The 56,731-nt window shown below is 61.6% G+C and carries 53 protein-coding genes, 1 tRNA gene and 1 pseudogene (2 of these 55 only partly in view); 29 read left to right on the forward strand and 26 right to left on the reverse strand.

What is annotated here, in order from left to right:
- The 3 genes from BHE01S_RS05385 to BHE01S_RS05395 all read right to left on the reverse strand — a co-directional run.
- Positions 1-404, reverse strand: the 5' portion of a protein-coding gene (locus BHE01S_RS05385) for an SRPBCC family protein (RefSeq protein ID WP_042261409.1). It extends 82 nt beyond the left edge of the window; 404 of the gene's 486 nt are visible here — the first part of the coding sequence; it begins with the start codon at positions 402-404; the stop codon falls past the left edge of the window.
- 38 nt (positions 405-442) lie between these two features.
- Positions 443-841, reverse strand: a complete 399-nt coding sequence (locus tag BHE01S_RS05390; protein WP_042261411.1) for an OsmC family protein — start codon at positions 839-841, stop codon at positions 443-445.
- Between the two features lie 138 nt (positions 842-979).
- Entirely contained in the window at positions 980-1,861 is an 882-nt protein-coding gene (locus BHE01S_RS05395) for a pirin family protein (protein WP_042261413.1), read from the reverse strand.
- 121 nt (positions 1,862-1,982) lie between these two features.
- Between BHE01S_RS05395 and BHE01S_RS05400 the strand changes: the two genes are divergently transcribed.
- Complete coding sequence (locus BHE01S_RS05400) at positions 1,983-3,023, forward strand: LysR family transcriptional regulator (RefSeq protein WP_062859874.1); 1,041 nt, start codon at positions 1,983-1,985, stop codon at positions 3,021-3,023.
- Positions 3,024-3,438: 415 nt separating this feature from the next.
- Here BHE01S_RS05400 and BHE01S_RS05405 read toward each other — a convergent pair whose 3' ends face one another.
- The 9 genes from BHE01S_RS05405 to BHE01S_RS05445 all read right to left on the reverse strand — a co-directional run bounded on the left by BHE01S_RS05405 (position 3,439) and on the right by BHE01S_RS05445 (position 11,068).
- On the reverse strand, positions 3,439-3,858 hold the full coding sequence (locus BHE01S_RS05405) for an ExbD/TolR family protein (protein ID WP_042261415.1): 420 nt from the start codon (positions 3,856-3,858) through the stop codon (positions 3,439-3,441).
- Between the two features lie 18 nt (positions 3,859-3,876).
- The gene (locus BHE01S_RS05410) at positions 3,877-4,623 is read right to left on the reverse strand and encodes a MotA/TolQ/ExbB proton channel family protein (protein ID WP_042261417.1); all 747 of its coding nucleotides are present in this window, start codon (positions 4,621-4,623) and stop codon (positions 3,877-3,879) included.
- 47 nt (positions 4,624-4,670) lie between these two features.
- The gene (locus BHE01S_RS05415; protein ID WP_042261418.1) at positions 4,671-5,411 is read right to left on the reverse strand and encodes an energy transducer TonB; all 741 of its coding nucleotides are present in this window, start codon (positions 5,409-5,411) and stop codon (positions 4,671-4,673) included.
- Positions 5,412-5,700: 289 nt separating this feature from the next.
- Positions 5,701-5,955 carry a (2Fe-2S)-binding protein gene (locus BHE01S_RS05420; RefSeq protein ID WP_042261420.1) on the reverse strand — a complete coding sequence of 85 codons (255 nt, stop codon included), beginning with the start codon at positions 5,953-5,955 and terminating at the stop codon, positions 5,701-5,703.
- 194 nt (positions 5,956-6,149) lie between these two features.
- Entirely contained in the window at positions 6,150-7,010 is an 861-nt protein-coding gene (gene murI, locus BHE01S_RS05425) for a glutamate racemase (protein WP_245639644.1), read from the reverse strand.
- A gap of 55 nt (positions 7,011-7,065) precedes the next feature.
- Positions 7,066-7,545 (reverse strand): bacterioferritin, encoded by a 480-nt coding sequence (gene bfr, locus BHE01S_RS05430; RefSeq protein ID WP_042261424.1) that lies wholly within the window; start codon positions 7,543-7,545, stop codon positions 7,066-7,068.
- Between the two features lie 201 nt (positions 7,546-7,746).
- Positions 7,747-9,270 carry a fumarate hydratase gene (locus tag BHE01S_RS05435; protein WP_042261426.1) on the reverse strand — a complete coding sequence of 508 codons (1,524 nt, stop codon included), beginning with the start codon at positions 9,268-9,270 and terminating at the stop codon, positions 7,747-7,749.
- Between the two features lie 53 nt (positions 9,271-9,323).
- Positions 9,324-9,968 (reverse strand): TIGR00645 family protein, encoded by a 645-nt coding sequence (locus BHE01S_RS05440; RefSeq protein WP_042261428.1) that lies wholly within the window; start codon positions 9,966-9,968, stop codon positions 9,324-9,326.
- A gap of 203 nt (positions 9,969-10,171) precedes the next feature.
- Positions 10,172-11,068, reverse strand: coding sequence for a DMT family transporter (locus BHE01S_RS05445; protein ID WP_042261430.1), 897 nt, complete (start codon positions 11,066-11,068; stop codon positions 10,172-10,174).
- A 337-nt stretch (positions 11,069-11,405) separates the two neighbouring features.
- Between BHE01S_RS05445 and acs the strand changes: the two genes are divergently transcribed.
- From acs to BHE01S_RS05465, 4 genes are all read left to right on the forward strand, one after another.
- A complete protein-coding gene (acs, locus tag BHE01S_RS05450; RefSeq protein WP_042261432.1) occupies positions 11,406-13,388 on the forward strand; it encodes an acetate--CoA ligase in 1,983 nt (660 codons plus the stop codon).
- 160 nt (positions 13,389-13,548) lie between these two features.
- Entirely contained in the window at positions 13,549-13,854 is a 306-nt protein-coding gene (locus tag BHE01S_RS05455) for a DUF4212 domain-containing protein (RefSeq protein ID WP_407669470.1), read from the forward strand.
- Positions 13,851-15,869: a sodium:solute symporter family protein gene (locus tag BHE01S_RS05460; protein WP_042261436.1), complete on the forward strand. Its 2,019-nt coding sequence runs from the start codon at positions 13,851-13,853 to the stop codon at positions 15,867-15,869. The genes BHE01S_RS05455 and BHE01S_RS05460 overlap by 4 nt, the downstream gene beginning before the upstream one ends.
- Before the next feature lie 314 nt (positions 15,870-16,183).
- A complete protein-coding gene (locus tag BHE01S_RS05465; RefSeq protein ID WP_052405710.1) occupies positions 16,184-16,546 on the forward strand; it encodes a hypothetical protein in 363 nt (120 codons plus the stop codon).
- Positions 16,547-18,045: 1,499 nt separating this feature from the next.
- On the opposite strand, the gene BHE01S_RS37610 is transcribed toward BHE01S_RS05465, so the two are convergent.
- From BHE01S_RS37610 to BHE01S_RS05470, 3 genes are all read right to left on the reverse strand, one after another.
- Positions 18,046-18,519: a hypothetical protein gene (locus tag BHE01S_RS37610; RefSeq protein ID WP_157025142.1), complete on the reverse strand. Its 474-nt coding sequence runs from the start codon at positions 18,517-18,519 to the stop codon at positions 18,046-18,048.
- 65 nt (positions 18,520-18,584) lie between these two features.
- Positions 18,585-19,253: a glycoside hydrolase family 19 protein gene (locus BHE01S_RS36500; protein WP_084068574.1), complete on the reverse strand. Its 669-nt coding sequence runs from the start codon at positions 19,251-19,253 to the stop codon at positions 18,585-18,587.
- Positions 19,189-21,210 carry a glycoside hydrolase family 19 protein gene (locus BHE01S_RS05470; protein ID WP_245639645.1) on the reverse strand — a complete coding sequence of 674 codons (2,022 nt, stop codon included), beginning with the start codon at positions 21,208-21,210 and terminating at the stop codon, positions 19,189-19,191. The genes BHE01S_RS36500 and BHE01S_RS05470 overlap by 65 nt, the downstream gene beginning before the upstream one ends.
- Before the next feature lie 2,044 nt (positions 21,211-23,254).
- Between BHE01S_RS05470 and BHE01S_RS39750 the strand changes: the two genes are divergently transcribed.
- From BHE01S_RS39750 to BHE01S_RS37620, 3 genes are all read left to right on the forward strand, one after another.
- Positions 23,255-23,686 carry an HNH endonuclease gene (locus tag BHE01S_RS39750; protein WP_084068576.1) on the forward strand — a complete coding sequence of 144 codons (432 nt, stop codon included), beginning with the start codon at positions 23,255-23,257 and terminating at the stop codon, positions 23,684-23,686.
- A 311-nt stretch (positions 23,687-23,997) separates the two neighbouring features.
- Entirely contained in the window at positions 23,998-24,822 is an 825-nt protein-coding gene (locus BHE01S_RS37615; protein ID WP_157025144.1) for a hypothetical protein, read from the forward strand.
- 69 nt (positions 24,823-24,891) lie between these two features.
- Positions 24,892-25,122: an FHA domain-containing protein gene (locus BHE01S_RS37620; RefSeq protein ID WP_157025146.1), complete on the forward strand. Its 231-nt coding sequence runs from the start codon at positions 24,892-24,894 to the stop codon at positions 25,120-25,122.
- Positions 25,123-25,216: 94 nt separating this feature from the next.
- Here the strand turns inward: BHE01S_RS37620 and BHE01S_RS35935 are convergent, their stop codons facing one another.
- Positions 25,217-25,855: a hypothetical protein gene (locus tag BHE01S_RS35935; protein WP_157025148.1), complete on the reverse strand. Its 639-nt coding sequence runs from the start codon at positions 25,853-25,855 to the stop codon at positions 25,217-25,219.
- 438 nt (positions 25,856-26,293) lie between these two features.
- On the opposite strand from BHE01S_RS35935, the gene BHE01S_RS05500 reads away from it, so the two are divergent.
- From BHE01S_RS05500 to BHE01S_RS05530, 8 genes are all read left to right on the forward strand, one after another.
- Positions 26,294-27,121, forward strand: coding sequence for a hypothetical protein (locus BHE01S_RS05500; RefSeq protein ID WP_042261444.1), 828 nt, complete (start codon positions 26,294-26,296; stop codon positions 27,119-27,121).
- A gap of 23 nt (positions 27,122-27,144) precedes the next feature.
- The gene (locus BHE01S_RS05505; protein ID WP_218000397.1) at positions 27,145-27,912 is read left to right on the forward strand and encodes an FRG domain-containing protein; all 768 of its coding nucleotides are present in this window, start codon (positions 27,145-27,147) and stop codon (positions 27,910-27,912) included.
- An 83-nt stretch (positions 27,913-27,995) separates the two neighbouring features.
- Positions 27,996-29,039 carry an HNH endonuclease signature motif containing protein gene (locus BHE01S_RS36510; protein WP_084068578.1) on the forward strand — a complete coding sequence of 348 codons (1,044 nt, stop codon included), beginning with the start codon at positions 27,996-27,998 and terminating at the stop codon, positions 29,037-29,039.
- Positions 29,040-29,079: 40 nt separating this feature from the next.
- Positions 29,080-29,463 carry a hypothetical protein gene (locus tag BHE01S_RS05510; protein WP_042261446.1) on the forward strand — a complete coding sequence of 128 codons (384 nt, stop codon included), beginning with the start codon at positions 29,080-29,082 and terminating at the stop codon, positions 29,461-29,463.
- A 206-nt stretch (positions 29,464-29,669) separates the two neighbouring features.
- A complete protein-coding gene (locus tag BHE01S_RS38645; protein ID WP_174479486.1) occupies positions 29,670-30,116 on the forward strand; it encodes a hypothetical protein in 447 nt (148 codons plus the stop codon).
- Positions 30,113-30,397, forward strand: a complete 285-nt coding sequence (locus BHE01S_RS05520; protein ID WP_042261447.1) for a pyocin activator PrtN family protein — start codon at positions 30,113-30,115, stop codon at positions 30,395-30,397. Before BHE01S_RS38645 ends, BHE01S_RS05520 begins: the two co-directional genes overlap by 4 nt.
- Positions 30,394-30,660: a pyocin activator PrtN family protein gene (locus tag BHE01S_RS05525; RefSeq protein WP_042261448.1), complete on the forward strand. Its 267-nt coding sequence runs from the start codon at positions 30,394-30,396 to the stop codon at positions 30,658-30,660. Before BHE01S_RS05520 ends, BHE01S_RS05525 begins: the two co-directional genes overlap by 4 nt.
- Before the next feature lie 241 nt (positions 30,661-30,901).
- On the forward strand, positions 30,902-32,101 hold the full coding sequence (locus BHE01S_RS05530) for a site-specific integrase (protein ID WP_042261449.1): 1,200 nt from the start codon (positions 30,902-30,904) through the stop codon (positions 32,099-32,101).
- Positions 32,102-32,149: 48 nt separating this feature from the next.
- Here the strand turns inward: BHE01S_RS05530 and BHE01S_RS05535 are convergent.
- Positions 32,150-32,240 (reverse strand) — tRNA-Ser (locus BHE01S_RS05535).
- 220 nt (positions 32,241-32,460) lie between these two features.
- On the opposite strand from BHE01S_RS05535, the gene BHE01S_RS05540 reads away from it, so the two are divergent.
- Complete coding sequence (locus tag BHE01S_RS05540; RefSeq protein ID WP_084068582.1) at positions 32,461-33,663, forward strand: porin; 1,203 nt, start codon at positions 32,461-32,463, stop codon at positions 33,661-33,663.
- A 140-nt stretch (positions 33,664-33,803) separates the two neighbouring features.
- On the opposite strand, the gene BHE01S_RS05545 is transcribed toward BHE01S_RS05540, so the two are convergent.
- Positions 33,804-34,220 (reverse strand): HIT family protein, encoded by a 417-nt coding sequence (locus tag BHE01S_RS05545; RefSeq protein ID WP_042261450.1) that lies wholly within the window; start codon positions 34,218-34,220, stop codon positions 33,804-33,806.
- Positions 34,221-34,453: 233 nt separating this feature from the next.
- Between BHE01S_RS05545 and cfa the strand changes: the two genes are divergently transcribed.
- Positions 34,454-35,617, forward strand: a complete 1,164-nt coding sequence (gene cfa / locus BHE01S_RS05550) for a cyclopropane fatty acyl phospholipid synthase (protein WP_174479487.1) — start codon at positions 34,454-34,456, stop codon at positions 35,615-35,617.
- 67 nt (positions 35,618-35,684) lie between these two features.
- On the opposite strand, the gene crcB is transcribed toward cfa, so the two are convergent.
- From crcB to BHE01S_RS05575, 5 genes are all read right to left on the reverse strand, one after another.
- Entirely contained in the window at positions 35,685-36,065 is a 381-nt protein-coding gene (gene crcB, locus BHE01S_RS05555) for a fluoride efflux transporter CrcB (RefSeq protein WP_042261453.1), read from the reverse strand.
- A gap of 179 nt (positions 36,066-36,244) precedes the next feature.
- On the reverse strand, positions 36,245-36,991 hold the full coding sequence (locus BHE01S_RS05560) for an SDR family oxidoreductase (protein ID WP_042261456.1): 747 nt from the start codon (positions 36,989-36,991) through the stop codon (positions 36,245-36,247).
- 123 nt (positions 36,992-37,114) lie between these two features.
- Positions 37,115-38,593: a phenylacetaldehyde dehydrogenase StyD gene (gene styD / locus BHE01S_RS05565; protein ID WP_042261457.1), complete on the reverse strand. Its 1,479-nt coding sequence runs from the start codon at positions 38,591-38,593 to the stop codon at positions 37,115-37,117.
- 49 nt (positions 38,594-38,642) lie between these two features.
- Positions 38,643-39,629, reverse strand: coding sequence for a hypothetical protein (locus BHE01S_RS05570; protein ID WP_042261459.1), 987 nt, complete (start codon positions 39,627-39,629; stop codon positions 38,643-38,645).
- Positions 39,630-39,636: 7 nt separating this feature from the next.
- Positions 39,637-41,619, reverse strand: a complete 1,983-nt coding sequence (locus BHE01S_RS05575; RefSeq protein ID WP_042261460.1) for a primary-amine oxidase — start codon at positions 41,617-41,619, stop codon at positions 39,637-39,639.
- Between the two features lie 207 nt (positions 41,620-41,826).
- Between BHE01S_RS05575 and BHE01S_RS05580 the strand changes: the two genes are divergently transcribed.
- From BHE01S_RS05580 to BHE01S_RS05620, 9 genes and pseudogenes are all read left to right on the forward strand, one after another.
- On the forward strand, positions 41,827-42,843 hold the full coding sequence (locus BHE01S_RS05580) for an AraC family transcriptional regulator (RefSeq protein ID WP_042261462.1): 1,017 nt from the start codon (positions 41,827-41,829) through the stop codon (positions 42,841-42,843).
- A 312-nt stretch (positions 42,844-43,155) separates the two neighbouring features.
- Positions 43,156-44,607, forward strand: a complete 1,452-nt coding sequence (locus BHE01S_RS05585) for an APC family permease (protein WP_042261464.1) — start codon at positions 43,156-43,158, stop codon at positions 44,605-44,607.
- A gap of 141 nt (positions 44,608-44,748) precedes the next feature.
- Positions 44,749-45,960, forward strand: a complete 1,212-nt coding sequence (locus tag BHE01S_RS05590; RefSeq protein ID WP_042261466.1) for a porin — start codon at positions 44,749-44,751, stop codon at positions 45,958-45,960.
- Positions 45,961-46,080: 120 nt separating this feature from the next.
- A complete protein-coding gene (locus tag BHE01S_RS05595; protein WP_042261467.1) occupies positions 46,081-46,824 on the forward strand; it encodes a (Fe-S)-binding protein in 744 nt (247 codons plus the stop codon).
- Complete coding sequence (locus BHE01S_RS05600) at positions 46,821-48,215, forward strand: lactate utilization protein B (protein WP_042261469.1); 1,395 nt, start codon at positions 46,821-46,823, stop codon at positions 48,213-48,215. The genes BHE01S_RS05595 and BHE01S_RS05600 overlap by 4 nt, the downstream gene beginning before the upstream one ends.
- Positions 48,202-48,789: a LutC/YkgG family protein gene (locus tag BHE01S_RS05605; protein ID WP_042261471.1), complete on the forward strand. Its 588-nt coding sequence runs from the start codon at positions 48,202-48,204 to the stop codon at positions 48,787-48,789. The genes BHE01S_RS05600 and BHE01S_RS05605 overlap by 14 nt, the downstream gene beginning before the upstream one ends.
- Before the next feature lie 12 nt (positions 48,790-48,801).
- The gene (locus BHE01S_RS05610) at positions 48,802-51,075 is read left to right on the forward strand and encodes a cation:proton antiporter (RefSeq protein ID WP_063769074.1); all 2,274 of its coding nucleotides are present in this window, start codon (positions 48,802-48,804) and stop codon (positions 51,073-51,075) included.
- The gene (locus BHE01S_RS05615; protein WP_042261473.1) at positions 51,072-51,878 is read left to right on the forward strand and encodes a bestrophin-like domain; all 807 of its coding nucleotides are present in this window, start codon (positions 51,072-51,074) and stop codon (positions 51,876-51,878) included. The genes BHE01S_RS05610 and BHE01S_RS05615 overlap by 4 nt, the downstream gene beginning before the upstream one ends.
- Before the next feature lie 67 nt (positions 51,879-51,945).
- Positions 51,946-52,179 (forward strand): annotated as a pseudogene (locus BHE01S_RS05620) (hypothetical protein); the annotation flags it as partial.
- Between the two features lie 293 nt (positions 52,180-52,472).
- On the opposite strand, the gene BHE01S_RS05625 reads toward BHE01S_RS05620, so the two are convergent.
- Positions 52,473-53,834: an NYN domain-containing protein gene (locus BHE01S_RS05625; protein ID WP_084068585.1), complete on the reverse strand. Its 1,362-nt coding sequence runs from the start codon at positions 53,832-53,834 to the stop codon at positions 52,473-52,475.
- Between the two features lie 224 nt (positions 53,835-54,058).
- A complete protein-coding gene (locus BHE01S_RS05630; RefSeq protein ID WP_042261477.1) occupies positions 54,059-55,051 on the reverse strand; it encodes a hypothetical protein in 993 nt (330 codons plus the stop codon).
- A gap of 155 nt (positions 55,052-55,206) precedes the next feature.
- Here BHE01S_RS05630 and BHE01S_RS39495 point away from each other — a divergent pair, with 155 nt between their 5' ends.
- Positions 55,207-55,329, forward strand: a complete 123-nt coding sequence (locus BHE01S_RS39495; protein WP_281177740.1) for a hypothetical protein — start codon at positions 55,207-55,209, stop codon at positions 55,327-55,329.
- Positions 55,330-55,384: 55 nt separating this feature from the next.
- Here the strand turns inward: BHE01S_RS39495 and BHE01S_RS05635 are convergent, their stop codons facing one another.
- Entirely contained in the window at positions 55,385-56,002 is a 618-nt protein-coding gene (locus BHE01S_RS05635) for a LysE/ArgO family amino acid transporter (RefSeq protein ID WP_042261478.1), read from the reverse strand.
- Between the two features lie 144 nt (positions 56,003-56,146).
- Between BHE01S_RS05635 and BHE01S_RS05640 the strand changes: the two genes are divergently transcribed.
- Positions 56,147-56,731: the 5' portion of a LysR family transcriptional regulator ArgP gene (locus BHE01S_RS05640; protein ID WP_042261481.1), read on the forward strand. Its footprint extends 324 nt past the window's final position; only the first 585 of its 909 coding nucleotides appear in the window; the start codon lies at positions 56,147-56,149; the stop codon falls past the right edge of the window.

Raw genomic sequence — 56,731 nt, forward strand, 5'->3', positions numbered from 1 at the left:
TAGGCCGACTTCACGATCTCGGAAGTCTGCCTATCGTCCTCGGTGTCGGCCGTCGGCAGCGTCGTGCGGTACTCGAAGCGCAAAAAGAGCTGCAGCGGATCGGGCTGCTCGATCGTCATCGTGAGCGAGCCGCCCACGTACTCTGCGGTCGCCATGATGTCGTAGCGCACGCTGTCGTTGGGCGTGAGCGTGACCCGATCGCGCACCGTGGCGTGGCCATAATGCAGCTCGCGCTCCATCGTGCTCTCGGTGCGCGAGAGGATCGTGCAGCTGTCGAGCCCGATCACGAAGAGCTGCGGCTGCTCGGCGCGCAGCACGAGCCCTTCCCAGAGCTGCTCGCGCGTCATGGCCTCGACGAGCGGGTTCAGCGGATCGTTGATCTGGATGAGGTGTTCGAAATTCAAGGCGGCGCCTTCCTGTGTCTGTGTCCGCGCGCCGGCGCTTACGCGACGACGAGACCCGTGCGGATCGTGATCGTGTTCGTGAGAACCTTGTGGACCGGGCACGCGTTGGCGATCTGCAGCAAGCGCTCGCGCTGCTCTTCGGTGAGCGCGCCTTCGAGCACGATCTGGCGGTCGATCCTGGTGCCTTCGCTGCCGGTTTCCATCGCGAGCTTCACGCGTACGCCTTCGAGCGGCCACTCCTTGCGTTGCGCGTACATCTTCAGCGTGATGGAGGTGCAGGCGCCAAGGCTGGAAAGCAGGAGCGAGAAAGGCGACGGTCCGCGGTCGCCGCCGCCGAGCGAAGCGGGTTCGTCGGCGATCCAGGTATGGGTGCCGTCGTCGAACTGGACCTGGTAGTTCGTCGAGCCAATGTGTGCGGTGACTGCCGGTTCGGTCATGCGCTCCTCGCGGGCGGGACGGTTAAAGAGGGACGGGCGCGCAACCCGTGGTGCGCGCCCCGGAAACCCTTATTGTGACGGAAAGCGGGCGGGCCCGTAGCGACGCTTCGAAAACTCGTGTCGGCGCGCAACCCGGTTTCAGTGCGCGATGCGCCCCATGCGCCCGGCCTGATAGTCGAGCACGGCCTGGCGGATCTCCTGCTCCGTGTTCATCACGAACGGGCCGTAGCGCACGACCGGCTCGTTCAGCGGCACGCCGCCGATCAGCAGGACATCGAGCGTCGCGCTCGCGTCGGCCGGGGCGGCGAGCGCGACGGTGTCGCCGTCGCTCGCGAAGGTCACCATGTGCTGCGCATCGATCGCCTGCGCGTCGGGCCCGTACAGACCCGTGCCCGAGAGACCGTACGCAAACACGCGATAGTCGCCCGGCACCGGTTGCTCCACGCGCGCGCCGGGCGCAAGCGTGAAGTGCTGATAGAGGATGGGCGTACGCGTTTCGATCGCGGCCTTCGCGCCCAGCGCTTCGCCGGCGATCACCTTCACCGAGACCTTGCCGTCCTTCGAGCGGCCTACCGGAATCTGCTCCGTGGGCAGTTCCTGGTAGCGGGGCGCCATCATCTTGTCGCGCGCGGGCAGATTCACCCACAACTGCAGGCCATGCATGCGGCCGCCCGTGCGCGTGAATTCGGGGTCGGGCATTTCGCTGTGGATCACGCCCGCGCCGGCGGTCATCCATTGCACGTCGCCGGGGCGCAGCGTGCCCGAATGGCCCGCCGAGTCCTTGTGGCCGAAGCGGCCTTCGACCATATAGGTGACGGTTTCGAAGCCGCGGTGCGGATGGTCGGGCGCGCCCTTGGCCTCGCCGGGCGCGTAATCGACGGGACCCATTTCGTCGAGCAGCAGGAACGGATCGAAGTCCATCAGCTGGCGGGTCGGGAACGGCCGATGGACGATGAATCCGCCACCCTCGGTGGTGCGAATCGCGGGATACACGCGTTCGATCGTACGGGTCGTGGTCATGGATATCACCTCGAATTGTGGGAATTACGTTATATGCGAAACAAACCGCTATTATAGGGAGCCAATTTGGCCTGTTTTATGGCCGCTTCGCAATGGATTGTCCCATCGCTGGAACGACGACATGAAAATCGATTCGCATAACCTCAACGACCTGATGTACTTTTCGCAGGTGATCGAGCATGGCGGCTTTTCCGCTGCCGAACGCGTGCTCGGCATCTCGAAGTCGCGTCTGTCGCGGCGGGTGAGCGAACTCGAGGCCTCGCTCGGTGTGCGCCTGTTGCAGCGTTCCACGCGCAAGCTCGCGCTCACCGAAGCGGGCGAACTCTTCTACCAGCATTGCCGCTCGATGCTCGCCGAGGCGCAGGCCGCGGTGAACGTCGTTCAGTCGCTGCGCTCGTCGCCGCGCGGCACGGTGCGCGTGAGCGTGCCGGTCACGCTCTCGCAGACCATCTTTTCGCAGATCATTCCGGAATTCATGCACCGCTATCCCGAGGTGCGGGTGGTCATGCGCGTGACGAACCGCGTGATCGACCTGTTCGAAGATTCCGTGGATATCGCGCTGCGTGTGCGCTCGGAGCCGCCGCAGAACGCCAATATCGTGGTGCGTCCGCTGTGGCGCACCGAGCAGATGCTGGTGGGCGCGCCGAGCCTGCTCGCGCAGAACGCGCCGCCGCTCACGCCCGAAGACCTCGCGCGCTTCGAAACGCTCGATACGCCCACGGGCGACGGCCGCCACGTGTTCCAGCTCATCGCCCCCGATGGCACGCGCCACTCGCACGAACACGAGCCGCGCCTCATCACCGCGGACCTTACGACGATCCGTGAAGCGGCGCTGCAAGGCCTCGGCATCGCGGCATTGCCGGAAATGATGTATGGCGCCGCGCTGCGCTCGGGCAAGCTTTCACCGGTGATGCCGGGCTGGACGCTGCCGGTGCCGCAGCTTTACGCGGTGTTTCTCTCGCGCCAGGGCATGGTTCCGGCCGTGCGCGCCTTCGTCGATTACCTCGTCGAAGTGCTCGATGCCGACAAGAGCTTGCAGCAGGAATGTCCGCTGAGAAGCGACATCGCGGCACTTGCAGCGCGTGCAGAAGCGCAGAGCGCACCAGGCAGTCAGGTTGGGCTGTCGCGCACAAAGCGCGCGAGCAAGATCGAAACTGCGTGAAGCTTTGCGAACGTGCACGCGCGTGCGCTTGCATGAAGCCTGGGCGCACACAGTGCATTTATGCGCAACGTCCAGCGCCATTTGTTTTTAGGCATTCAAGCGTGAACGGCCATCGCTACTTTCAATGGCCCAACTCTTGAAGGCGCGAAGCGAGAGGAATATATTGGAGTCCTTCTCGCCAAGCACCGGTCTTGAGCGGGAATGGATGGCCGCTATCATAGTGGGCCTTCAGGGCCGAAAGCGCAGTCCGTGTTGCCCACGGCAGTCGCATGTGCCGGCGTGAACCGATCGATTGTCGGGGAGTCGCCGCCACCGCCCGAATGCGCCGCGTGCGCACGAAAAAAGGCCTTCATCTGACGATGAAGGCCTTTTACTTTGCGCCGCCGAATCAAGCGTACTGCGCGCAGTGACGCGATCAGTGACGCGCGGGGTCGGTGACGAAGCCGAGCTTCGTAAGGCCGCCGCTCTGCGCGGCGGACATCACCTGGGCAACGCGTTCGTACTGCACCTTGCGGTCCGCGTTCAGATGCAGTTCCGGTTGCGGCGTAGTTTGCGCTGCTGCTGCGATCTTCTGGTTCAGCGCCGCGTCGTCGACCTTCGTGCCATCCCACAGCACGGTGCCGTCCGCTTCGATCGAGATGTTGATCTGCGCGGGCTTCGTGTCTTCCTTCTGGCTGCTCGCATGCGGCAGGTCGATCTTCACGGCGTGACGGATGACGGGAATCGTCACCATGAAAACGATCAGGAGAACCAACATGACGTCGACGAGCGGCGTCATGTTGATTTCGTTCATCAGGCCATCGTCGTCGTCGCCGGCAAAGGGGCTCATCGCCATGATGCTTGCCTCCGCTCTTTAGTGGCTGCGCGCAGCGACACGCAGGTTGCTCGTATTGCCTTCCTTCGCGCCGCCGCGCGTGGTCGAGGTGAGGCGCGCGCCCGTCACGAAGAAGGCATGCAGGCCGTGCGCGAAGCGGTTGAGCTTCGTGACGATCGCCTTGTTGGCGCGGGTGAGCGCGTTGTAGCCGAGCACGGCGGGAATCGCAACGAAGAGGCCGAATGCAGTCATGATGAGCGCTTCGCCAACGGGACCGGCCACGGCGTCGATCGAGGTTTGACCCGTCGCACCAATCGTCAGCAGTGCGTGATAGATGCCCCACACCGTGCCGAACAGGCCGACGAACGGCGCCGTGCTGCCGATCGAGGCGAGAATGGCGAGGCCGCTTTGCATCTTCGCGACGGATTCGTCCATCGTGTCCTTCAGGCAGCGCGTGACCCAGTCCGACACGTCCATGCGGTCGTGCAGATGCGGCTGCGTCTGGTGATGGTGATCGGCCGCTTCCTGGCCCGAAAGCGCGAGCGCGAGGAACGGGTTGTCTTCGCGCGAGCCGCTGCCGAGCTTCTTCACGCCGTCGGCGAGGTCGTCCGAGTGCCAGAACTGCTGCTCGGCGTTCTTCGTGAGGCGTTTGAGGCGCGCGACATTCCAGCCCTTCACGACGATCACGCACCACGACAGCACCGACATGATCAACAACGCGAGCGCGATGCCGCGTGTCACGAGATCCCCTTGCGCCCAGACGTGGGCGATACCGTAGTTCTGCATTCCTGATCCTCTTTATTCAATTCATGAAAGCGTGTGGCTTCAGCCGGTCAATCGTTCAGGCTGAATTCGAATGGTTGCGTATAGGCCGCGCGGACGGCCTCGCCGTTTTCCAGGTACGGCTTGCACGAGCTCTGGCGCATCGCGTCGAGCGCGGCATCGTCGAGGCGCGTGGAGCCGCTCGACTTCTTCAGCTCGATGTTTTCGATCTTGCCCGTGAGGCCCACGACGAAATGCACGAATGCCGTGCCGGTTTCGCCGCGCCGGCGCGAAAGCGTCGGGTAGTCGGGCTGTACGATGCGGCAGTCGAGGTGCGATACGTTTTTCGGCGCCGAGAGCGCCATGGCCGGCTTGGCGTCGGTGGCCGCCGCGGCTTGCGGTGCGGGCGCGGGCGATGTGGGGGCCGGCGATGTGGGGGCGGCGGGTGCGCTGGGTGCGGCTGACTCGATCGCTCGCTGCGAGGGCGCTTCGGCCACGGGCAGCGGCGCCGGCCTGGACTTGGGCTGAACTTTCGGCTTCTCGCGCGTCACGTGCGGGACCGGCAACGGCTGCGGCGGCGTGGGGGTGGACTGGATCGCCGCAGGGGCCGCGGCCGGCTCGGGCTTGAGCAGTTCGGCCATCATCGTCTGCGACTGGAGCGCGACGGGCGTCACGGGTTCGCGCTTCATCAGCACGACGGCGACGAGCGCGGCATGCAGCGCGACCACGATCGCGCCCGCGGTGACGACACGTCGATTGACGCGAATGGAGGAAGACGGCCGCGTGCCAGCGGTGGTTTGGAATGCCTGCATGTTTTAGCGTGGCTGCCATGCGGACGGCGGCGTGCAGGCGAACCGGCGCGTCGTGTCGGGCAGCTTTATTGGCGAAAGATCAACAGCGAGATGCACAACGTCGTTACGAATCCGAGCAGCAATTCCATCACGACCTCCTTTGAGGGTCACGAACGGTAGCTGGCTGGTCGGGAGACGGGCTCGCTGTCGGCGGCGATTGGTTGTCTGCGGCGCGTGGCGCGCGAGGCGCCCTTGGCTAAACGGGCGGACGGGGCAGGCGCGCATCGGTGGCCCGCTGCGCGCCATGGCTTCAGGCGGCCTTGCGCTCGTAAAACGTGAGCGCAACCGCATGGGGAGCCGCGGCGGGGAGCGCCGGTTGCGTCACCCCGCAGCGGCTCGCGCAGACGCCGCTTTGCAACATCACGTCACGAACCGATGCTTCGCACTTGCCGCAGCAGGTCGCGACGCCGAGTTCGAACTGCAGTTCGTCGAAAGAATCCATGCCTTCCTCGATGGAGGCGCGGATCGTCCGGTCGGAGACGGATTTGCAAACGCAGACAATCATGGTGGACCGCAATAGAGAGAGTTAATGCGAATTATTATCATTATGTTTGCCTGGTTTGGCAAGCGCGTAGGCGGATTTTTTGTAACAAGGGTGAGGGAAGTGAGCCCGCTTTGCTGAAACGGGGTTGAAACGCGAATGCCCGGCGAAGGGCGTAATCGCAAACCGGCAATCACCCCCGGCGTGGCGCCGGCACGTCAGGCGGCGTTCGCTTCCCGTTCCCGCGTGCGGCGCGAGGGGATGACCACGCGCTCGACACGAGCGTCGAGCCCGAGCAGCGCGCCCGCCAGTTCGCGCAAGTGCGCGCCGTCGCTCGTCGAGCAGAAGCGAATGTCGTCGCCGCCCGCGCCGGCAGGCTCGCCGCCCGCGCGCAGGCCGTGCTGCTCGAGCACGCGTTCGAGCTGCCGTGCGATGGCGACGCTCGTGTCGACGAGCGTCATGCGTTCGCCGACGATCGAGCGGATCGCCGCATCGAGAAACGGGTAGTGCGTGCAGCCGAGCACGAGCGTGTCCGCGCCCGCGTCGAGCATGGGCTCCACGTACGCGCGCAGCAGCGCCAGCAATTCGGCCGAGCCGATGTCGCAGCGCTCCACGGCCTCCACGAGGCCATGGCCCGGCTGGCACAGCACGCGCAGGTCGGCGGCGTGGCGATCCACGAGCGCCTGAAAGCGCGCGCTGCGCAGCGTGACCTGGGTGGCGAGGACACCCGCCACGCGCGATTTCGAAACCAGCGCCGCCGGTTTGATCCCCGGCTCGACCCCGACGAGCGGGATGGCGAGCCGCTCGCGCACGAGCGCGATCGACTGCGCCGTGGCCGTGTTGCAGGCCACTACCAGCGCCTTCGCGCCCTGCGCCACGAGCCATTCGCAGATCGCAAGCGTGCGGTCGGCGATGAAGTCGTCGTCGCGCTGGCCGTAGGGGGCATAGCGCGAGTCGGCGGCATACACGAGCCGCTCGGCGGGCAGCAGCGCGCGCACGGCGCGCAGCACCGAAAGGCCGCCGAGGCCGGAGTCGAAGATGCCGATGGGCGCAGCGCTGGAAGAGGCCGGAAGATTCACGGGGATGGGCGCAAAAGGGTTGGGGCGCAACCGCAAGGCGGACGGATGCGCGCGATCAGGATTCTACCGAACCCATGGCCGACTGCTGGTAATTCTGGATACCGACCTTGCCGATGAGGTCGATCTGCGTTTCGAGCCAGTCGATGTGCTCTTCGGTGTCTTCGAGAATCGTCACGAAAATCTCTCGCGAAACGAAGTCGCGTACCGATTCGCAATAAACAATGGCTTCCTTGCAGGTGGACTGGGAAATCTGTTCGAGCTTCAAATCGCACTCGAGAATTTCGCTGGTTTCCTCGCCGATCAGCAGCTTATGCAGGTCCTGGAGGTTCGGCAGACCGTCGAGCATGAAAATACGCTCGATGAGCATGTCGGCATGCTTCATTTCGCCGATCGATTCGTCATATTCGTGCTTGCCCAGTTTCTCGAGACCCCAGTGCTTGTACATGCGGGCATGCAGGAAATACTGATTGATGGCCGTGAGCTCGTTCTTGAGCTGCGCGTTCAGATATTCGATGACCTTCTTGTCGCCTTGCATAGTCTTTCCTTTCTTTGTGGGGCCGTGACTGGTTTCCAACAATAAACGCTCGATACACAAAAGCCAAGGCCGAATCCACGTTGAATTGCCGTAAATACCGGCGATTGACTCCGTGCCGGGAAGTCATCTCAGTCCGTGTCGCGCGATGCAAAAAAAAGCCGGGGCGCGCGGCCCCGGCTTTTAAACAGGCACAGGCCGGCATCAAACCGTGGCGACCGGAATCTTGCCGATCTTCGCCTGCCATTCGGCGGGGCCGGTCTTGTGGACCGAGGTGCCCGACGAATCGACGGCAACCGTCACCGGCATGTCCTGCACGTCGAACTCGTAGATGGCTTCCATGCCGAGGTCTTCGAACGCGAGGACCTTCGAGCCGCGGATCGCTTTCGACACGAGGTAGGCCGCGCCGCCCACCGCCATCAGGTAAGCCGCCTTGTGCTTCTTGATCGCCTCGATGGCGACCGGGCCGCGCTCGGCCTTGCCGACCATCGAGATGAGGCCCGTTTGCGAGAGCATCAGCTCCGTGAACTTGTCCATGCGCGTGGCCGTGGTGGGACCTGCCGGGCCGACCACTTCGTCGCGCACCGGATCGACCGGGCCGACGTAGTAGATCACGCGGTTCTTGAAGTCCACCGGCAGTTTCTCGCCGCGGGCGAGCATGTCGGCGATGCGCTTGTGCGCGGCGTCGCGGCCCGTGAGCATCTTGCCCGAGAGCAGGAGCGTCTGGCCCGGCTTCCACGAAGCGACTTCTTCCGGCGTGAGCGTGTTCAGATCGACGCGCTTGCTCGTTTCGGTGTTCGGTTCCCAGTTGACCTTCGGCCATGCGTCGAGCGAGGGCGCTTCGAGCCTTGCCGGGCCCGAGCCGTCGAGCACGAAGTGGGCGTGGCGCGTGGCGGCGCAGTTCGGGATCATCGCGACGGGCTTCGAAGCCGCATGCGTGGGCGCTGCCATGATCTTCACGTCGAGCACGGTGGCGAGACCGCCCAGACCCTGTGCGCCGATGCCGAGCGCGTTGACCTTCTCGTGCAGTTCCACACGCAGTTCTTCGACCCAGTCCTTCGGACCGCGCTTGATGATCTCCTGGATGTCGATCGACTCCATGAGCGATTCCTTCGCCATCAGCATCGCCTTTTCCGCGGTGCCGCCGATGCCGATGCCGAGCATGCCCGGCGGGCACCAGCCCGCGCCCATCGTCGGCACGGTCTTGAGCACCCAGTCGACGATCGAGTCGGACGGGTTGAGCATCACGAACTTCGACTTGTTTTCCGAGCCGCCGCCCTTGGCCGCAACCTGCACGTCGACCTTGTCGCCCGGCACGATCTCGTAGTGGATCACGGCCGGCGTGTTGTCCTTCGTGTTCTTGCGGCCGCCTTCGGGCGGGCTCACGATCGACGCGCGCAGCACGTTGTCCGGGTTCAGGTAACCGCGGCGCACGCCTTCGTTGATCATGTCGGTCACGCCCATCGTGGCGCCGTCCCAACGCACGTCCATGCCGACCTTCACGAAGATCGTGACGATGCCGGTGTCCTGGCAGATCGGGCGCTTGCCGTCGGCGCACATGCGGCTGTTCGTGAGGATCTGCGCGATCGCGTCTTTCGCGGCCGGGCTTTCTTCGAGTTCGTAGGCGCGGCCGAGCGCCTCGATGTAGTCCTGCGGATGGTAGTAGCTGATGTATTGCAGCGAATCCGCAATGCTCTGGATGAGGTCTTCCTGTTTGATGACGGTCATGGCTAGCTTCTGTGGGGACGGGTGTTTTGAAGAATGTGTGCCGTGTGCGCGGTTCAGTCGGACCCGGCGTGCTCGGGAACCGCGTGACGCGCAGCGGCGTGCCCGCCCGGCGACGGATGGCGGGCGGCGAGTTCCTGATAGTGTTCGGGGTGCGTATGCGTGGTGATGCGGTCGATCCACGCCATCACGAGCGCGGAGACGAGGAACGCCACGTGGATGATCACCTGCCACATCACCGTATGCGCCGAAGCGGCATCGGGATTGATGAAGGTCTTGAGCAGGTGGATCGACGAAATGCTGATCAGCGCCATGGCGAGCTTCACCTTGAGCACGCCGGCGTTCACGTGGTCGAGCCATTCGGGCTCGTCGGGATGGCCTTCGAGATTCAGGCGCGAGACGAAGGTCTCGTAGCCGCCCACGATCACCATGATGAGCAGGTTCGAGATCATCACCACGTCGATCAGGCCGAGCACGGCCAGCATGATGCTGGTTTCGTCGAGCGTGGTGGCGTGGCTCACGAGGTGCCAGACTTCCTTGAGGAACAGCACGCAGTACACGGCTTGCGCGACGATCAGGCCCAGATAGAGCGGCACCTGCAGCCAGCGGCTCATGAAGATGATGCTGGGCAGCGGACGCATGCGGCGACGGGCTTTACCCGGTGCGGCGGAGGAAGGCGGCTGGGGGCGTGCGGCGGACATGGGCAATCACGGTAGCGAATTCGGGCGGGGCTGCCTAACCAGGGCTGCCCAGGCGGAGCGGCCAGGACGGCGCCGTCTGGTTAGGGCCAGAAGGCGCGCGCGAGGGGCCGGGCGCGCGCTATTGTACAGCGTCGCAGGAAGGGCTCGCCGTGATTCCGGCAGCGCTGCCGCGCCCCGATGTTTTCAGTCTGTTTACAGGATGCTCACGAGGCCAGCGGCGGCACGCGCTTGATCTTGAGGCTCGCGAGCCCGATGCCGGCCACCACGCAGGCGAGCGCAATGCCGTGCGCGGGCGTGGGGCGCTCGCCGAGAAACGCAATGCCGTACACGGCGGCCGCCACCGGCAACACGGCCGTAAACACGCCGGCGATGCTGCCCGGCACGTGGCGAATGCCCATCATCCAGAGACAGAACGAGAACACGCTCGCCGAAAGCCCGTACCAGAGCGCGAGCCCCCAGATGCCTGCGGGCACGCTCGCGAAATCGAACGACAGTGCGCCGGACAGCCCCACGGGCAGCATCAGCAGCAGGCCGAACAGGTGTGTGTATGCGCAGATATCGAGCGGCGCGAGCGTTTGCGTGAGACGGCGCGAAAGGATCACATAGAGCGCTTCGCAGCACACCGCGCCGAGCACCATCAGGTTGCCGGCCAACGAGCCTGCGCCGGTCTCGCTATTGCCGCCCACGTGGCCGAGATTAATGACGGCGATGCCCGCAATGGCGAGCGCGATGCAAGCGAGCGTGCGCGCGTCGGGGCGCTCGCGCAGGAAGATCCATGAGAAGAGGGCGACTACGGCGGGAATCGTGCTCGTGATGACGCCGGCCGCGACCGCGCTCGTGCGATGCACGCCGCCGAGCATCAGCAGCGTAAACCCGAATGTCCCAAACAGCGCCTGGAGGAACAGATTGATCCATTGGCCGCGCTTGACCTGTTGCATTCTGGAGCGGCGCAGGAGCGGCCCGAGCACGGCGAGGGCGATCACGAAGCGCAACAGTGCGAAGAGCGGAACGGGAATGAAGGCGACGATCGACTTGCCGATGCCGACGTTGCTGCCCACGAGCAGCATCGAGGCAATGAGGAACAGGGAATAGCGATTCAAGCTGGAATCCGGGTGCGCAGTTCAGTTAGCATTCTAAATGTCTGCTTACTTGCGTGCCATGGCGCGCCGCTTGCATGGTCTGCACATGCGCGCGTAAGTGGCCGGTAAGTTGCTACGCTTAATCTTGCTGGCATGGGCAGTTTGCGAAGATCGCGCACGATCGTGCCTGTTTCGCGTGCCCATGCATGCCGGGATGCCACAATGGCGGCTCCCGGCGCAAGCCAATAGCGCTGCGCCCGCAAGCGGGCGGCGGCGCACGGAGACGGCGCGCACGGGCATTGAAGATGCTCATGCGTGTCCACGTATTTGACGTTTCATCTTCACCAAGGGGTTGTCGATGTCTGCGATTGAATCGGTTCTTCAGGAACGCCGCGTCTTTGCACCTTCCGGGCAAACGGTGGCTGGCGCCACGGTGTCCGGCATGGACGCATACAAGGCGCTGTGCGCCGAAGCCGAACGCGATTACGAAGGCTTCTGGGCGCGCCTCGCGCGCGAAACCCTGAGCTGGCAAAAGCCTTTCACGAAGGTGCTCGACGAATCGAAGGCGCCGTTCTACACGTGGTTCGAGGATGGCGAACTCAACGCGTCGTACAACAGCCTCGACCGCCACGTCGAAGCGGGCAATGGCGAGCGCGTCGCAATTGTCTTCGAAGCCGACGACGGCACCGTCACGAACGTCACCTACAAGGACCTGCTCGCGCGCGTTTCGCGCTTCGCCAACGCGCTGAAGAAACGCGGCGTGAAGAAGGGCGACCGCGTGGTCATCTACATGCCGATGTCGGTTGAAGGCGTGGTCGCCATGCAGGCTTGCGCGCGTATCGGCGCGACGCATTCGGTCGTGTTCGGCGGCTTCTCGTCGAAGTCGCTCAACGAACGCATGGTCGACGTGGGCGCGGTCGCGCTCATCACCGCCGACGAACAGATGCGCGGCGGCAAGGCGCTGCCGCTGAAGAACATCGCCGACGAAGCGCTCGCCATGGGCGGCTGCGAAGCGGTGCACAGCGTGATCGTCTACCAGCGCACGGGCGGCAAGGTCGCATGGCACGAAGGCCGCGACCAGTGGATGCACGAACTCTCGGCGGCCGAGAGCGACACGTGCGCGCCGGTGCCCGTGGGCGCGGAACACCCGCTCTTCATCCTCTACACGTCGGGCTCGACGGGCAAACCGAAGGGCGTGCAGCACAGCACGGGCGGCTACCTGCTGTGGGCCGCGCAAACCATGAAGTGGACCTTCGATCACAAGCCCTCGGACGTGTTCTGGTGCACGGCCGACATTGGCTGGATCACGGGTCACAGCTATATCGCCTATGGCCCCCTCACGATCGGCGCGACCCAGGTCGTGTTCGAAGGCGTGCCCACGTACCCGAATGCCGGCCGCTTCTGGGACATGATCGCCAAACACAAGGTTACGGTGTTCTACACCGCGCCCACGGCGATCCGCTCGCTCATCAAGGCATCCGACGCCGACGCGAAGGTGCACCCAAAGAGCTATGACCTTTCTTCGCTGCGCATTCTCGGCACCGTCGGCGAGCCGATCAATCCCGAAGCATGGATGTGGTACTACGAAAACGTGGGCGGCAAGCGCTGCCCGATCGTCGACACGTGGTGGCAGACCGAAACGGGCGGCCACATGATCACGCCGCTGCCGGGCGCGACGCCCCTGGTGCCGGGCTCGTGCACGCTGCCGCTGCCGGGCATCATGGCCGCGATCGTCGACGAAACGGGCCAGGACGTGCCGAACGGGCAGGGGGGCATTCTCGTCGTGAAGCGTCCGTGGCCGGCGATGATCCGCAACGTGTGGGGCAACCCGGAGCGCTACAAGGCGGGCTACTTCCCCGAGGAACTGGGCGGCAAGCTGTATCTGGCCGGCGATGGCAGCGTGCGCGACAAGGACACGGGCTACTTCACGATCATGGGCCGTATCGATGACGTGCTGAACGTCTCGGGCCACCGCCTCGGCACGATGGAGATCGAGTCGGCGCTGGTGGCGAACCCGCTCGTGGCCGAAGCCGCCGTGGTGGGCCGCCCCGACGACACCACCGGCGAAGCCGTGGTGGCTTTCGTGGTGCTCAAGGCCACGCGTCCGCAGGGCGACGAGGCGGTGAAGCTCGCCAACGATCTGCGCGCCTGGGTGGGCAAGGAGATCGGGCCGATCGCCAAGCCCAAGGACATCCGCTTCGGCGAGAACCTGCCGAAGACGCGCTCGGGCAAGATCATGCGCCGTCTGCTGCGCTCGCTCGCCAAGGGCGAGGCGATCACGCAGGACGTTTCCACGCTGGAAAACCCGGCGATTCTGGATCAGCTCGGCGAATCGCTCTAAACGCCGGGGGTCGCGCGGCGCCTTGCCTGGCGCCGCGCATGGCATCGATCCCCGCATTGCCCCGGATTGCCGGTCATACGCGTTTTTGCTACACAGGCGCATGGCCGCGCCACACACGACTCCGCAGAGCAATCTCAATCCATTGCCTGAGCCACCTCCGGTGAGCGAGGCGATGGCGCGCGCGCATCGGCGCTACTGGCGCTTCAATCTCGCGCTGATCGCCGTGCTCATGACAATTGGCTTCCTCGTCTCGTTCGTCGCGCCGCTTTTTGCGCGGCAGCTCGCCGACCTGCGTTTCGCGGGCTTCAGCCTGCCGTTCTACCTCGGCGCGCAGGGCGCGATCCTGCTCTACGTGCTGCTCGTCGCGATCTATATCGTGCTGATGCAGCGCGCCGACCGCGTGCTGCAAGCCGCGCGCGAAGCCGATGTCGCCATTCGCGAAGCCAGCAAGGCGCAGCAACGATGAGGCTTGCGCACCGGCTCATTCGCTCCTACGCGTTGTACACGCTCGGTTTTCTCGCCTTCGTCTACGTGATGTGGCGCATCGAGCTTTCCACCGGCCCCGGCATGTGGATCGGCTATGTGTTCCTGTTCGTGCCGATCGCGGTGTACGCGGTGATCGGGCTGCTTTCGCGCACCTCGGACCTCGTCGAATACTATGTGGCGGGCCGGCGCGTGCCCTCGTTCTTCAACGGCATGGCGACGGCCGCCGACTGGCTTTCCGCCGCGTCGTTCATCGGCCTCGCGGGCTCGCTCTACGCGAGCGGCTACGACGGCCTCGCTTACCTCATGGGCTGGACGGGCGGTTATTGCCTCGTCGCCTTCCTGCTCGCGCCGTATGTGCGCAAGCTCGCGCGCTACACGATTCCCGACTTCCTCGGCACGCGCTTCTCGAGCAACCTCGTGCGCGCACTCGCCGTGCTCGCGACCATCCTCTGCTCGTTCGTTTATCTCGTCGCGCAGATCCAGGGCGTGGGGCTGATCGCCACGCGTTTCATCGGCGTGGATTTCGCCATCGGCATCTTTTGCGGGCTGGCGGGCATCCTCGTGTGTTCGTTTCTTGGCGGCATGCGCGCCGTCACGTGGACGCAGGTCGCGCAATACATCATTCTCATCGCGGCCATCCTGATTCCGGTCTCGCTGATCGCGAACCGCGACGGCCTCGGCTGGCTGCCGCAAGTCGATTACGGCAACGTGATGCAGCGCGTGGAAGCGCTCGAGCACGACGTGCGCGGCGCGAGTGCCGAAGCCACCGTGCGCGACGCATACCGCAAGCGCGCCGCACAATGGCAGACGCGCCTCGACACGCTGCCGCAGTCGTACGTCGCGGAGAAAACGCACCTCGTCGAATCGCTCGCGGACCTGCGCCGCCACAATGGCCCGCTGCGCGATATCGATTCACTCGAGCGTGAATTGAACGCCTTCCCGCGCGACGTGGACGCCGCGCGCATGGTGTGGACGCGCCAGCGCGACGACCTGCTCGAGCGCGCCGCGCCGCCCGTGCCGATGAACGAACCGTTTCCCGCCGCCGACGCCGCCGAGCGGCGCATTCATCAACGCAACTTCCTTTCGCTGCTCCTGTGCCTTTCGCTTGGCACGGCGAGCCTGCCGCACATCCTCACGCGCTACAACACGACGACCTCGGTGGCCTCGGCGCGGCGCTCGGTGGGCTGGACGCTCTTTTTCGTGGCGCTCTTTTATCTGACCGTGCCGGTGCTCGCGGTGCTGATCAAGTACGAGATCCTCATGCATCTGGTGGGGCAGCGCTTCGACGACCTGCCGCATTGGGTCATGCAGTGGCGGCGCGTCGAGCCCTACCTCATCAGCATTGCGGATATGAACAACGACGGCGTGGTGCGCTGGAGCGACATCCAGATGCAGCCCGACATGGTCGTGCTCGCCGCGCCGGAAATCGCGGGGTTGCCGTATGTGATGTCGGGGCTGGTCGCTTCGGGCGCGCTCGCGGCCGCACTGTCGACCGCGGACGGCTTGCTGCTCACCATCTCCAACGTGCTCTCGCACGACGTGTATTACCACATGGTCGATCCGGGCGCGTCGAGCCAGCGGCGCGTGACGATGTCGAAGATCCTGCTGCTCGGCGTGGCGTTGTTCGCCTCGTACGTGGCGTCGCTGAACGCGGGCAACATCCTCTTTCTGGTGGGCGCGGCGTTTTCGCTTGCGGCGTCGAGTCTCTTTCCCGTGCTCGTGCTCGGTGTGTTCTGGAAGCGCACGACGCGCCTGGGCGCCGTGGCCGGCATGATTGCGGGGCTGACTGTGTGCGTCTATTACATTGTCTCGACGTACCCGTTCTTTACGCAGCTCACGGGCTTTGCGGGCCCGCGATGGTTCGGCATCGAGCCCATCAGCTCGGGCGTGTTCGGTGTGCCCGCAGGCTTTCTCGTGGCGATTGGCGTGAGTCTGCTCGATCGCAAGCCAGACGCGTATACCGTCGCGCTGGTGGACTATATCCGCCACCCGTGAGGGTCGCGACCTGGTTGCCGGCGTGCGGTCGAGCACTTAAAAAACGGGCGGGCGAGGCGATACTGAAGTCCTCTCGTTCCCGCGCCGGTCCTCGAAGCAGTACGCGGGAATTCGGCGTCGGGCTGCGGCCCGACGTCCTTTTCTGCCGATCAAGTCATCCGCTTTTTTGACCGATAACTAGCGCGAGCGTGCTATGCAGCGTGTCCGGCGCATCCGATAGATCGCCTTTGCAGCTACGGTACAATTTCGCGCGCCGCCGGCTTGGGACTCGCGGCGAATCGAGCCAGAAACAGGGCGTTTTCTCGGGGAAGTCATTGAAGCGCATTGCACTCAGCCTGATCATTTTCGGCGCCTTTGCGGCGCCTGCAGCGTTTGCCAAATGCTGGGGCAACGATGCCTTCCAGAACTGCGTCGACGAATCGGGCAATTCGTACACGGTGCAGCGCTTCGGCAACACGTCTACGGTCAATGGGTATCAGCAGAAGCTGCCGGGCGAGGCCTGGGAGCAAACCGGCGCATCCATTGGCGACACGACGTTCATCACGGGGCAGGCTGCCGACGGGTCGACGTGGACCGAGACGATCACGAACTACGGCAATGGCACGCGAACGATCTCGGGGATGGACGGGAAGGGGCTTGTGTACAACAAGTATTGCACCGCGAGCGGGTGTAATTGAGGGTGTCCTGACGCGCTTGGGCTGAGTAGGTGCGCATTCGTCGCGTTCGCGATCGCGCGGCGGCGCGAGCTAAAGGCACACGATCGTTGTCTTCGTCGTGACACTCGAAATTGATCCAGTCTTGCGAGAACTCACAGGTCATGCGGCCCACGCAAAATTCTGCTCACGTTTCAACTTTCCATCAGCGCAGTTTCATCACGTCATTGCCTGGCGATGTCTCCGTGACAGGTGCGCCGAGCCTTGCGGCAGAATGGTGAATCCATAAGTCTGGACCACTTCGGTTTGCTTCGCCTCCTGCCCCTGCTGCTCATGATCGTGACAAAGCGTGGTCCCCGCGGTCAATGCGGAGAATCGTCGGGACTGCGGACAAGCCAAGCTGACTCCATTCGCGCTAAATGAGCAGACCTCTTGGGGAGTTTTTTGTAGCGGTTACCTTGCGCCAATGGGACGATAGGCTTCCTTGGTAATGGATTGATAAGCACTCTTGTGGATGGAGACATCGTTGCTGCAAATAATATTTGAAATCTTGTTTTGTTTTTTGTATATGACGATGCCGGCAAAAAAATTAGACTCCTTGTCCGATTTGATTGTTCGGTCGTATAGGTAATAGAGGTACTCCTGGCTTGAAAATCTAATATGAGTCTCTCCGCCTCCTGCATACGGAGTATTCGGAAAATAGAAAATCGGCGCGTTTTTGTTGGCACTATTCGAAATCTCGAAATTAGCTTTCCCGCTAACTCCATTTCGATAAATCAGTTTATCTGTATTCGGGGATTGACATAGCGATGAAATTGATCTGGATAGTTTGCAATTGAAAACTATCAATTCTCCGGGTTTACACATCCCCTCTGCATGAGCCACTATTGCTGTAGTAAAATTAACAATCAATGCGGCAATGAATTTAAATTTTCTCATAAATTACTTCTTCGTTAGGCCTAAGATAGGGGAGACCATGTTGAGGCGTTATAAATGATTCATGCATCCTGTTTGCGCGCCATTCACAACCAGATTTACATATTTGACAGTTCAGTATTTGCGACGGCGCTCGGACTGGTGCGTGCCAAAAAGCAGCGACTGATTTGAAGGAATATTTTATAATTGCGAGTGGAAAATATGGATTATCAATAAAATTATGCCGAACATCTTGCAAATTCAGATTATGCTCATATTAAAATAACTGGCAACCGTCTTTTCTCGTTAATAACACTACGTTCATCACGGGACACGCCGACGATGGGGTGACTTGGATCGAGGCGATCACGAACTACGGCAATGGCACGCGAGCGATCTCGGGGCATGGATGGAAAAGGATTCGTGTACAACAAGTATTGCATTTCGAGTGGGTGCGCTCTGATGCGCTTAAACTAACGAAATGCGCATTCGCAGCATTTGGGATCGCCGTAGGGATTACCTATATTCAATAGATCTGCGCATACGCGCGAGGCTCGTACCTCCGAGCCAAGGGAGATGACTCTATTGTGAGGGGAACGTTCGAAATTTTAATTAAAATTAATGGATCGAAGTTTTTTTCGTATGGAGGCGGCATCTTTGAATGGATAAATAACTGGTTCTCCATCTTTTGTGAAGCCATCGAAGCCGGCCGGAAAATGCTTCATTAAATCATCGTCCCTGATGAACTTTGGCGATCCAAATTTTGTCGAATATATGTAGGCAAATACTCTATAATAATCACCTGAATAATCGGATATCTCGGAATTTACTCGCCACTTCACAAGTGTTACAATGTTGCGTCGCTCCCAATAGAAAACAGTTATCAGATCAGGGCTTGATCCGTTTATTTCATATTTATCAATTGACAATTCTTCGCCATCGCGACATTTCCATGAGCTCAAAATAGAGAATGGTGGGGTACTCAAAAAATCACCTTGAACGGGGTGAAATTTCTTGGAAAAAGATATCGAGCATCCACCTCGAATTGCGTCAGCAGGCAGACTGGCCGGCGATTTTTCCATCGAGTAGCACGGGACCGCTGCCCATGCCAAGCTCAATAGCAGTGTAAACATTCTGGTCGTTTTGATCACCATCCGTTCCCCGTTGTAAGAGTTGAATCCCAATCTTGCTTGCAGGGCTGACTGCCTTTATTTAAGACAGCGAATGCCCTTTTGGCAGCAGCTTTCCGTCGAGCAAAGTCCTTGAGCGCTGGGTTTATCATGTGCGTCACGCCGCGAACATCGTTGGCGTCAGCCTGAGTATTAATCGAACGCGAACTCCAGAACCATGCGGACGAGTCGCTTGCGACGGCAGGGTCATTCTGGATCATATTCGGATCACCAATCACATCATTGCCACTTGCCCGATTGTATTCCCGGTATGTTGCGAGCCATGTGATATGCAAAAGTCCCCGTCCTCGATAATCTCTCCCGGGATAATTGTCATCTCCAAACAATATCTCTCCGAGCTCACTATCGTTATGTGTTAAATGAGTTTTCGCATAATTTTCTATTTGAGCAATAGTCCAAGTCGGATGCATTCTATGCAATCCGTTCGTCAAAGCTGTGCGATAAGTTGCCCAGAGATGGTCGCCATCACTATAATTTAAATTCTCACGAAAAGCTGTAAGCCCTGCGCATTCGACCTCGCATTGACCGAAAAAGTGCGCCGCACGATTGCACGAATTAATTTTATTTTTTTTTAAAAGAGGCGGTGAGCGCTTCGGAGAAATAATCTGCATTTCTGTCGCTGACATTCGGAAAAATCTCTTTAAGGAGAATTGGTGTTATTGATAAATCGACGCCACAATTAACACATTTCAGCGAGCCGCTTGCATTGAAATTCCCCACTAATCCAACCGGATTGATGTGGTAGACATTAGGCCCAGGAAAGCCCGCCACCCGGGCTCGTACCTCGTCCCACCATGCGAGCTTCGCGATGCGTTTCTTCTCTTCCTCATGTTCGGGCTTCGGCCCGGTGCGCCGCTCGATTGCACCGACCAGTTCCTGCCACTTCGCGGGGTTCGCCCATTCGCTTTCGTGCTTGGCAATGAGGCGCGACGCCCGGAATGCGGCCCACGGAAATCCCGCGCCCTCGGGGGGCTGCCCCAAACCGCAGAGTTCGTCCGCCGCGTGAGCGCCGTCACCACCCAGATAGAGGACGCGGTAGATGGCAGCCATGAGTGGACTCAGCTTGCCAGGTGAACCCGCGCCGGGAATATCGCTGCCGAGCGCATAGTCCACATAGTCAGCCGCCGTCGCGAAAATGGTGTGCGCCGGATCGTGGTCTTCGTCGTGGCATTCGAAATCGATCCAGTCTTGCGAGAACTCGCGGGTCACACGGCCACCCGCAAAGCTCTGCTCACGCACCCATCCAGTGATGGCATTGCGTTGCCTGTCCGCGCTGTCCACCTTCCACCAGCGACGCTTCGCGCCGTCACTGCCAGGCGTTGTCTCCGTGAACAGGTGCGCCGCGTCTTGCGACAGGGCGGCGAACTGATAGGTCTGGATGACATCGGTCTGCTTCGCGTCCTGCCCCTGCCGGCCATGATCGTGATAAAGCGTGGTCCCACGGCCGATACGGAGAATCGTCGGGTCTGCGGACAGACCAAGCTGACTCCATTGGGTCGCATTCGCGCAGTTGGCGCCAACCCAGTCGCGCCCGGCCTTGATGAACGGTTTGATGCTCCCGTCGCAGAACACCTCGATATGCGCCATGCGCGTTCCCGCCGTGCACCGGTCCAGCGAGTCATAGCGCCCAGGGTGACCCATCAGGTCGCCCGCCTTGACGGGAATGCCGCCGCCTGTGCCCTGCGGATCACCCGGACTGCACGTCTGGTTCATTGTGACGACGACCCGGTCGAAGATTGAATCCGGAATGGTTTCTTTCGCGACCGGTCCACCATTCCGCGCGCCCAGGAAAATCCAGCCGGTAATGGCCGCAGAAGGCGCAACATAGCCGCCCGCGACAGGTGCGTACAGTGTTGCTCCATTCAGGTCTGTGAGTTGCCCCCACGTCGCGCCATGCACCGTTTCCGTCTTCCCAATGCTGACGCTCGCACCTTGCGGCAGGATGCCAAGGACGGAACTGTTTGGCGTCTTGCGCACGTGCAGGCCGACCTGTCCATCGGCAACCTGACCAGCCACGAAAGTGGGTTTGTCCCGCGCGTAGTTCGTGATCGTCCACTGCCGCGACCAGTACGCCGGTTTCTGCCGCTTCGGGAAATTACTGTCGTAATCTGCGTTGGACATCAGGTGCATGTACAGGCTGTAGAAGGTCAGCTTCGTCCCGCGCGGAAACTCCATCTCGTGGCGCACCAGGGCGAAGCCCGTACTGTAGGGAGCCTGAAACGGCGTGTTACCGCCATCCACTGCCAGTTCACTGATCGGGTAGTCCCGGTTCGCACGCCAGGCGACCAGCACGCCGTCCGCAATGCAGCGCAATCCGGCGTCAAGGTCCAACGCTTGCCCCGCGCCGGCCTCCGTGATGTGAATGCCGCCGTGCCACATGCCCTTGCGGCTGACGAGATATGAGCCGGACGGCTCGCTACCAGCTAGCAACCGGTGAACATCGTGCTCGTCAACAAACTGCGCAGAAGTTGCGGATTGCCCGTGGCCTTTGCGAAGAAACGGAAAGGCGAACGGCAGCAGTTTCAGCTTCGCCTGAGCAGGTTGGGTGGGATTCGGTGAATGAGTCGGCGCGGGTGTAGTCATCGGTGGCTCAGTCCGGGTTAGGCCAGTGAATCGATCATTCTCCGGACAGTACCTCTGGGCCACAATTTTGTTGCGTCCACAATTAACGATGGTTGATGGAAATCATGGCGAATCAAGTGGGCAGGCCGTGTGTGGCGATGACCCTGGTGCTGGCTAGAGCAGCCTTCGCCATGCCCGATCCTCGCCGACCGCACGGCGGTGCTCGCCGCGCCAGCTGGTAATTTCTATGACTGCGGCACCGCGCTTTAGTCGACGCGATGGTGGGCTTCTGTTGTGTCATGGAGCCAGTATGCGCAACACGCGATGCGCAGCCGTGACGCGAAGATGAGAAAAATGTCAGAAAGGCGCGGCCTGTCACGAACCTCGCCTAACGCGCTGGACCAGGAGATTGCTAACGCTAACCAGCGTGCGGACGTTGCCAAGGGTAAGAAGGAGCTAGCCGGGTAAGTATCGCGGTCTCTTGGAGTCTATCAATAACGGCCACATGGCGCACTTCGCTACAGGCGGAGCGGTTGGCAATGTAGCCCCGGCCAGCAGTGTTAGTAGCGGCTCAGGCGGTGACTTGCATTTCCACCTTGACGGTAGCGGACGCGGAGGATTGACGGCGGAGGACGCTAAGGCGCTAATGCCTGTGTTCCAAGCGGCCATTGATAAGCGCTTGGCCCAACGTATGCGGGGGCAGGGTGGTTACGCCTATCAGATCAAATACGGCGCAATTTAATTTAGGATAACGAATGAAAAGAAGGCCAAGTAAGCTGTTCGAGTTGGGCGAGGCTATGCGTAAGGCCAGCATGGCCGCGTACGACATTAACCGGTCCATCCAAAAGCTCGCTAAGGATAACCCTGAGGAGGCCGGCCAGATTGAGCAAGAGGCTATCGCGGGGTTGCTTAAGCGTGTAGAGGGCTTTGCTAGTGCGCCAGTCCAACGATAACAACATGTGTCCTTCCTGTGGGGAGCGATTCCGCTCCTCGCGGGGCTTCGATGCACACCGCACGGGAAGCTTTGGGGAGCGTAGGGCGGACGGGACGTATGAGCCAGCTAACAGGCGGTGCAAGACCCCTGAGGAGATGGCGCGGGCCGGTATGGTGCGGAACGGGCGGGGCCTATGGGTTACCAAAGCGTTCAATTTGCCTCTCGGTTTGTACCAAGGAGCCGACGGCGTACCTGAGGCAATGGGTAGGTAGCTTCGCGCCCTCGTAGAGGCTCTCTGTCTCACGCGCGCGCCCACAACGACGGGAGTATGATCATTAGGCCGCGCTTCAACGGAGGGCTGTCATGAGTATTGTGTCGACAAAGGCCGATCCCGAGCTATACCGCGCTAGTTGGGGCCTCGTTTGGGCCTCGTTTCTAGTCCCCGTGTTCTTTCTCCTATTTGACGTTTGTCGAGGTCACGCGGAGTGGTTTATGCGTTCCGGCGCGCTAACCGCATTCTTGGCCGCCGTTGCTCAATTCAAGCAACTTGGGCTTCTACAAACTAAGCACGTCATGAACGCACAGCGGGCGCAAGAGGGAGATCACATTCAGAATATCAGCCACGAATATAAGTCCCTAGAATGGACAGCTTTTGTTGCGGGTCTGTACGGGACTCTGATTCTGGCTTATGGGGACATACTTGCGAGGTATTTAACTGGCTGACACACGTATCGCGCTCATAGTGAGCCTCATAGCTGGTCCGGTCTGAGAACGTGCTACGGCAGTTAGGGCAATAGAGAAACGGGCCGGGATACCACCCAAGCACCCGCACGGGTTAGCCTTAGTAAACAAGAGCTAATCCGGCCTGATATCTGGCTTAGTCGCTCGCATCTCTGCAATGGACCGAATTAGCGTTAAACCTACGAATTCCTAAGGACTAGCCGTAACTGGCCGGAATAAAGAGCTAAGGCGCGTTTCCAGCTAAATTTTTGGACTTAGCAATAAAACACGATGAACCTGTCGGCGCTGCGTGCTTTGACCTTTGCAGTTTCGCGCACCCCCCCATATCCCTATGTGGTCCGCCTGTCAATCCTATGAATCCACACGCTATGAAATCAGGACAACTAATCTATGGAACACAAGTACGAATGTCTTAAGCATAAGTGGCCTGAGCCGGGGCATGCCGGTATCGAGTGGCGCTGTCCTAGCTGCGCTGTTGCTAACGTAATCAAGCGCAACGGCAAGCGGCTAACGACCAAGCAGAAGCAGCGCTTAGGGGCAACTAGCGCACCGCGTATCGATGACCTCAGCGGCCACGCTTGGGGAAAGATACGGAACCGAATCAAGCAACGAGATCAATACACATGTCGAGCGTGCAAGCGGGCTGATCTACGTGGAGTAGTAGACCACATCAAACCATTGGAGCAAGGCGGTACGAACGATGATACCAACCTACAGTATCTATGTGAGCCGTGCCATGTCGATAAGACCAACAGAGACAGAGGCTTCAAGGTTAAGCGTGCATTCGGTCCTGACGGTATGCCGATAGACGGTAGTTGGTAGTAGCCAAGTTAGCCAGTATGAATTCAACCAAATGGAAGATTCGTTGCGATAGCCCTATGCTTAGCTCACAGGTATTCAATAGTCGTAGAGAGGCTAGAGCCACTGCTGATTGGTTCTATGAAGTCAGACCATTTACCAAGGTCCACGATAGACCATATCGGCTAGTTAAGTATCGCTCTGCTGGAAATGAGATACCGTCTCCGACGAATGGTATCTATCAATATAGCAAAATCTCTGAAATCCCCGCCAGATAAGGATTTCAGGGTGTCAGTTTTGATGTTTAACCTCACTTTTCGACCATAGGAGGTGCGTTGAAGTTTGACGTTATAGAGTTCATAAAGGAAGCCAATCTGCCGAGCATGGTTGTATCAGACCCCGACTACACGATGTGGCCGCATCTGTTCATCAAGAGGAAATTTACAGATGCTGAGCTTGCGGAGCATTGGCGTACCTATCGACCGAAACCGGTCTATGATTATGGTAGCCGTGGTCCTGCATATGTTGAGGACAACGATGTAAGTCGTACCATTAATCGTTACTCTCCGGTCGGTGGAGAGCTTACTGTTAAGCCCCGCCATGAGATAACCGTAACCGGTTGGCCGCTGAGCAATAATTCACGATCTGTAACCGTGGTCAAACCGGACCAATGGATTGATGTTCAAACCGGAGAGATCGTTATTCGGTCGGACCTGAGAGCAGCTAAAACCTACGCGCCAACGCCGGTTAGCAATAGCGATAGGCTGCTCAAGATTTTAACGCTGCTAGCTAGCTGCGGTGACCCGGATGCGGACAAGGGTAAGCATGATAGGGCGTTTATACGTTTCATCCTCCGGTCCAGAAGCGGTAGAGGCGGGTTCCTCCAACCGCTTAACGCTATCCTCGATAGATGGATTGCTTACGCGCATCCCGATATGCGAACGGGCAACAGGGCCAGGAAACGAGAGCAGCTTAAGAGCATGCTGTGCAAGCTTGGCGTCCTACACGATGAGCAAACGCTAACCAAGCCGTATCAGGTCCTGGCGCAATCCTCGCGTAGGGAGAACTTGGGCGATGCAAGCAAGGCGGCTATTGTGCTTAAGCCTAGGGCTAAGCCGGGTCGCGGCGTGTTGAATTCGACACTGTACAAAAATACATGAACAACTTTCCGCTTGAGTGTCCGTCGTTAGACCGGGTAGGCTTGTCTCATCACCATCCGGAGACATGCCATGCAACGCAGCGCCAACCAAGGCAGCAGAAAGAAACGCTACAAAGACCTCCAAGACCATGTGCAGGCAAAGATCAGGCGCGTAGTTCAAACTTGCTGGATCGCAGACAGGAAAGAAGCGAATGGCCTGCGGGTCAATTCGCGCCGCATAGGGCCAAGGGTAAAGCCGTGCCCGCCGCAGTATGCGGCCGTGATTGATTCGGCGATGCGTGACCTTGGCTGGCTTGATTAGCCCGCGGAATGTAAGCGGCCAGCGACGATGTCGGTGGCTCTGTGTGCATAACGCGTGCGTAGTAGGAGAGGTAACGGAAATATTCTCTTGTGCTTCAATTTTGCTCGCTAAGTACCCCGGCCTTGCGGAGGCGGCGTAGCGTGTCTTCAAGGCTGCGTTCTAGGCGCTTATGGCTTTCGTGCAAAACTATCGCGTACTGGACGAGTTGGTGATGGTTAGCCTGCATGACCTGTTTGTTAGCATCTGTAGGAGCTTGGGACGTAATAAACACTGATTGCTGGTATTTTTCTACGAAAATATTATTCAGCTTAAAGGAATCCACCGTGGCTTTGGCATAAGTGTAGGTCTGGATAATCGATTTTCTCAGATCGTTATCTTTCAGGTGGCCAATAAGCGCGGCGTTCCCGTGATAGACAGAAAAGTAATCGAAGGAAACCGGCCAATAGAGCAGAAGGGGCGCCCCCGCTTGATGAACGGCTATCTGTCCACCGGCGGAGGATTTATATACTTCCGATAAGGTTTCTAATTCGTCGTGTAACGCTTGAAGAATTGCCTTGCGGTGAATATCTTCTCGGCGCTTCTGTTCGGTAGTGCTTGCGTGAAGTTGTCTTTGAACGCCTATCAGCGTGCATAGGCCGCCAATAATTGCGCCGACAAGCCCCGTGACTGCGGAGATCCAATCAATCTGCATCTGATATTTTCCTTGTGATATTAAGCCTTGTTCCAGACTCACTCCAAATGCTCCAGGAATTCCTTCCAATTTCCCTCAAACTCGTCAAGTGACTTGGCCGCGACCATGGCTTCGATTGCGATTCGAGCTTTCTTTAGCTCGTCGTACGGTTGGTAGGAGTGTTGCATACGGCTGGTCTGGTCGTTGCAAGGAGGGTCGGTATTGTTGTGTCGGGAAACGGCAAACGCTGCAACGGCAACCCTTCCCGCGTTTCGCCCTGGCGGAGGCGGATGGACCAACACGGGTCCGCCGTTGATATCGTAACTCGATTTGAGCGAGTGCGGTGCAGTGCAAGGAAGTAGGCGTAGGACATGATAGGCGAGAGTGAGTGATATAGCGGCCGCTGCATGTGGTATGTTGAGTCCGTAAGGTGCAGTGGCGGACCGGGGATAAGTCGTCCAGCCTATGCATATTGGATAAAACGTATAGAAGAAGCATGACATGCGGCCCAGCGAATACCACCTCTATCGAATCAAATTCATCAAGCCTGCACAGGTCCAACTTTTTGACCCTGGTATCACGCCGCAAGAACTGTTTGAGCGCGGATTGGGGAAAAGGCCGTCTTTAGAGTTGCGATACAACAACGTCTGGCATATCGGGAATGTAGAACATATTACGCCTGACGCCGGTAGGTTCGCGGTTGGCCGAATTACGAAGACGACTGTGGAAAAGTACGACGAGCAGACCGGAGATTTTCAAGAGATGCTCGATGACACTGGACCCTATACTTTTGTCTATTTTGATTCGAGCTTGGGCGTTCTAGGCATTGGACGTAAGACCCGCGTTGCCAACGATGTTCAAGCGATTGCGGGCAAGATTGAGCGGCTAATGCAATCTACGGCTGACGTAGTTGAGAATTCAATTAAGGTTCGCGTTGACAAGATTCGTGACCCGGAGACGTTCGTCCAGAAGATTCTAGGGGCGTACGCTGTACGGCGGTTCAAGGCGAATTTCACCGGACCTAATCCTATAGATGCTGATGAGCTTTTCCAGCGGCCAATGTCGTACTACTGCCAGGAAATGAAAGGAGACCAGGGAAGCGTTTCCGTGGCGGGGAAATCGCTGGACGAAGAAACTGTTATCGCGGTTGCAAGATCGACGGCGGCTACTGGAAACGCGGCTTCGGCTGTGATTCAAGAGGAGCGGGGAAAGCCATTCGTTGCTATATCGTTCCAGGGTGACGCAAGAAAAGTTGTCGTGGATAGTGAGGCGGGCAAAGAAGCAACGCTTACCGCGATCAAGAACGCTTACCGAGAGGTTAGAGAATGATTGTAGAGAAACAGGTAACCTCAATGGAAGAACTGGCGCACGAGCTCAATGTGCTTCCAAATAGGTATATCTTTCGAGGTCAGGCGGACTCTAGTTGGGGGCTTCAATCATCTCTGGAGCGACTGCTCGATAACTCTTGGACAGTCGAACGCGCCAGAAATTTTGAGGATCACGCGCTTAAATCATTTAAGTCGAAGTTTCGTATCTACTGTGGCCAGGAGCACACGCCGGAATCGAAGCTCTCTTGGCTCTCAGCGATGCAGCACTACGGCGCGCCGACGAGATTAATAGATTTTACAACTAGTCCATACATTGCTCTATATTTTGCACTTGAGGCATACAATCCACGTGGGGGCAGTGGCTTTTCATTGTTCTATATGGATTACTCGGCCCTTATGGATCAATCTCTTGCTTACATCGGGACTAGGGATAAGGAGTTTAAGGAAACCCGTGCATCAATGAACGAAAAGCAGGACGAGATATTCGAAAAAGTCATCGATAGATACACGTATGATGTAGCTTGGGTGTCGGAGTCGGCTGAGTCGAACGCGAGAATAGACCGCCAGTTTGGAACGTTTCTAATTTCCGGTAGTTTGGAGCGAAGGATAGAGGAAATACTTTCGCTCGATTTGTACGCGAAGGTTGATATGGTCAAGTTGGTAGTCCCTCCCGACCTATACGAAGGATCGTTTGTGGCGCTTCGCAAAATGGGCATAAACTCGAAGACGATGTATGGGGACCTCGCCGGACTGGCGAAATCGATAAGAATGGAGCTTAGTGCTTACGCATAGACGCCACGTTAGACCGGGCCTACAAGGTGCTCAACGTTGATCATCCTGGCGTGCAGATCGAGTTTGGAGGGCCGGACCGTACGATGGAAGCTAGCTGGACGCCCCCGAATGCTGAGAACAACGTCGCATTTGCTTCTGTGCGTCAAATCGCGTGGGAGTTGCTGGAGAGCATTAACTGGTATAAGGCGTTCGCTGAACGCAACTTGAGACTGCCGCTGCTTTGGCCACCGTTGAAGCGCATAGCGGCGGGACGTATTTCATATTCAAGCGAGCACGCCATGGCGACACACCGGACCAATGTTGGCGCGGTCATTAAGAACACCCTGCGTAACCAGGCAGGCGGCAAGTGTGCAAATCCAGGCTGCCCAAACACGCGAACACATATCCACCATATAAAGGAGTGGGCGGTTTATCAGACGCACGACGAGAAGGACATGATCGCCGTGTGCCCAACATGTCACGATGCTATCCACCACGGTCGCTTGAAAATCTCGGATGAGACACTGTATCAATGGAAAGGCGTCCCGCGTGAGGATCAATCCCGCACGGGCCATGTGTATGTTGAGCCTGGGGGAGAACGGAAACTGTTGCTAGGTTCACTGGCCGTCACGGCTACTTCGAGCGTGCTGGCCTTTAGCCTTTCGCCAGGTAGCTTCGTCAACCTCACACTTGATGACGATCTCACACTGATTGATCTCAAGCTCTCGTCGGTACGTGGAGATGAAATCGTAAGAATTGCCAAATCAGGACACTTTAAGGCCACCGCTCACGCGGACGTCACCTTTGCCTCTCGTCCAGGCGCGCTGCGGCTTACCGCGCCATGTTCACCCGAGTTTATCCCCGACTGGTTAATATGGGCAATCAATGCCGAGGATCGCGAATTCATCCACAATCCCGTTACACTACTTTCCGTGGAAGTCGTTGAGCCGGGGTTGATTAGGTTAGAAGGAGTGTGGGCTGTGGGCGGAAACGCCGTCGTTGTTTCTAGGGACAAGCTTCAATTCTTCACGAGAGGCGCGCCGCGACCTTTAACCCTGATTGGTGATGGTAAAGAGAGTGTGTTCAAGGCAAAAGGCGAAGTAGCTATTAATGAGTTACCGTTGTTTGCGTTCGGCACTCGGAAGTAGTGGGCTGCTTTCGTTCGTTCTTTCTAAGGCGAGGTTGAAAATGCACGTCTATCGAGGACCCGCGAGTAAGGGATTAGGGGATGACAGTCACGAATTTGTCGATGCTCAGGACCTTTCAAAGGACACCGCGCCTTGGACCGACAACTTCTCAGTTACGGTAAACATAACCAAGGATCCAGTAGCTTCGAGGCAAGCGGTAGCACGAATCGGCCTCTCCGAGGCGGACGTGCTGGCGCTGTATCAAGGGCTAGTGGCTGGCAAGTTCAAGCAGTGTGGAGATATCAAAGAGAAGCTCTCACAAAATGAGAATGAATTAGCGGCGATAAAGAGAAAGATGATGGAGATTCGTCTTGCGCTATTGAAGGCGAGTTCTGATGCTGAAAAGGTGGCCGATGTGAGAGGTATTGTGCTGCGGGACCATTGACGCATGGAGCATTCCGTGTGGGCGCGACTTCGAGAGTTAGATTGTCTCCGCCCTCCGTAGATGGACGAACTACGCCCCGCGTTGAAATAGCTGTGTCAATGGGTTCGCAAAGTTATTGACAGATTAGGTGTACTCGATATTAAAAGTTTACGCGGATTTTAAACCGTTGGCTAAACTTGGCGCTCGACAACCAGACGGAGAACGCAATGCCAACAGTCCGCGTCCACCATTTCCCTAAATCGAAGGGCCAGCCTCAGATAGTTCGCGAAATCATCAAGGAGGGGCCTGGTCTCAGCCAAGCTGAGGCGCTGGAGTTAGCAGTTAAAGCTGTCGAGATATACGCGGGCCGCCATCCCAGGCCGCCGCACGTCACCATTAGCCAAGCCGCCGCGATGATAGGGCGTAGCCGAGGGACCGTAGCCGCCATGCTGTCCCGCTACCGTATCCAATTGAACGCGTGCGGTCAGATTCCTATAGAAAGCGTGGACAAATTGCTGACCGCTCCTGAGGTTGCCGCGCTGGCATCGGAAACGCCTGAGGATAGGGCAGCAAGGGAGGCGCAAGAGCTTAAGGAGTACCAGCAGGAGAATTGTCGCCAGCTTAAAGCGGCTGTATCACGGGCTATAGCTGAGACGAAAGCGAGGAGGCAATGAAAACGCTGTTTCTATTGATGGCGCAGTTTGACGGACGTGTTTTGATTCCTTTCGAGGAGGTCCGCGCGGCATTCTTTCCACACTTGGATGCGGACAACCTGACACGCAAACTTAACCGAGGAGAGATAACCCTCCCGGTGGTCCGTGCGGACCGTAGTACCAAGACTGCGCGGAGCTTCTATGTACACGACCTAGCAGAATGGATCGATACGCAACGAGCCATAGCCGTCAAGGAGCGTAACCAACTTTGCAGCCTCAAAGATCAGGAGGCGTCAGATTGAATACGGCGTTTCTGCTAATGGCCCAATTCGGAGCACGCGCGGCGGTCCCGCTCTCCGAGGTCCAACAAGCGTACTTCCCGCATTTGGCGGAGCGGAAGCTTTTGGAGAAGATCAATAAGGGAGAGATTGCTCTCCCGGTAATCAGGGCTGAGCGCTCTGTAAAAACCGCGAGGTCAGTCCACATTCAGGACTTGGCCGATTACATAGATGCAAGGCGTGCAGAAGCTATGAAGGAGTGCAGCCAACTTTGCGGTCTTAAATAAGGGCGCACGCGAAATATCGCTCATTTTACAAGGAGATTGTATGGATGCAGGAACGTCAACCGCGCGCAGTTGGGGACCTCTTGGGCGTTAGGTATCTCACTATCCGCAAATTTTCCGAAAAGAGCGGATACACAGAGGACGCCATTAGAACCAAGATCAATCGAGGCATATGGCTAGAAGGAGAGGTATGGATACAAGCACCAGATAACCGGCAACTTATTGACGTAAAGGGGTATGAATCATGGGTAGAGACGGGCGGGGTGTTAGGAAGGTTTCGGACACCAGCATACAAATCAGTTTCACCTACAGGGGCGTAGTTTGCCGGGAGCGGCTACGCATCAAACCGACAACGGCGGGACTCAAACAGGCGGAGCTAATCCGGTCTGAAATCCTGCTATCAATCGCGCGGGGAACGTTCAACTACGCCAAGTCGTTCCCGGACTCGTCGAAGGCTGTGATGTTCGCGCAGTTCAAAGGAGAGGTTAGAACCGTGGCGGTCTACCTTGAGGCATGGGTAGAGCGGCAAGGGAAGTTCCTCAAGGCCAGCACCGTAGATGGTTACCGCAAGATCGTTGACTATCACCTTATCCCGCAATTTGGGAAAAAGACGCTCTCGGAGCTAACGCGGGCCGACTTTCGGGCATGGTTGGACAAAATGGACTGCGGTAACAAGCGGCTTGCCAATATCCAGAGCGTTGCCCGTAAGGCGTTTGAGGATGCGGTGCAGGAGGAGCCGCCTTTGATGGAAAAGAACCCGCTACACGGTTGGACCTACCGGAAGAAGGAGGCTCCGAAGGAGGAGGACGATGTAGACCCGTTCACGGTGGAGGAGCAGCGGGCAATCGTAGCGGCGCTACCTGACCAGGCGGCTAATATGATCCAGTTCGCATTTTGGGCCGGGTTGCGGACTTCGGAGCTTGTAGCGCTCGATTGGTCCGATGTTGACTGGCGTAGGGGCGTTGTCGTGATACGTCGGGCGTTGACTCAGACGGCTAAGGAGGCGGAGGACACTAAGACCAAATCCAGCCGCCGAGAGGTCAAGCTATTGCCTCCGGCGTTGCTTGCGCTCGAATCTCAGAAAGCGCACACCTTTCTTGCGGGAAGGGAGGTATTCCAAGACCCACGGAACCGGGCGCGGTGGGGCGGTGAATCGCCGGTGCGGATTGTGTGGACGCGAGCGCTCAAGTTAGCCAAGGTGCGTTACCGGAAACCGTACCAGACGCGCCACACCTACGCCTCCATGATGCTATCGGCGGGCGAGCATCCTATGTGGGTGGCGCGGCAAATGGGACACTCGAACCAAAACACCACAGTACGCATTTACGCGCGGTGGATGCCGAGTGCAGACCCGGAGGCAGGAGGTAAAGCAGTAGAGAAGTTTGCAGCAGACATGCTGCGATTGTCGTGCGATTCTCAGCCGAAGATAGCCGAAAACAGCTAAATAAATCGCAGGGGTGAAAGCCTAAGTGCTTGATTTAAAAGGTTTTCCTGGCGGAGAGAGGGGGATTCGAACCCCCGATAGGCTATTAACCTATACACGCTTTCCAGGCGTGCGACTTAAACCGCTCATCCATCTCTCCGGCGGGAGGCGAATTATAGCAGACTCCGCGCGCCGGAGGAAAGCGCTCACGTAGAACCTGGCACGATCTGCGCTTTGCAAAGTCACTCGCAGCCCCTAAGCAGCGCAGAAATCGTTCGTTCCCCGCTTCGCGGGCATTCCGTAACGTTGCCGCACCGGCCTTGCCGCCGCCACGCAAGGACCGCACAGCGATAACCACCACACGCAACGGAACGCCGCGCATGAATAAAAACGCGTCTCTCACACGCCGCCCGCTAGCCGCCGCACTCGCACTCGCCTTCGCCGCATCAGGCGCCACGATCGCCACAACTGCCCACGCGCAAAGCAGCGTCACGCTGTACGGCATCCTCGATGCCGGCCTCGCCTACGTGCACAACGCCCAGAGTGCAAATGGACAGAACCAGTCCACGCTCGTCAAGCTCAGCAGCGGCAATCTCTCGGGCAGCCGCTGGGGCTTGCGTGGCACCGAGGATCTCGGCAACGGTCTGGCCGCCATCTTCCAGCTCGAAAACGGCTTCAACGTGGGCACCGGTGCGCTCGGGCAGGGTCGCCGCGAATTCGGCCGCAAGGCCATCGTCGGTCTCGCCAGCACGACGTGGGGCACGCTCACGCTCGGCCGACAGTACGATCCACTAGTCGATCTCGTGCAGCCGCTCACCGCGGACGGTCCGTTCGGCGGCGTGTTCGGCACGCCCGGCGACCTCGACAACTACGACAACAGCCTGCGCGTGAGCAACTCCGTCAAGTACGCGAGCCCGCTCATAGCAGGCCTGCAGTTCGAAGCGCTGTACGGCTTCGGCGGCGTAGCCGGTGCTACCGGCAGCGGCCAGACGTACAGCTTCGGCGCCGCCTACTCGAGCGGCCCGCTCTCGCTCGCGGCCGGCTACTTCTTCGCCAACGGCGGCAGCACGCTCACGTCCGGCGTGCGCACCTGGACGAGTACTTCGGACAGTCTCTTCAACACCGTCATCAATCAGGGCTTCGCGAGCGCAAGCTCGATTCAGATCGTGCGCGCCGGCGGCAGCTATGCGGTGGGCGCAGTGAGCTTCGGGCTGGCCTACTCGAATACGCAATACGCAAACGATGCCTACTCAACCTTCCACCAAACCGCGAAGTTCAACAGCGGCTCGGCGTTCCTGAACTATCAGATCACACCGGCGCTGCGCGCGGGCGCGGGCTACAACTACACGTCGCTCACCGGCCCCTCGTCCGCGCACTACAATCAGTTGAACTTTGGCAGCAACTACTCGCTCTCCAAACGCACTGATCTTTACGCGCTCGCCGGCTACCAGAAGGCGAGCGGCCACACGCTCGACGCGAAGGGTTCGAGTGTCGTTGCGCAGGCATCGATCGGCGACTTCGGCGTGAGTTCGGACGCCGACAATCAGGCGCTCGTCGTGGTAGGGGTCCGGCACAAGTTCTGACGCCAGCGAGCCGCATGCGGCCAGCACCGACAGACCTCGCCGTCATTCAGTGGCGCTCCGCGCGCGTCCCACTCGAAGACTTCGTGGAATTCGATGGCATATAAAATTTAAGAATCGCCAACGTTAGTAATACATATTGCTTACAAAGCGGCGCGAATGCGCGCGGCCAGCGCTTCGAGCTGCGCCATGTCGGCCATTTCACGCGCATGCGGGCGCAGTGCTTCGCCCGCGCGACGCGGAATCAGGTGAAAGTGCACGTGCGGTACGGTCTGCCCGGCGGCGGCACCGTTGAACTGCGCGATCAACAGGCCTTCGGGCGCAAGCGCCTTGCGCATGGCGACTGCCATCTTCTGCACCGTCGCCATGGCGGCGGCGCCCGCTTCGAGCGAAAGGTCATAGACGAACTCGGCGCCTTCTTTCGGCAGCACGAGCAGGTGGCCTTCGGCTTGCGGCATGACGTCCATGATCGCGAGCGTCATGTCGTCCTCGTACACCTTGATACAGGGTGCTTCGCCGCGCAGGATGCGGGCGAAGATGTTCTTGTCGTCGTAGGCCATGGTCAGTCTCTCCAGTTCGGGCGCGCTGTTTGCTCGCGCCGGGGCGATGGGTTTCGTCGAGTTTGCGATTATGGCCCGCCCCGTATGGCCTGTGCGTGGTCCTGCACGTTTTTTGAAGTAGGTGCATCATAGAGTTTCTCGCAGCGCGCGCGACGACGAATGTCTTGATAGCAACCTCTTGAATGGCATTGGAGCAAGGTACCAAGGACCCGCTCCAGCCGCATGGAGCACGTATGGCAACGACTGATCTCGAAGCAGTTCAACCCGTTCGTGAGGCCACCGTTTCGGGGGCCTGGCGGTTTACAGCCCAGCTATTGGCGCGCGCTGATGTGAAATTCAACGGCACCCGGCCGTGGGACATGCGCATCCACGATCCGCAGTTGCCCGAGCGCGTGCTGGCACTAGGCAATCTGGGCCTCGGCGAAGCCTACATGGACGGTCAGTGGGACTGCGAGCAGCTCGACGAGTTCTTCGCACATGTGTTGCGCGCGCATCTGGATGACCAGATCGATCCCTCCCGTCTCGTCTTCTACGCGCTCAAGGCGCGCCTCATGAATCGCCAGACCGTGCGCCGGGCATGGAAGGTGGGCCAGCAGCACTACGATATCGGCAACGAGTTCTACGAGGCGATGCTCGACAAGAACATGGCCTACACCTGCGGCTACTGGTCGGGCGGTGCGAAGACGCTAGACGAGGCGCAGGACGCCAAGCTCGATCTCATCTGCCGCAAGCTGGGCCTGAAGCCCGGCATGCGCCTGCTCGACATCGGGTGCGGGTGGGGCAGCCTCATGAAGTTCGCGGCCGAACACTATGGCGTGTCGTGCGTGGGCGTGACGATCTCGAAGGAGCAGGCCGCGCTCGGTGCCGAACGCTGCAAGGATCTGCCCATCGAATTCCGCCTGCAGGACTACCGGTTGCTCGACGAGAAGTTCGACCGCATTGCGAGCGTGGGCATGTTCGAGCACGTGGGCCCGAAGAACTATCGCACCTATATGGAAGTCGCGCACCGCTGTCTTGCCGACGACGGTCTGTTCGTACTGCACACCATTGGCAAGAACCGCCGCGACACCACGCCCGATCCGTGGATCGACAAATACATTTTCCCGAACGGCGAGCTGCCGACCATCGGCCAGATCGCCGACGCTTCGGGCGGCCTGTTCGTGGCCGAAGACCTGCATAACTTCGGCGCCGACTACGACCGCACGCTCATGGCGTGGCACGCGAATTTCGAGGCCGCGTGGCCGCGTTTCAAGGCGCAGATGGGCGAGCGTTTCTACCGCATGTGGCGTTACTATCTGCTTTCGTGCGCCGGAGCGTTCCGTGCGCGCGACATCCAGCTCTGGCAGTGGGTGTTTTCGAAGAACGGTTTGCTGGGCGGTTACCAGCGTCCTGCCTGATCTGCGCGTTGCTTCATCCATGCGGCCGTGTTTCGCGAATGGCGAACGCGGCCGTTGTCGTTGCAGATCAGCGTATCAGTGCCGAGACCGTGGCGATGCCAAGGATCGTCATGACGACCGAGGCGCACACGTGAATGGCGATTTCGCCCGCAGCCCAGCCGAAACGGCCGTGCTGCAGATGCGAAACGACTTCAGCCGAAAAGGTCGAGAACGTGGAGAGGCCGCCCATGAGGCCGGTAATAACGAAAAGGCGCCACTCGGCGGAGAGCTGGGGCATGCGCCCGAAGTAGGCGACCGCGACGCCGATCACGTAGCCCGCGATGATGTTCGACGCAAGCGTGCCGAGCGGCAACTCAGGGTAGAGGGCATTCAGGCGCAGCCCGAGGACCCAGCGCAGCAGCGAGCCGAGCGCGCCGCCGGCGCCGACGGCGAGGATGGACAGATACATGGTCAGGAGTGGTTGAGGGCGCAATATGAACCGGCGCGCTATGCCGCCGGTTCTGTCTTTCTATCGATTTCGAGCACGGAGTGTAGCACCGGCCGGGACCGGCGGCTTCACGCCAGGCTGCTTGCCTTCAGACCACGTCCTGCGCTGAGTCCTGTTGCGAACCCGCGCCGGGCGGCGTGTCAGACGATCCCGCCGTTCGCGCGCAGCACCTGGCCGTTGACCCAACCGCCGTCCGGGCCCGCGAGGAACGACACGACATTCGCAATGTCGCCGGGTTGCCCGAGGCGCTGCAGCGGCGGCATGTTCGCGAAATGCTGGATCTGCTCTTCGGTTTTGCCGCTGAGGAACAACTCTGTCGCCACCGGCCCCGGCGCAACCGCGTTCACGCAGATGGAGCGTCCGCGCAGCTCGCGTGCGAACACGCGCGTGATCGTCTCCACCGCAGCCTTGCTCGCGGCATAGAGCGCGTAGCCGGGCAGATTCATCGCGAGTACGGAGGTCGAGAAGTTAATCACGCGCCCGCCATCCGCGAGTTTCGTCGCCGCTTCGCGCAGCGTGTTGAGCGTGCCGCGCACGTTGATGTCGAAGGTTTCGTCGTAGATAGCGTCGCTCGAATCGGCAACCGTGACGGTCTTCATGATGCCCGCGTTGTTCACGAGCAGCGTGGGCTGGCCCAGCGTTGCGGCGGTGGTTTCGAAGAGGTGGCGTACGTCGTCGGCCTTCGCGATGTTCGCTTGCACGGCGATGGCGCGCCCGCCGCCCGCCGCGATCTTCGCAACGAGCGCCTCGGCTTCCGCGCTGCGCGAAGCGTAGTTGACGACGACGGCGTAACCGTCGCGTGCGAGACGTTCGGCAATGGCGGAGCCGATGCCGCGCGAGGCGCCCGTGACGATGGCGACGCCGCGCGAGTTCGTGGATGCGTTCATGATCGGAGTCCTTCTCGTGAGTGGTGGGAGCGGGCTCGATCATGGACGAAACCGCTGCGGCGATCATTGCGTGCCGCCGGGTTTCATCATTCCATTTCGATTAACAATGCTGCACGGCGGCGCTCAGTAGGCGATGCAGACGGATTTCGTCTCCGTGTACGCGTCGACGATCGCACGGCCATGCTCGCGGCCGATGCCTGAGGCCTTGAAGCCGCCGAAGGGCAGCGCCGGATCGACCATGTTGTGCGTGTTCACCCATACCGTGCCTGCCTGCACGCTGTCTACCAGGCGCAGCGCGCGGTCGAGCTGGTGGGTCCAGACGCTCGCACCCAGACCGTACTCCGAAGCATTCGCCGCCGCGACGGCTTCCTCGACATCGTCATACGGCATGGCGACGAGCACCGGGCCGAACACCTCTTCGCGCACGACGGTGAGCGGCTTGCTGGATGCGTTCGCAATCACCGTGGGCTCGATGAAGAAGCCGGGGCGATTGCCGTCGCCGCCGCCCGCCACGATCTCGCCGCCTTCGGCGCGGCCCTGCGCGATCATGCCTGCGACCTTGGCGCGATGGCGTGCCGAAACGAGCGGGCCCATCTGGGTGGCCGCATCGAAACCCGAACCGAGCACCGTTGCGCGTGCAACGTTGGCAATACCTTCGACGATCTCATCAAAACGCGCGCGCGGCAGATACAGGCGCGAGCCTGCCGTACAGACCTGGCCGTGATTGAAAAAGATCGCGCCAGCCGCGCCTTCGATCGCGCGCTGCGGATCGCAGTCGTCGAGCACGATCACGGGGCTCTTGCCGCCCAGTTCCAGCGACACGCGCTTGAGGTCGCTCGCGCATTGCCTGCCGATGATGCGGCCCACCTCGGTCGAGCCCGTGAAGGTGACCTTGTCCACCTGCGCATGGCGAACGAGCGCCGCGCCCGCCGTTTCTCCCTGGCCCGTGACGACATTGAACACGCCCGGCGGAAAGCCGGCTTCGCTCGCGAGTTCGGCAAGGCGTATGGCGGTGAGCGGCGTTTCCTCGGCGGGCTTGAGCACCACGGTGCAGCCGCAGGCGAGCGCGGGCGCGATTTTCCAGACCGCCATCAGCAGCGGGAAATTCCATGGCACGATCGCGGCGACCACGCCCGCGGGCACGCGCCGCGTGGAGGCGTTGTAGCGCACGCCGGGCGGAAAGGCGAGCGAGAGATCCACGGTGCTGCCCTCGATCTTGGTGGCCCAGCCGGCCATATAGCGCAGCCATTGCACGCTGCCGCCCACTTCGAGCATCTTCGAGAAGCCGAGCAGCTTGCCCTGGTTGAGCGTTTCGAGCGCGGCGAGTTCGTCGCCGTGCTGCTCGACGAGGTCGGCGAGTGTGAGCAGCAGGCGCTCGCGCGCGGCGGGCGGCATGCGCCGCCACGTGTCGGCTTCGAATGCGCGGCGCGCGGTGGTGACGGCGGCGTCGATGTCGGCGTCGCTCGCGTCGGGCACCTGCGCGATCTCCGCGCCCGTGGCCGGATTGAATACGGCAAACGTGCGGCCGTTGCCGCTTTCGCTAAAGCGTCCGTCGACGAACATCTGCGTGCGGATCGTGTGCGTGAAGTCCTGGCGGTCCATACCGTCTCCTTGTTTCGATAGTCATGCGAACGTTTTTTCGGGGATTTTTTCAGCGTAAGTCGATTGTGCTGCCCGCAGCGAGTGCAGCTGACGCAGAGCCGGGCGTGTGCGTCCGGAAGCGGCGCGGCGGCGCGAATGCGTATGCGCATGCGCATGCAAGATTGAGCGCGCCTCCAACGATGAACAGCGCGTCAAAACCTTGTCCGAAGCCCCATGACGTGGTGGCGAGTGCCGCGCCTGCCAGCATGCCCGCGTGATGTGCGAGGCCGGGGCAGCCCGTACCGCAGGCCCGCGACGCCCGGCCGCCGCGTATGAGCGTGGGGAGCGTCAGGTAGTCGAGCACGGCGAATGCGGGTGCAGCGAGCGCGGTCCACGGCGCGAGGCAATCGAACGTGAGGGCGGCAAGCAGCGCGCCGCGCAATACGAAGAGCACGAGCAGCGCGCGCCGGTATTCGATGCGATCGGCCAGCCCGCCCAGGAGGCTCACCGCGGCGAGTGGCGTTACGGCCCGCGTCACGGATAGTGCAGCGCCGCCGCAGACCGCGAAAAACTGGAAACGCGCGAGCATGCCGCTCGACAGGCCCGCAAGCAACGCGGGTGCGATGAGCAGCATGCCGTTGCGCCACGTCGGCGCGATTGCATCCGTATGCATCGACCTAGCCGCGATATCACGCGTGCGCCACAAGTGCGCGCACGCAGCGCCGAGCAGGGCGACGCCGCCCAGAATGAGCGGTGTCTGCGCGAGCGTTGCGCCGGCGCGCGCCCCGGCGCTCGTCGCCGCCATCGTGAGTGCGAGTGCGCTCGCGATCGGCATGGTGGGGTGCGTGGTGAAGCAGCGCGCCAGCGTGCCGGGAATCAGCGCCATCGCAAGCAACGCAAGCGCGCTCGCAGCGAACGCGGCAAACGGCGCGCCAGCGTGCATTGCCGCGATCATGACGCCTGCCGCGAGTGCGCTCGCGCCGCCCGTGACCGACGCCCAGACACCCAGCGGTCGTACCGCGTGCATCACGGTAAGGCGGCGCTCGCGCGGCATCATCGTGTGCTTAGGGCTTGCTGTGGCAGCACGATTTTGCTTCGGGCGCGTCGGCGCCGTCCTGCACGCTGTGCGGATCGCGCCCGCCTGGCAGGTCCATTGCGGGATTGCCATAGAAGAAGTTGTTGGGCTTGAGCATGAAGCCCGCATACTCCACCGGCATCACGGGGAAATCTTCGGGCTTGCACACGTGCGTGTGGCCGAAGCTGTGCCACAGCACGATGTCCTCGTTCTCCACGTTGCGGTTCGCTTCGATATAGCGGGGCAGGCCGTCGCCGCCCGCATGCTGGTTCGGGTAGTCGCCGCTCGCGTAGCGCTGCGTCGTGTCGTACGGCGTGACCCACACGTGGCGCGTGGCAAAGCCGCCGCGCTGGCGCACCTTCGAGTTGGGATCGGCGAGCATGAGCGGCGAGTCGTTGATGATGAGCTTGTAGCCCGGATTCGCGCCCACGCGGTTTTTCACGTTCGGATTCACGACTTTCCAGAAGCGCCCGGTCTGGCCGTTGGCGTTGCGCGCCGCTTCCTGCTCGGTCTTGAGCACGCGCTTCGTCGTATCGAACACGTTGCCGTACGGATTCTCCGCACCCATCGCGCGCGGCACGAATTCGTGCTCGGTGACGGCGTTCTTCTCGCCATCCACCATCATGTGCAGGCGCGCGTTGAAGAAGTGTTGATGGGTCGGGCCGCCGAGGCTCTCGGTGACCATGCCGCCCCACGGGTACGTGTCGCCATCGGCCACCGCCGAGGTCTGGATGATGCCCGTGAGCTTGCATTCGAGCTGGATCGTGCCGTCCTGATAGAAGTACCAGTAAAAGCCGTAGTCGTAATTGCCCACGGTTGCGAAGAACGAGATCACGAGGCGGCGCGAACGGCGCATTTCGAACACGCCGGTGCGGAACTCGTAGTGTTTCCAGAGCGTGCCGTAATCTTCCTCGTGCAGGCACACAGCATTCTTCATGGTGAAGCCGTTGCCGAAGTCGTCGGCGGACGGAATGTCGAAATAGCGGATCGTGCCGAGGCAATCGCAACCCAGTTCGAGCTGGTTCGCGAGCTTGCCGAGTCCGTATTCGCCCGCATCGAACGCGCTTTTCCAGTAGTGGTTCGTGGTGGGGTCCGAGTAGGGCACGCACATCTCGGTCACGCTCGCGCGGTAGACGATAGGGCGCGCTGCGTTCTTGCCGTCGTCCCATGTGATCTGGTGCAGCACGAGCCCTTCGCGCGGCGTGAAGCCCACGCGGAATTTCCAGTTCTGCCAACTAACCTGCCAGCCGTCTATCGTGAAGCTCGGGCCTTCGGGTTGGCTGATGGAGAGCGGCTTGACGCTCGCGCGCGGCTCGCCGAGGCTAGGCGTGTCGTAGTTATGTTTGGCGCGCGGAATGGGGATGATGCGGCCGTCGTCGATCAGCTCGATCACCTTGTGCGCGAGCAGGTCCACCACGGCGACGACACCTTCGATGGGGTGCGCGTAGCCATTGTCGGTCAGGGACTCGCGGTAGTAGCTCACGCAGCGCACGAGGCGGCGGCCGTTTTCGTTCGGGCGGTCGAACGCGCCAGCGGAGAACGGATCGACCTGTACGCGCTCGAGTTCGTCTTCGGTGAGGCCGCGCTTTTTCACGGCCTCGCGCCATGCCGAATCTTCCTTGACGATGCGCTCCGCATTCATGAAGTCTTCGATCATCACGGGCGGCTGGCCATATGGCGCGCTTTGCAAGGCGAGCGCCTTGCGCGATTCCACTTTCTTCTCGCGCAGGTCTACGACGAATTCGAGCGTCTGGCTGCGGGTGCGATCGATCGCGACGACGAAGGCGCGGCGCGAGTAGTAATCGCCGTGCTTGTAGGCGAGCACCTCTGCCTTGGCCGGCTCTCTCAGTTCGGTGACGGGAAAGCGCCCATATTCATCGAGCTGCTCCGCGGCTTTCACGATGTCACAGGCAAGCTGCATTTCGGCGAGGCTCAACGGGTCGAGCGGATGCGCGTTCGGATTCGTGTTCATAAGCATTTCGTAAGGAAGACGTTGGGCGCAACAGGGCACGGGACGGTATGCAGAATCCGCAGTCGTCTCACGCGATGTCGATGGGTCAATCGTAGAAACGCCGTATTTTTTTCGCGCTTGCAAAACGCGCCAAAGGGGCGATAGAGTGCGCCAGAGATGATCGATGGTTAAGACCATCGGCGCGTACAGGCCCCAACGGAGCGAGACATGAAAAGAGTGCCTGTCAATAGCGGTTTCCCGATGATTCGCGGTGCCGTGATGGGTCCCATCGTGCGTGCACTCGACGCCGCTGGTGCGGACTGCGATGCATTGCTGGCCGAGTTCGGCCTGAGTCGCAGGCAGCTTTCCAATCCCTATGAAATCGTCGCGCTGGGGCGTTACGTGGGCGCGTTCGAACGCGCGGCGCAGGTGCTCAACGAGCCCTTTCTCGGCCTGCGTTTAGGCGCTGAATTGCAGCTTACGGAACTGGGGCCGGCTGGCCTCGTGTTCATGTCGTCGCCCACGCTCGGCGCCGCAATCCGTAAGTTCACCGATACGCTCGGCTCGTGGCAAAGCGCGACGGCCATGGATCTCGTGAGCGACAATGCGTGGCCGATGTGGAGCTATCGCATCGCGCATACGCAGATCTGGCCGCGCCGGCAGGACGCCGAATACAGCGTATCCGCCATGTGCCACATGATTCGCCAGGTGCGGGGCGCGGCATGGACGCCGTGCGAGATTCATTTCGAGCACGCGGCGCCCGAGGACCTCAAGCCTTACTTGCGCCTCTTTCGCGTGCCGGTGCGCTTTCAGCAGCCGGCAAACGGCGTGGTCCTGCACCCGCGCGATCTCGACACGCCGCTCAAGAGCGCCGATGTGCAGATGGCGCGCATGATGGAGCGCCACGCCACCGACCTCATTTCGCGGGACACGATCCCGCATACGCTGGTGGACCAGGTGCGCGATCTCGTGACACGCCGGCTCGCGCGCGAGAAGCTCGTGGTCAGCGATATCGCGAAAGACCTCGGTCTCTCGGACCGCTCCTTGCAGCGGCATCTCGCCGACGCCGGCACCTCCGTGCGCCAGATCATTCGTGAAGAGCGCGAGCGCAGCGTGGCAGTGTTGCGCGAGCAGGAGGGCATGACCAATGCGGCCGTGGCCCGCGCAGTGGGTTATGCCGACGCTACGGTGCTATGGCGTGCGACGCGCAACTGGGGCCGGGTGGGCGCTAAACGTACCCGCTAGCACGCAAATCGTGAAAGCAAATTGATGGCTTACAGTAAGTTTGCAAACTGAATAAAGTACGCATTCCCGGTCCGTCGCATTAATCAGGATGCCAAAGGTAACAACGACCGCTTCAGCGCGGTTAAGTGAAAACCCGCTCCAGCTCTGGCGCACTTTATCGAGTAATTGGCGCGTTGCGCCAAGTTGGCGAATTTATTAGCTGCCTACCATGCGCTCAATCCGAATCGGGAAATTCGATTCGCCGAGCGCCAGAGGCACGCGGTTCTTCATCGTGTCGTGGCGAACCCAGAACAGACACCAGCAGAGGCAACGATGAACGAACCGTATTCTCCCGCTCACCTCGTTGGAGACGACGCGGCAGTGGACTCACAGCGCAGCCTGCTCGGGCTTTGGCAGATCGTCTTCCTCGTCATTTCTGCAGCGGCGCCGCTTACTGGCATGCTGGGCGCGGTCCCGCCGGCCATCAGCCTTGGCAACGGCGCGGGTATTCCCGGCGCATTCGTGATTGCGGGCGTGGTGCTGCTCGTGTTCAGCGTGGGCTTCGCTTCGATGAGCCGTCACATCGTGCGCGCCGGCGCGTTCTACGCCTACATCACGGCGGGTTTCGGCCGCCCCGTGGGCATGGCCGGCGCACTCGTCGCGTTGCTCTCGTACACGAGCATCCAGATCGCGCTGTACGGCCTGTTCGGTTTCTTTTGCACGGTAGTGCTCGGGCCATTGATGCATGGTTCGCTGCCGTGGTACGCGTATTCATTCGTGTGCCTCGTCGTCGTGCAGTTCACCGGCATTCGCGGCATCGATCTGAACAGCCGTCTGCTCGGCGTGCTCATGTGTCTCGAACTCGGCATCCTGCTGCTGCTGAGCCTCGCGATCGTGATTCATCATGGCGGACCGAATGGCCTCACGCTCGCGCCGTTCTCGCCGCGTCACGTATTCAGCGGCCACCTCGGCATCGCGGTGATGTTCGCCCTCGCGTCGTTCATCGGTTTCGAAGCCACGGCGATTTATGGCAAGGAGTGCCGCGACCCGAAGGTCACGGTGCCGCGCGCCACCTATGTTTCCGTCACGCTGATTCTCGTGTTCTTTGCGTTCGTCACGTGGGCCATTGTTTGTGCCTACGGCATCAGCAATGTCGCGGACGTCGCGACGAAACAGCCGGGCGACTTCTGGTTCATCCAGTCGGCGAAGTACCTGGGCGGCGCCATGACCACGACGATGAGCTTCCTGCTGCTTTCCAGCATCTTCGCGAGTCTGCTGTCGTTTCACAACACGATCGTGCGTTACATCCACGCGCTCTCGGGTGAGGGGATCCTCCCCGCGGTGCTCGATCGTCTGCATCCAAAGTATGGATCGCCGTATCTCGCGAGCTACCTGCAGACGCTTTCGGTTGCCGTGCCGGTGGGCCTTTTCGTTTTCGCGGGCAGCGATCCGTTCAATATCGTCTTCAGCTGGGGCTCGGCGCTCGGCACCATCGGGATCGTCATGCTGCAGGCCGTCACGAGCTTTTCGGTGGCGGCGTTTTTCTACGCCACGAAGAAGGATACGCGTCTGTGGCACGCGCTCCTCGCGCCTGTGCTGGGCGGCTGCGGTCTGCTCTCCATCGGCGTCGTGCTGATCGGCAATCTCGACGCGCTCGCCGGTTCCGATAGCCCCGCCGTACGTGCGTTCCCGTGGGTCGTGCTTGCCGTGGCGCTGATCGGCGTGGTGATCGCCTTCGTGCTCAAGCGTTCGCGGCCGGACATCTACGCGCGGTTCGGTCAATAACAACACGCGAGGGACGCGCTTCGCGCAAAGCCCTCGATTCACGAAGTTCCTGACTCGTGTGGCGCGCCCTCCGGCGCCGCGCTTCCGGCCGCGCACGCGCATGCAGCGCAGTGGGCCGCCTTTCTTCGAAAAGACATCGACATGGCAATGATCGTCAATCGCACCGCGCTGGCGCCGGCTTTGTGCGCCCTCGCGATGAGCGCACATGCGCAATCTTCAGTCACGCTCTACGGCACGGTGGACGCGGGCCTTATTTATTCGACCAACCAGCAGACCACGCACGCGGATGGCAGCACGAGCGGTCACGCAAACTGGCAACTGGGCGGCGGGAACCTCGTACCGTCGCGCTGGGGCCTCGCGGGAAGGGAGGACATCGGCGGCGGCACGAGCGTCAACTTCACGCTCGAAAACAGCTTCTTCTCGCAGAACGGCGCGCTGCTGCAGGGCGGCACGCTCTTCAACCGCAACGCCTGGGTGGGCGTGGCGAACAGCCACTACGGCACGCTCACGCTGGGCCGCCAGTACGATCCGTTCTCCGACGATCTGGGCGTCTATGTGTCGAGCAACAACTGGGCGACGCTATACGGCTCGCATTTCGGCGACGTGGACAACCTCAACGAAGCGTTCAACTTCAATAACTCGATCAAATACGTGAGCCCGAGTTTCGGCGGCCTCACGCTAGGCGGCCTGTTCAGTTTTGGCGGCGTAGCAGGGAACTTCTCACAGAACCGCGGCTGGTCGGTGGCGGCCAATTACGCCAATGGGCCGATTTCGCTTTCTGCCGGCTACCTCGAGTTGCGCAATCCGCTGCAGGCGGCGCTGGGCGGCGAGACCGGCTATATCGGCGATTTCAGTTGCAGCAATCCGGGTGCATCGTACTGCGAACTGCAAAATGCACAGCGCGTGAGCATTTTCGGCGCGGGTGGCTCGTACGCGTTCGACAAGGTCAGCGTGGCGCTCAGCTATACGCATACGCTTCTTTCGCAGAGTCTGTATTTCGCGGATGCCGCGCGGCCGCAGGGCGCGGACATCGCGTTCGACATTGCCGAGCTGAACACGTCGTGGCAATACTCGCCCGCGCTTCAATTCGGTTTCGCCTACATCTTCAACAACGCGCATCCGGACGGCGGTTCGTCCACACGGCTTCAGCAGATCAATCTGGGCGCGGTCTACAGCCTCTCCAAGCGCACCGCGGTTTATGCGGTGGCAATTGGCCAGAAGTCGTCGGGGGCGGGTCTTGGGATCGACGCCGCGCGCGGTGCGACGCAGAATCTGGCGCAGATTCCGAACCTCGTGAATTCGAACACCGACAAGCAGCTTGCCGTGATCGCGGGCATTCGCCACAACTTTTAGGCGAACGGCCGCGGCGCAGCATGATGCGCCGCGGCAACCCGCGGCGCGTACACGCTTCGCGCGACGCCCGCGCCGTTCGGCAGTAGAATGTTCGGGTCCGCTTTTCGTGTGAGCCCGCGCATGAAAGTTGCCTTGTTCGTCCCTTGCTTCATCGACGCGTTCTACCCCGAGGTGGCAATCGCCACACTGGAACTGCTGGAGCGTTTCGGCTGCGAGGTCGACTATCCGCTCGAGCAAACCTGCTGCGGCCAGCCCATGGCCAACAGCGGCGCGCAGGCCGAGGCAGCCGGCGCAGAGCGGGTGTTTGCGCGCGCTTTCGCGGGTTACGACTATATCGTCGGGCCTTCGGCGAGCTGCGTGAATCACGTGCGCGACCACTTCACCGCGATCGAGCAGACCGACGCCGTGCGCAAGGTGCGTGAGAGCACGTATGAACTTGTCGAGTTCCTGCATGACGTGCTGGGCGCGCGCGAATTCCCCTGGGCCGAATTTCCCTGGCGCGTGGGTTTGCACAATAGCTGCAGTGCGCTACGCCATCTGAAGCAAGCTTCGGTTTCGGAAATCGCGGGTCCGGCATTCTCGAAGCCACTCGCGCTGCTCGAACATGTGAAAGGCATCGAATTCGTGCAGCCGGCGCGCCCGGACGAATGCTGCGGTTTTGGCGGCACGTTCGCCGTGACCGAAGAAGCAGTGTCGGTGCGCATGGGGCAGGACAAGGTAGTCGATCACGTGAGCGCCGGCGCGCAATACATCGTGTCCGCCGACATGTCCTGCCTCATGCACCAGCAGGGCTGCGCCGAGCGCATGAGCGCGGACATCCGCTTCATCCATATTGCCCAGGTGCTCAACGGAGCGCGCGAATGAAGCGAGTCGAACATGCGAAGCTCGCCGGCACGTTTCTCTCGCGGCCGGAGCACGTAGCCTTCCACGACAAGCGTCTGTGGGACTTGCGTTCGAAGCGCGACGCGCAAGCGCACGCCATTCCCGAATGGGAAATGCTGCGCACGCTCGCTTCGCAAATCAAGGCGCACACGCTCTCGCATCTCGCCGATTACCTCGACCAGTTCACGCACACCGCGCAAGCCAATGGCGTGCAGGTCCATTTCGCGGATACGGCCGGGGAGCACAACGAAATCGTTTATCGCATCCTGAGCGAGCGCGGCATGACGGCGCTCGTGAAGAGCAAGTCGATGCTCACCGACGAGTGCGAGATGCGTGCGTACCTCGAATCGCGCGGCATTTCGGTGATGGAGACCGATCTTGGCGAGCGCATCCAGCAGCTCGACAAGCAGCCGCCCAGCCATATTGTCGTGCCCGCCGTGCACAAGCTGCGCGACGACGTGGCCGAAGTGTTCGGCCGCACCATCGGCACGGACCCGCACAACAACGACATTCACTATCTCGCGGAAAGCCAGCGCATGAATACGCGGCCGTGGTTCGTGCGAGAGAAAACGGCGGGCATGACGGGCTGCAATTTCGCAGTGGCCGAAACCGGCACGGTGGTCGTGTGCACGAACGAGGGCAACGCGGACCTGTCCGCCAACGTGCCGCCCCTGCACATCGTCTCGATGGGCATCGAGAAGCTGATTCCGCGCCTTTCCGATCTCGGCGTATTCGTGCGCATGCTCTCGCGCAGCGCGCTTGGCTCGCCGATCACGCAATACACCTCGCATTTCCGCGCGCCGCGGCCCGGTGCGGAAATGCATTTCGTGCTCGTCGACAACGGCCGGTCCGAGCGGCTCGCCATGCCCGAGTTCTGGTACTCGCTCAAATGCATTCGCTGCGGCGCGTGCATGAATACCTGTCCCGTGTACCGGCGCAGCGGCGGCCTCTCGTACGGCAGCACCTATGCGGGGCCGATCGGCGCGATCATCAATCCGACCTTCGACCTCAAACGCTTCAGCGCGTTGCCGTTCGCTTCCACGCTCAACGGCAGCTGCACGAACGTGTGCCCCGTGAAGATCAATATTCACGAGCAGATCTACCAGTGGCGGCAGGTCATCGCGGCACAGCACGAAGTGCCGTTCGTGAAGCAGGAGGTGCTGAAGATGGCGGGCCGGTTGCTCGGCAGTCCGACGCTTTATCGGGGCACGGTGAAATCGCTCGAGGGCGCGTTGCGGCGCTTGCCCAACTTCATGCTCTACAACCCGCTCAATATCTGGGGCAAGCAGCGCGATCTACCGCATGTGCCGCACACCACGTTTCATGCCTGGTACCGGAAAAACCGCAAGGGAGGCGGCGATGGCGGATCGTGAGGCGTTTCTCGCGCGCGTGCGCGCCGCGCAACCGGCGCACGAACCGTTGCCCGAGGTGCCGCTGTTTGAAGCGCCCTCGGGCGATCTGCGCGAGCGTTTTGGCGCCGCGCTCAAACTGATGGGCGGCAGCGAGACGCAGGTGCAAAGCGCCGCCGATGTGCGCGCGATGATCGTGCGCCGGTTTGGCAGCGAGGCGCGTATCGCATCGGCCACGCCGGAGATGCCGGGCACGCGCGAGATCAGCGCCGCCACGAAGCCGGCTTCGCTCGAAGACGTCGACGTGGGCGTGGTGCGCGCGCGCTTCGGCGTGGCGGAAACGGGATCGCTATGGCTGAGCGAGCGCGAGTACGTGGTGAACGCGCTCGGTTATATCGTGCAGCATCTCGTGGTGCTCCTCGATCCCGCACAGCTGGTGGCGGGGCTGCAGGACGCGTACCGGCGCGACGATTTTCGCAGCGCGCGCTACGCGGCGCTCGTCACCGGGCCGTCCGCGACGGCCGATATCGAAGGCGTGCTGATCCAGGGGGCACAGGGGGTGAGGTCGTTGACGGTGGTGTGGCTGCCGGCGCCGTGACGGTTGCACGCCATGGTCATCCACGCCCTTCTGCTGAGTGGCTTTCTGCTGGCGAGCATCGCGCTCGTGCAGGCCGTGAGCCTGCGCGGGTCGATTTCCGAATCGGTCTTGCTCGCCGCATGGGGTTTCACGCTGGGTGGCATCTATCTCGTGAGCGGCGAGGCCTGGCCCACGCTCGCCGCGAACTTCGTGATGCCCGCGCTTGCGCCGCGGCTGCCGCCCGAGGCTTACCTGTGGATCTTCCTGCCGCCGCTGTTATTCCAGGCGGCGCTCAGCGTGAACGTGCGAGAAATGCTCGGGGACGCGGCGCCCATTCTGTTGCTTGCCGTGGTGGCCGTGTTCGTGACGACCGGCGTGGTGGGCGGCGCGATCCGGCTCACGGGCCTCGGTCCGCTCGCCGACGGCCTCCTGCTCGGCGCGATGATCGCGACGACCGACCCTTCCGCCGTGCTCGCCGTGTTCCGCGAAGTGGGCGCGCCCGAGCGGCTCGTGCGCCTGGTGGAGGGCGAGAGTCTGCTCAACGACGCGGCGGCCATCGCCATTGCCGGCGTGCTGATCGCCGCGATCACGGGCGATGCCGCCCATGTCTCGGCAACGGCTGCGCTGCGCTCGCTCGGTATCGCGCTCGGCGGCGGTCTGCTCGTCGGGGCGCTGGCCGGGCGCGCGTTCGCGTGGCTCCTGCCGGCGCTGGGCGGCGAGGGCAAAGCCGAGATCTCGCTGAGTTTCGCGCTGCCGTATCCGCTCTATCTCCTCGCCGACCAGACCTTGCACGTCTCGGGCGTGGTGGCTGTGGTCGCGGCCGGGCTCGTCATCAGCGGGCTGGGGAGCACGCGCCTGTCGCCTGTGAACTGGAAGCATCTGCAGCTGATCTGGGAGCAGATCGCGGCCATGGCGGGCGCGGCGATCTTTCTGCTCGCGGCCATGCAGATTCCAGCCACATTGCGCCACGCGCAGTGGCTCGATCTCGTCGCGCTCGCCGTCTTGGTGGTGGCGGCGTTCGCGGCGCGGGTCGTCGTGGTGTTCGGCATGCTGCCGCTGCTGAGCCGGCTGCGGCTCACGGAGCCCGTGAGCGCGGCCTATAAGCTCGTGATTGCATGGGGTGGGTTGCGCGGCGCGGTCACGCTCGTGCTCGCGCTCGGCCTCGCGCAGGACACGGCGCTGCCCGATGCCACGCGCCGCTTCGTCGCGATTCTCGCGACGGGCTTCGTGCTCGTGAGCCTGATCGTGAACGGCACGTCGCTCAAGCTGCTGATCCGGCGGCTGCGCCTCGATCTGCTTTCGCCCCAGGAACAGGCGCTGCAGCAAAAGGCGGTGCAGCTTTCGTCGATCGGTGTATCCGAGCGCGTGCATATGGCGGCCCGCACCTTTCACATTCCCGATACGATCGCCGACGAGGCCTGCCATACGTTCCGGCGCAGCGTCGACATCAGCGCGACAGCATTCGATTTCGAAGCGGCGCTCTCCGACCGCGAGCGTCTCGTGATCGGCCTCGTCACCCTCGCGGCGAAGGAGCGCGACCTCATTCCTCAGTATGGCAGCGGCATCATTACGATCCGCAATCTCGACGCCATGATGCGCAACACCGACGCCATGATCGAAGAGGCGCGCGCGGGCGGGCGCCTCGGTTATCAGCGCGCGGCCGCCAAAATACTGGCGGATACGCTCGAGATGCGCGTCGCGCGATGGCTTTATCGCTGGCTGCGCGTGCGGCAGCCGTACGGCGACGCGCTCGCCGATCGCTTCGAACTCCTGATGTGTCGCCGGGTAGTGCTGCACCAGCTGATCGTTTTCAACGACCGTAGTCTGACGCCGCTGCTAGGCGAGCGTCTCGCGGCGCTGCTCAAGACGATACTCAAGGCGCGCATCGCGACAGCCGAGCATGGCCTCGCGGATGTGCGCCGTTGCTTCGGCCACGCTTCGAACGTGCTCGAGCGGCGCATGCTGCTGCTCTACGCGCTGCGTGAAGGACGCGAACGCGTGCAGGCCATGTACGAGGACCGTTCGATATCGAAGGAAATCTACGATTCGATCCGGCGCGAGCTGGACACCGCGTGGAAGCTCGCGGTACCGCGGGCGCATCCGGATCTCGTGCCGGGCGAGACCCACGCGAAGGCGATTCATACGCGCATCGACGCATTGAGTCCCGGCGGGGCCGAAGCCGACGCCGGCGCAAAGCGCGCGGCACCCGCAGCCCCCACGGCGGCCACAGCGTCCGTAGTGGCGCACACCGGCCCCGCCGCGCAGATGGACGCCGCCGAAGAAGAAGAGCGCAGGCCGTCGCCATGACCGAATTCGAGTCGGCGTTGCTCGTGTTCGCGCTGCTGCTCGGCGGCACGGGCCTCGGCGTGCTGTTGCGGCCATTATTGCCCGAGGAGCATCGCAAGCATGAAACCGTGCAACTCGTGCAGCTCGTGATCGGCATGCTGGTGACGTTTGCGGCGCTCGTGCTGAGCCTGCTCACCGCGTCCGCGAAATCGGGCTTCGATACGGCGACCAACGACATGCGCGCCTACGCCGCCGACCTGATCCAGCTCGATCAACGCCTGCGCGACTACGGCCCCGACGCGACCACGGCCCGCACCTTGCTGCGTGCCTATACGGCAAGCGCCATCGCCTCGACCTGGACGCAGGAAAAGCCGCCGCCGGGCAACTACTATCCTCATGATCCGGGCGTCGGCAACGACGAACTCGAAAGCCGGCCGCTCGGCGCGCTGCTCGACTCGGTGGGGCACGAAATCGCGACGCTCGCGCCGCGCGACGCTTACCATCAGGCGCTCGTCAGCCCGCTCTCGCAGATGTTCGACCGCGTGACCGATACGCGCTGGCGTCTGATCGAAGAGGCGCACGGGACGATTTCGCGGCCGTTTTTCACGATGCTCGCACTCTGGCTGATCCTGATCTTCCTGAGCTTCGGCCTCGTCGCGCCGCACAACGCGCTGGCTATCGTGCTGATCCTGCTTGGGGCGGTGTCGATTTCGTCGGCGGTCTATGTGATCGCCGATCTCGATACGCCGTTTACGGGGCAACTCGTACTGTCGAGCGATGCGATGCGCGACGCGCTGGCGCACATGAATGCGCCGGCCGAATAGCGACGCGAGCGCGCCATTGCGCTAGACTCGCGCGACGTGACGCGTACAGGTAAGGAGGTTCGCAATGGTGTTGCGCAAGACGCTCAATGCTTCGCGGCTGCAGGAGGAAGTGCACCGGCGCATCCACAAGCTACAGGAGGTCGTCGACGACGGCGTGAAGATCGGCGTGCCGCGCCCGCAGCGACAGGAGCCCGACCGCAGCGGCTGTAACTGGACGATGCCGCACTTTCATAACGTGGCCGGCTTCGAAGCTACCGTGGCGCGTGTGTTGGAGCAGGTGCGGGCCGAGTACAACCTCGCGCAGGCAAAGGATGAAGCCGTGGAGGACGATGCCGGCCAGGCGGCCGACGGGCGCAATCCGTTCGGAGGAGCGACGCGCGCCACTGCGGAGAATCCGTTTGGCGGACCGAAACCCGCGCAGGCCGCGAACCCGTTTGGAGGGGCGGGGCCGTCGGCCAGGCAGGATCCGTTCGGCGATAGCCCGCCCGCGAATGACGGAACGCCGCCTGCGAAGGGCAAGCGCCCCGCGAATCCGTTCGGCGATTGACCGACGCGCCGCGCGCCGCCCAATGCGAGCGGCGCGCGTGCCGAATTTCAGCTTTCTTGCGCAGCGGCCTTGCTGCGCGCGCGACGCGCACGCGACGGCGCTTTCTTTGCAGCGGGCCCGGCCGGCGCTGCTGCGGCGCTCGACGGTTCCTCGCCGGCGCTGGCGGGCGTTTCGGCTGCTCCCTTCGATGTTTTTTTGCGCGCGGGGCTCTTGCGTGCCGGTGTTTTGCGCGCTCGCGCGGGGGCGGGCGCGGCAGGCTCGACATCGGCAGCCGGCTCGGGCGCCGCAGGCGCCTCGTAGGCCTCTTGCGGCACGTGGGCGCTCTCGTTCGCGTCGAACGGCTCGGCAGAGAAGGGCGGCACGGCCTCGTGCCGATGCGCTGCGTGCACAAGTGCCTCGACCGGTTCGAACGGGATTTCGCCTTGTGTCTCGACCGGCTGCTCGACGGCGGCTTCCCGTCCATCCGCCGCGCCGCCTCCACGGCCGTTGCGGCGGCTCTTGCGTCTGCCGCGCGGCTCCTCGGCACGCGCTGCCGTGTTCTCGGGCGCTGACACGCTGGCGGCGGAAGCCGCGAGCGGGGGCGGGTTCAGCCGCGACACCCACGTACCCGACTTGTCGTCGCGGCCCACTTCGAGCAGGCCGCGCGACTGCGCTTCCTCGAGCAGATTGCCGAATGCCCGAAAGCCGTAGCGCGTTTCGTTGAAGTCGGGCCGGCGGCGCTTGATGGCGCTCTTGAGCACCGAAGCCCAGATCTTGCCGCTTTCGCCACGCTCCAGCACGAGCGCGTCGAGCGTTTCGATCGCGAAGGCAACGGCCTTCGACTTGCGCTCGTCGCCGTCCTGCTTCGGCTGGCGTTCCTCGCCGCCCTGGCGTTTCGCGCCGCCGCCGTCCTTGTTCTTGCCCTTGCCGTGCGCCTGCTGATCGCGTACGAGCTCGCGCACCAGATCGTCGTAGAAGATGAATTCGTCGCAATTGGCGACGAGCAGGTCGGAGGTGGAGTGCTTCACACCCACGCCGATCACCTTCTTGGCGTTTTCGCGCAGCTTCGAGACGAGCGGCGAAAAGTCGGAGTCGCCGCTCACGATCACGAACGTGTCCACGTGCGACTTCGTATAGCAGAGATCGAGCGCGTCCACGACGAGGCGGATATCGGCCGAATTCTTGCCCGACTGGCGCACGTGGGGAATTTCGATCAGCTCGAAGCTCGCTTCGTGCATCGCGGCCTTGAAGCCCTTGTAGCGCTCCCAGTCGCAATAGGCCTTCTTCACGACGATGCTGCCTTTGAGCAAGAGCCGCTCCAGCACGGGCTGGATATCGAAGCGGTCGATCTTCGCGTCGCGCACGCCGAGCGCGACGTTCTCGAAGTCGCAGAACACCGCCATGCTGACGTTTTCCTGTGGGGAAGCCATGTGATTGATTCGTTCCATCTACCGTTTGAATTCACATGATAGCCGGTTGCTCCGTGGCGGGCGGGGAATCGCGATTGCGGCGCCTCGCTTTGCGCGGCATTTGGTTGCGTGCGCAAAGCATGGTTCTTTTGAAGGTGCTTCGAAGCGAGGCGCCGCACGAGTGTGGTGCGCGCCGCACTCGTGCGCTCGAACGAAGCGGCGCGTGTGCAAGCGGGAGCGGAGCGTCAGTTCTTCTTGTTGCGCACGAATCGCAGGGCGAAGCGCACGAGCCGCGGCATGGTTTCGGGCCGCAGCAGACGCTTGTCGTAGCCCGAAAAGCGCCGGTCGTTTTCGGCGAGACACAGGCGCATGAGTTCCGGCACGCTGATGTCCACGTCCGTCACCTGTTGCGCGCCGTTCATCGTGAAGTTGTTGTCGTGCCTGTGTTCGTTGCCCTCGGCGTCCATGGCACGAGCGAGGCCAATGCGTTCCCACGCCAGAAAGGCCCAGACGCCGGCCACCTTCAGCTCGAAGCGCAGGCGCTGCCACGCGTTGAGCCGGGCGCGGTGCCAGGCCACCCAGTTCGCGAACAGCAGGATATGGCGGCATTCTTCCTGCATGACGGGCTCGAACGTGTCGATGAGTTCGGGCGGAAAGAGGCCCGAGCGATGCGCGAGCTCGAAGAGGCCGAATGCGAAGAAGCTGTCCACGCATTCGCTGTAGCCCGTCACGAGGTAGGCCCATTCGGTGTCCTTGGGGTACACGTAGGGTGGCTCGCTCGCGAGCTTGATGCCGTACGCCGCCACCATGCGCGATAGCACTTCCTTGTGGCGGTTCTCCTCCCACGCATTGAGTGCGAGCGCATCGCGCATCATGGCGTCGTCGAGCGAAGCGGCATAGGCGGCCATGCGCAGGCGCGCGCGGCCTTCCGTCTGCACGGCGATGTCCCAGATGGGCAGGGCGGTGATGCGCGCGAGCGCTGCGGGTTCGAGTTGCGGCCAGTCGAGTACCGAGGGCCGGTAGGGATTGAAGGTCTCGCGGAACATGCGGCACATTTCGTCGCGATGGACGTCGGTGCCGGGCGTGAGCGCACCGGTGGCGCGGCTTGTCCAGTGGCGCGCGTTGCGCTCGGCGGCGTCGAGCGTCTCGCGGTCGGGGCGCTCGACGGGCAATGCCGGCGCGTTGAAGCCAGGAACGAATTGCGACGCATCGAAGGCGTCGAGTATCAGATCGTCCATCTCGCTGTTCTGTCGCTGTTGGCGACACACGCGATGCGTTTACGGTCGCCGGGATGCACAAGAGAAGGCAGTCGTTGCAAGAGCTTACTTCGAACCGGCGCGGCGCGCGACGAGCGCGGCGCTCCATCGAGTCGTTAGCTATCGTTTAGACGTCGATGCTGCCGCTCGAGGCGTATCGCGGCTATCGCGTGCATCTCTTCGACGGGCCGCACGACATGTCGCCGGAACGCGTCGAGGGCCGGCTTCAGCAGCACAAGGCAAAGGGTGCCGAGCAGTAGCGGGTCATCTTGCAAACGCGGCACGTGTGTAACCCGCGCGGCGCTTGCGCGGACTTCAGCGCAATTGCGAGAAAGCGATCAACAGCACCATGCCGCCGATGGCGCCGTCGAGCACGCGCCACGCGCCCGCCCGCCGGAACAGCGGCGCGAGCGCGCGTGCGCCATAGCCGAGCGCGACGAACCATATCGCGCTCACGGACATCGCGCCGATCGCGAAGGCGAGGCGGCTGCCTTGCGGTTCTCTCGCGCCGGCCGTGCCGATCAGCAGGAAGGTGTCGAGATACACGTGCGGATTGAGCCAGGTGAACGCGAGCGTCATGAGGATGATCGGCCAGGCGCGCGGCTCGGGCGCGTCCGCCTGGGCATGGCTCTGAAGCACCGCGTGCGACGGGCGCACCGCCCGGCGCAGCGCGCCGACGCCGAACCATACGAGCCAGGCGAGCCCCACGTAGAGCACGAAGTGCACGAAGGCCGGATAGCGCTCGACGAGCGCCGAGGAGCCGCCCACCCCCGCGCCGATCAGCACGAAGTCGGACAGTGCGCAGAGCAGGACGATCTTGCCGACGTGCGAGCGCAGGATTCCCTGACGCAGCACGAACGCATTTTGTGCGCCGATCGTGACGATGAGCGAGGCGCAGAGCGCCGCGCCGTGAGTGAAAGCGAGCCAGTTCATGACGGTTGCGGACAAGGTAAGAGCCGCGGGCGGCGCAGGGTGCGGCGCCTGCGGTCATTGGACATCGACAGGGAATGGCGCTAGTCTGCCGCCAGGAGCTGCATAAGCAAAGCTCATTTTCATTAACTAGATTAAGGAACGCTAATGCTCGACTATGCCTTGCTCGATGCGCTCGCCGCCGTCGTGCGGCATGGTTCGTTCGATCGCGCCGCGGGCGCGCTCAACGTCACGCCCTCGGCGGTATCGCAGCGTGTGAAGCTGCTGGAGGAGCGTGTGGGCACGGTGCTCGTGAAGCGCGGCCAGCCGTGCGTCGCGACGGCTTCCGGCGCGCTGCTGTGCCGTCATACGGAGCGCGTGCAGTTGCTCGAGGCGGAACTGGGCGGGGCGATGCCGACCTTCACGAGCGCGCTGGGGGCGGCGCGGCCGACGCTGCGCGTGGCCGTCAACGACGACAGCGTGGGCACCTGGTTCATCGACGCCGTAGCGGCCTTCTGCGTCGAGCGCGGCATTCTGCTCGACCTCGTGATCGACGACCAGGATCACACCGCGCAACGCATGCGCGACGGCAGCGTGCAGGGCGCCGTCACGACGCAGGCCGAACCGGTGCAGGGCTGCCGCTCGACCCGCCTCGGGCGCATGCGTTACCTCGCCGTGTGCTCGCCTGCGTTCTTCGAGCGGCATTTCGCGCAAGGGGTGACGCGCGAGACGTTGCGCCACGCGCCGTGCATC

The organism is Paraburkholderia heleia NBRC 101817 (genome assembly GCF_000739775.1).
GTDB lineage: Bacteria > Pseudomonadota > Gammaproteobacteria > Burkholderiales > Burkholderiaceae > Paraburkholderia > Paraburkholderia heleia.

What these genes read in the sequence shown, in the direction of transcription:
- BHE01S_RS05390 (WP_042261411.1), bottom strand. Translation starts at nt 841, where the DNA reads ATGACCGAACCGGCAGTCACCGCACACATTGGCTCGACGAACTACCAG.
- BHE01S_RS05395 (WP_042261413.1), bottom strand. Translation starts at nt 1,861, where the DNA reads ATGACCACGACCCGTACGATCGAACGCGTGTATCCCGCGATTCGCACC.
- BHE01S_RS05400 (WP_062859874.1), top strand. Translation starts at nt 1,983, where the DNA reads ATGAAAATCGATTCGCATAACCTCAACGACCTGATGTACTTTTCGCAG.
- BHE01S_RS05405 (WP_042261415.1), bottom strand. Translation starts at nt 3,858, where the DNA reads ATGGCGATGAGCCCCTTTGCCGGCGACGACGACGATGGCCTGATGAAC.
- BHE01S_RS05410 (WP_042261417.1), bottom strand. Translation starts at nt 4,623, where the DNA reads ATGCAGAACTACGGTATCGCCCACGTCTGGGCGCAAGGGGATCTCGTG.
- BHE01S_RS05415 (WP_042261418.1), bottom strand. Translation starts at nt 5,411, where the DNA reads ATGCAGGCATTCCAAACCACCGCTGGCACGCGGCCGTCTTCCTCCATT.
- BHE01S_RS05420 (WP_042261420.1), bottom strand. Translation starts at nt 5,955, where the DNA reads ATGATTGTCTGCGTTTGCAAATCCGTCTCCGACCGGACGATCCGCGCC.
- bfr (WP_042261424.1), bottom strand. Translation starts at nt 7,545, where the DNA reads ATGCAAGGCGACAAGAAGGTCATCGAATATCTGAACGCGCAGCTCAAG.
- BHE01S_RS05435 (WP_042261426.1), bottom strand. Translation starts at nt 9,270, where the DNA reads ATGACCGTCATCAAACAGGAAGACCTCATCCAGAGCATTGCGGATTCG.
- BHE01S_RS05440 (WP_042261428.1), bottom strand. Translation starts at nt 9,968, where the DNA reads ATGTCCGCCGCACGCCCCCAGCCGCCTTCCTCCGCCGCACCGGGTAAA.
- acs (WP_042261432.1), top strand. Translation starts at nt 11,406, where the DNA reads ATGTCTGCGATTGAATCGGTTCTTCAGGAACGCCGCGTCTTTGCACCT.
- BHE01S_RS05460 (WP_042261436.1), top strand. Translation starts at nt 13,851, where the DNA reads ATGAGGCTTGCGCACCGGCTCATTCGCTCCTACGCGTTGTACACGCTC.
- BHE01S_RS37610 (WP_157025142.1), bottom strand. Translation starts at nt 18,519, where the DNA reads ATGGAAAAATCGCCGGCCAGTCTGCCTGCTGACGCAATTCGAGGTGGA.
- BHE01S_RS36500 (WP_084068574.1), bottom strand. Translation starts at nt 19,253, where the DNA reads ATGTCAGCGACAGAAATGCAGATTATTTCTCCGAAGCGCTCACCGCCT.
- BHE01S_RS05470 (WP_245639645.1), bottom strand. Translation starts at nt 21,210, where the DNA reads ATGACTACACCCGCGCCGACTCATTCACCGAATCCCACCCAACCTGCT.
- BHE01S_RS39750 (WP_084068576.1), top strand. Translation starts at nt 23,255, where the DNA reads ATGGAACACAAGTACGAATGTCTTAAGCATAAGTGGCCTGAGCCGGGG.
- BHE01S_RS37620 (WP_157025146.1), top strand. Translation starts at nt 24,892, where the DNA reads ATGCAACGCAGCGCCAACCAAGGCAGCAGAAAGAAACGCTACAAAGAC.
- BHE01S_RS05500 (WP_042261444.1), top strand. Translation starts at nt 26,294, where the DNA reads ATGCGGCCCAGCGAATACCACCTCTATCGAATCAAATTCATCAAGCCT.
- BHE01S_RS05505 (WP_218000397.1), top strand. Translation starts at nt 27,145, where the DNA reads ATGGAAGAACTGGCGCACGAGCTCAATGTGCTTCCAAATAGGTATATC.
- BHE01S_RS36510 (WP_084068578.1), top strand. Translation starts at nt 27,996, where the DNA reads ATGGAAGCTAGCTGGACGCCCCCGAATGCTGAGAACAACGTCGCATTT.
- BHE01S_RS05510 (WP_042261446.1), top strand. Translation starts at nt 29,080, where the DNA reads ATGCACGTCTATCGAGGACCCGCGAGTAAGGGATTAGGGGATGACAGT.
- BHE01S_RS38645 (WP_174479486.1), top strand. Translation starts at nt 29,670, where the DNA reads ATGCCAACAGTCCGCGTCCACCATTTCCCTAAATCGAAGGGCCAGCCT.
- BHE01S_RS05520 (WP_042261447.1), top strand. Translation starts at nt 30,113, where the DNA reads ATGAAAACGCTGTTTCTATTGATGGCGCAGTTTGACGGACGTGTTTTG.
- BHE01S_RS05530 (WP_042261449.1), top strand. Translation starts at nt 30,902, where the DNA reads ATGGGTAGAGACGGGCGGGGTGTTAGGAAGGTTTCGGACACCAGCATA.
- BHE01S_RS05540 (WP_084068582.1), top strand. Translation starts at nt 32,461, where the DNA reads ATGAATAAAAACGCGTCTCTCACACGCCGCCCGCTAGCCGCCGCACTC.
- BHE01S_RS05545 (WP_042261450.1), bottom strand. Translation starts at nt 34,220, where the DNA reads ATGGCCTACGACGACAAGAACATCTTCGCCCGCATCCTGCGCGGCGAA.
- cfa (WP_174479487.1), top strand. Translation starts at nt 34,454, where the DNA reads ATGGCAACGACTGATCTCGAAGCAGTTCAACCCGTTCGTGAGGCCACC.
- crcB (WP_042261453.1), bottom strand. Translation starts at nt 36,065, where the DNA reads ATGTATCTGTCCATCCTCGCCGTCGGCGCCGGCGGCGCGCTCGGCTCG.
- BHE01S_RS05560 (WP_042261456.1), bottom strand. Translation starts at nt 36,991, where the DNA reads ATGAACGCATCCACGAACTCGCGCGGCGTCGCCATCGTCACGGGCGCC.
- styD (WP_042261457.1), bottom strand. Translation starts at nt 38,593, where the DNA reads ATGGACCGCCAGGACTTCACGCACACGATCCGCACGCAGATGTTCGTC.
- BHE01S_RS05570 (WP_042261459.1), bottom strand. Translation starts at nt 39,629, where the DNA reads ATGATGCCGCGCGAGCGCCGCCTTACCGTGATGCACGCGGTACGACCG.
- BHE01S_RS05575 (WP_042261460.1), bottom strand. Translation starts at nt 41,619, where the DNA reads ATGAACACGAATCCGAACGCGCATCCGCTCGACCCGTTGAGCCTCGCC.
- BHE01S_RS05580 (WP_042261462.1), top strand. Translation starts at nt 41,827, where the DNA reads ATGAAAAGAGTGCCTGTCAATAGCGGTTTCCCGATGATTCGCGGTGCC.
- BHE01S_RS05585 (WP_042261464.1), top strand. Translation starts at nt 43,156, where the DNA reads ATGAACGAACCGTATTCTCCCGCTCACCTCGTTGGAGACGACGCGGCA.
- BHE01S_RS05590 (WP_042261466.1), top strand. Translation starts at nt 44,749, where the DNA reads ATGGCAATGATCGTCAATCGCACCGCGCTGGCGCCGGCTTTGTGCGCC.
- BHE01S_RS05595 (WP_042261467.1), top strand. Translation starts at nt 46,081, where the DNA reads ATGAAAGTTGCCTTGTTCGTCCCTTGCTTCATCGACGCGTTCTACCCC.
- BHE01S_RS05600 (WP_042261469.1), top strand. Translation starts at nt 46,821, where the DNA reads ATGAAGCGAGTCGAACATGCGAAGCTCGCCGGCACGTTTCTCTCGCGG.
- BHE01S_RS05605 (WP_042261471.1), top strand. Translation starts at nt 48,202, where the DNA reads ATGGCGGATCGTGAGGCGTTTCTCGCGCGCGTGCGCGCCGCGCAACCG.
- BHE01S_RS05610 (WP_063769074.1), top strand. Translation starts at nt 48,802, where the DNA reads ATGGTCATCCACGCCCTTCTGCTGAGTGGCTTTCTGCTGGCGAGCATC.
- BHE01S_RS05615 (WP_042261473.1), top strand. Translation starts at nt 51,072, where the DNA reads ATGACCGAATTCGAGTCGGCGTTGCTCGTGTTCGCGCTGCTGCTCGGC.
- BHE01S_RS05625 (WP_084068585.1), bottom strand. Translation starts at nt 53,834, where the DNA reads ATGGCTTCCCCACAGGAAAACGTCAGCATGGCGGTGTTCTGCGACTTC.
- BHE01S_RS05630 (WP_042261477.1), bottom strand. Translation starts at nt 55,051, where the DNA reads ATGGACGATCTGATACTCGACGCCTTCGATGCGTCGCAATTCGTTCCT.
- BHE01S_RS39495 (WP_281177740.1), top strand. Translation starts at nt 55,207, where the DNA reads ATGCTGCCGCTCGAGGCGTATCGCGGCTATCGCGTGCATCTCTTCGAC.
- BHE01S_RS05635 (WP_042261478.1), bottom strand. Translation starts at nt 56,002, where the DNA reads ATGAACTGGCTCGCTTTCACTCACGGCGCGGCGCTCTGCGCCTCGCTC.